At 75.2% G+C, this 54,685-nt stretch carries 56 protein-coding genes and 1 pseudogene; 26 read left to right on the plus strand and 31 right to left on the minus strand.

All coding sequences use genetic code 11. The features are described from left to right. On the minus strand, nt 1-1,232 hold a 1,232-nt coding region (locus AB0910_RS13070; protein ID WP_366744641.1), incomplete at its 3' end, for a BTAD domain-containing putative transcriptional regulator. 207 nt (nt 1,233-1,439) lie between these two features. Further along, on the minus strand, nt 1,440-2,738 hold the full coding sequence (locus AB0910_RS13075) for an MFS transporter (protein ID WP_366744642.1): 1,299 nt from the start codon (nt 2,736-2,738) through the stop codon (nt 1,440-1,442). Nucleotides 2,739-2,800: 62 nt separating this feature from the next. Here AB0910_RS13075 and AB0910_RS13080 point away from each other — a divergent pair, with 62 nt between their 5' ends. Further along, nucleotides 2,801-3,823: a small ribosomal subunit Rsm22 family protein gene (locus tag AB0910_RS13080; protein WP_366744643.1), complete on the plus strand. Its 1,023-nt coding sequence runs from the start codon at nt 2,801-2,803 to the stop codon at nt 3,821-3,823. A 304-nt stretch (nt 3,824-4,127) separates the two neighbouring features. Here AB0910_RS13080 and AB0910_RS13085 read toward each other — a convergent pair whose 3' ends face one another. Then, entirely contained in the window at nt 4,128-5,099 is a 972-nt protein-coding gene (locus AB0910_RS13085; RefSeq protein ID WP_366744644.1) for a hypothetical protein, read from the minus strand. Nucleotides 5,100-5,313: 214 nt separating this feature from the next. On the opposite strand from AB0910_RS13085, the gene AB0910_RS13090 reads away from it, so the two are divergent. Together AB0910_RS13090 and AB0910_RS13095 are read left to right on the plus strand one after the other, a co-directional pair. Then, nucleotides 5,314-5,991 (plus strand): PhzF family phenazine biosynthesis protein, encoded by a 678-nt coding sequence (locus AB0910_RS13090; protein ID WP_366744645.1) that lies wholly within the window; start codon nt 5,314-5,316, stop codon nt 5,989-5,991. A 432-nt stretch (nt 5,992-6,423) separates the two neighbouring features. Next, complete coding sequence (locus tag AB0910_RS13095; RefSeq protein ID WP_366744646.1) at nt 6,424-6,552, plus strand: hypothetical protein; 129 nt, start codon at nt 6,424-6,426, stop codon at nt 6,550-6,552. Here the strand turns inward: AB0910_RS13095 and AB0910_RS13100 are convergent. Both AB0910_RS13100 and map read right to left on the minus strand, forming a co-directional pair. Then, on the minus strand, nt 6,537-7,199 hold the full coding sequence (locus tag AB0910_RS13100; protein ID WP_366744647.1) for a biliverdin-producing heme oxygenase: 663 nt from the start codon (nt 7,197-7,199) through the stop codon (nt 6,537-6,539). The two genes, AB0910_RS13095 and AB0910_RS13100, sit on opposite strands and share 16 nt — an antisense overlap. Before the next feature lie 133 nt (nt 7,200-7,332). Next, nucleotides 7,333-8,190: a type I methionyl aminopeptidase gene (map, locus tag AB0910_RS13105; protein WP_366744648.1), complete on the minus strand. Its 858-nt coding sequence runs from the start codon at nt 8,188-8,190 to the stop codon at nt 7,333-7,335. A gap of 114 nt (nt 8,191-8,304) precedes the next feature. On the opposite strand from map, the gene AB0910_RS13110 reads away from it, so the two are divergent. Beyond that, nucleotides 8,305-8,523, plus strand: a complete 219-nt coding sequence (locus AB0910_RS13110; RefSeq protein ID WP_366744649.1) for a hypothetical protein — start codon at nt 8,305-8,307, stop codon at nt 8,521-8,523. Between the two features lie 84 nt (nt 8,524-8,607). On the opposite strand, the gene AB0910_RS13115 is transcribed toward AB0910_RS13110, so the two are convergent. Next, nucleotides 8,608-9,372, minus strand: a complete 765-nt coding sequence (locus AB0910_RS13115) for a helix-turn-helix transcriptional regulator (protein ID WP_366744650.1) — start codon at nt 9,370-9,372, stop codon at nt 8,608-8,610. A 93-nt stretch (nt 9,373-9,465) separates the two neighbouring features. Here AB0910_RS13115 and AB0910_RS13120 point away from each other — a divergent pair, with 93 nt between their 5' ends. Then, nucleotides 9,466-10,272 (plus strand): sulfite exporter TauE/SafE family protein, encoded by an 807-nt coding sequence (locus AB0910_RS13120; RefSeq protein ID WP_366744651.1) that lies wholly within the window; start codon nt 9,466-9,468, stop codon nt 10,270-10,272. A gap of 61 nt (nt 10,273-10,333) precedes the next feature. Here AB0910_RS13120 and AB0910_RS13125 read toward each other — a convergent pair whose 3' ends face one another. From AB0910_RS13125 to AB0910_RS13150, 6 genes are all read right to left on the minus strand, one after another. Next, nucleotides 10,334-10,813, minus strand: a complete 480-nt coding sequence (locus AB0910_RS13125) for a thioesterase family protein (RefSeq protein WP_366744652.1) — start codon at nt 10,811-10,813, stop codon at nt 10,334-10,336. Then, complete coding sequence (locus AB0910_RS13130) at nt 10,810-11,766, minus strand: 3-hydroxyacyl-CoA dehydrogenase NAD-binding domain-containing protein (protein WP_366744784.1); 957 nt, start codon at nt 11,764-11,766, stop codon at nt 10,810-10,812. Before AB0910_RS13130 ends, AB0910_RS13125 begins: the two co-directional genes overlap by 4 nt. 44 nt (nt 11,767-11,810) lie before the next feature. Further along, entirely contained in the window at nt 11,811-12,704 is an 894-nt protein-coding gene (locus tag AB0910_RS13135; RefSeq protein WP_366744653.1) for a 3-keto-5-aminohexanoate cleavage protein, read from the minus strand. Nucleotides 12,705-12,854: 150 nt separating this feature from the next. Beyond that, the gene (locus tag AB0910_RS13140; protein WP_366744654.1) at nt 12,855-13,715 is read right to left on the minus strand and encodes a TetR/AcrR family transcriptional regulator; all 861 of its coding nucleotides are present in this window, start codon (nt 13,713-13,715) and stop codon (nt 12,855-12,857) included. 183 nt (nt 13,716-13,898) lie between these two features. Beyond that, a complete protein-coding gene (locus AB0910_RS13145; RefSeq protein ID WP_366744655.1) occupies nt 13,899-15,038 on the minus strand; it encodes a bile acid:sodium symporter family protein in 1,140 nt (379 codons plus the stop codon). A 90-nt stretch (nt 15,039-15,128) separates the two neighbouring features. Then, nucleotides 15,129-15,842 carry a hypothetical protein gene (locus AB0910_RS13150; protein ID WP_366744656.1) on the minus strand — a complete coding sequence of 238 codons (714 nt, stop codon included), beginning with the start codon at nt 15,840-15,842 and terminating at the stop codon, nt 15,129-15,131. 79 nt (nt 15,843-15,921) lie between these two features. On the opposite strand from AB0910_RS13150, the gene npdG reads away from it, so the two are divergent. The 3 genes from npdG to AB0910_RS13165 all read left to right on the plus strand — a co-directional run bounded on the left by npdG (nt 15,922) and on the right by AB0910_RS13165 (nt 19,061). Next, nucleotides 15,922-16,656 carry an NADPH-dependent F420 reductase gene (gene npdG, locus AB0910_RS13155; protein ID WP_366744657.1) on the plus strand — a complete coding sequence of 245 codons (735 nt, stop codon included), beginning with the start codon at nt 15,922-15,924 and terminating at the stop codon, nt 16,654-16,656. Nucleotides 16,657-16,778: 122 nt separating this feature from the next. Continuing rightward, nucleotides 16,779-16,964 (plus strand): hypothetical protein, encoded by a 186-nt coding sequence (locus AB0910_RS13160; RefSeq protein ID WP_366744658.1) that lies wholly within the window; start codon nt 16,779-16,781, stop codon nt 16,962-16,964. Between the two features lie 249 nt (nt 16,965-17,213). After that, nucleotides 17,214-19,061, plus strand: coding sequence for a coagulation factor 5/8 type domain-containing protein (locus AB0910_RS13165; protein WP_366744659.1), 1,848 nt, complete (start codon nt 17,214-17,216; stop codon nt 19,059-19,061). A gap of 73 nt (nt 19,062-19,134) precedes the next feature. Here the strand turns inward: AB0910_RS13165 and AB0910_RS13170 are convergent, their stop codons facing one another. Further along, nucleotides 19,135-19,950 (minus strand): site-2 protease family protein, encoded by an 816-nt coding sequence (locus tag AB0910_RS13170; RefSeq protein ID WP_366744660.1) that lies wholly within the window; start codon nt 19,948-19,950, stop codon nt 19,135-19,137. Nucleotides 19,951-20,050: 100 nt separating this feature from the next. Between AB0910_RS13170 and AB0910_RS13175 the strand changes: the two are divergent. Beyond that, nucleotides 20,051-20,294, plus strand: a pseudogene (locus tag AB0910_RS13175) (hypothetical protein); the annotation flags it as partial. Here the strand turns inward: AB0910_RS13175 and AB0910_RS13180 are convergent. Next, the gene (locus AB0910_RS13180) at nt 20,245-21,624 is read right to left on the minus strand and encodes a multidrug effflux MFS transporter (RefSeq protein ID WP_366744661.1); all 1,380 of its coding nucleotides are present in this window, start codon (nt 21,622-21,624) and stop codon (nt 20,245-20,247) included. The pseudogene AB0910_RS13175 and the gene AB0910_RS13180 sit on opposite strands and share 50 nt — an antisense overlap. 93 nt (nt 21,625-21,717) lie before the next feature. Here AB0910_RS13180 and AB0910_RS13185 point away from each other — a divergent pair, with 93 nt between their 5' ends. The 4 genes from AB0910_RS13185 to AB0910_RS13200 all read left to right on the plus strand — a co-directional run bounded on the left by AB0910_RS13185 (nt 21,718) and on the right by AB0910_RS13200 (nt 26,022). After that, complete coding sequence (locus tag AB0910_RS13185; protein WP_366744662.1) at nt 21,718-22,704, plus strand: Gfo/Idh/MocA family oxidoreductase; 987 nt, start codon at nt 21,718-21,720, stop codon at nt 22,702-22,704. A gap of 95 nt (nt 22,705-22,799) precedes the next feature. Next, entirely contained in the window at nt 22,800-24,287 is a 1,488-nt protein-coding gene (locus tag AB0910_RS13190; protein WP_366744663.1) for an amidohydrolase family protein, read from the plus strand. A gap of 114 nt (nt 24,288-24,401) precedes the next feature. Beyond that, nucleotides 24,402-25,061 (plus strand): FMN-binding negative transcriptional regulator, encoded by a 660-nt coding sequence (locus tag AB0910_RS13195; protein ID WP_366744664.1) that lies wholly within the window; start codon nt 24,402-24,404, stop codon nt 25,059-25,061. 94 nt (nt 25,062-25,155) lie between these two features. Continuing rightward, on the plus strand, nt 25,156-26,022 hold the full coding sequence (locus AB0910_RS13200) for an SDR family oxidoreductase (RefSeq protein WP_366744665.1): 867 nt from the start codon (nt 25,156-25,158) through the stop codon (nt 26,020-26,022). A gap of 78 nt (nt 26,023-26,100) precedes the next feature. Here AB0910_RS13200 and AB0910_RS13205 read toward each other — a convergent pair whose 3' ends face one another. After that, nucleotides 26,101-27,042 carry a D-2-hydroxyacid dehydrogenase family protein gene (locus AB0910_RS13205; RefSeq protein ID WP_366744666.1) on the minus strand — a complete coding sequence of 314 codons (942 nt, stop codon included), beginning with the start codon at nt 27,040-27,042 and terminating at the stop codon, nt 26,101-26,103. A gap of 90 nt (nt 27,043-27,132) precedes the next feature. Between AB0910_RS13205 and AB0910_RS13210 the strand changes: the two genes are divergently transcribed. Beyond that, complete coding sequence (locus AB0910_RS13210; RefSeq protein ID WP_366744667.1) at nt 27,133-27,516, plus strand: MazG-like family protein; 384 nt, start codon at nt 27,133-27,135, stop codon at nt 27,514-27,516. A 118-nt stretch (nt 27,517-27,634) separates the two neighbouring features. Here the strand turns inward: AB0910_RS13210 and AB0910_RS13215 are convergent, their stop codons facing one another. After that, the gene (locus AB0910_RS13215) at nt 27,635-28,762 is read right to left on the minus strand and encodes an enolase C-terminal domain-like protein (protein WP_366744668.1); all 1,128 of its coding nucleotides are present in this window, start codon (nt 28,760-28,762) and stop codon (nt 27,635-27,637) included. Continuing rightward, on the minus strand, nt 28,759-29,622 hold the full coding sequence (locus AB0910_RS13220; protein WP_366744669.1) for a creatininase family protein: 864 nt from the start codon (nt 29,620-29,622) through the stop codon (nt 28,759-28,761). Before AB0910_RS13220 ends, AB0910_RS13215 begins: the two co-directional genes overlap by 4 nt. 42 nt (nt 29,623-29,664) lie before the next feature. Here AB0910_RS13220 and AB0910_RS13225 point away from each other — a divergent pair, with 42 nt between their 5' ends. Further along, complete coding sequence (locus AB0910_RS13225; protein ID WP_366744670.1) at nt 29,665-30,621, plus strand: ROK family protein; 957 nt, start codon at nt 29,665-29,667, stop codon at nt 30,619-30,621. Between the two features lie 19 nt (nt 30,622-30,640). Here AB0910_RS13225 and AB0910_RS13230 read toward each other — a convergent pair whose 3' ends face one another. Genes AB0910_RS13230 through AB0910_RS13250 form a run of 5 tightly spaced genes read right to left on the minus strand, consistent with a single transcriptional unit; the run spans nt 30,641 to nt 35,907 of the window. Continuing rightward, nucleotides 30,641-31,576, minus strand: a complete 936-nt coding sequence (locus AB0910_RS13230; protein ID WP_366744671.1) for an ATP-binding cassette domain-containing protein — start codon at nt 31,574-31,576, stop codon at nt 30,641-30,643. After that, on the minus strand, nt 31,573-32,418 hold the full coding sequence (locus tag AB0910_RS13235) for an ABC transporter ATP-binding protein (protein WP_366744672.1): 846 nt from the start codon (nt 32,416-32,418) through the stop codon (nt 31,573-31,575). Before AB0910_RS13235 ends, AB0910_RS13230 begins: the two co-directional genes overlap by 4 nt. Continuing rightward, complete coding sequence (locus AB0910_RS13240) at nt 32,415-33,341, minus strand: ABC transporter permease (RefSeq protein WP_366744673.1); 927 nt, start codon at nt 33,339-33,341, stop codon at nt 32,415-32,417. The genes AB0910_RS13235 and AB0910_RS13240 overlap by 4 nt, the downstream gene beginning before the upstream one ends. Then, nucleotides 33,338-34,339, minus strand: coding sequence for an ABC transporter permease (locus AB0910_RS13245; RefSeq protein WP_366744674.1), 1,002 nt, complete (start codon nt 34,337-34,339; stop codon nt 33,338-33,340). Before AB0910_RS13245 ends, AB0910_RS13240 begins: the two co-directional genes overlap by 4 nt. Further along, on the minus strand, nt 34,336-35,907 hold the full coding sequence (locus AB0910_RS13250; RefSeq protein WP_366744675.1) for an ABC transporter substrate-binding protein: 1,572 nt from the start codon (nt 35,905-35,907) through the stop codon (nt 34,336-34,338). The genes AB0910_RS13245 and AB0910_RS13250 overlap by 4 nt, the downstream gene beginning before the upstream one ends. Before the next feature lie 54 nt (nt 35,908-35,961). On the opposite strand from AB0910_RS13250, the gene AB0910_RS13255 reads away from it, so the two are divergent. The 8 genes from AB0910_RS13255 (at nt 35,962) to AB0910_RS13290 (ending at nt 43,545) form a co-directional block, all read left to right on the plus strand. After that, the gene (locus tag AB0910_RS13255; protein WP_366744676.1) at nt 35,962-36,852 is read left to right on the plus strand and encodes an IclR family transcriptional regulator; all 891 of its coding nucleotides are present in this window, start codon (nt 35,962-35,964) and stop codon (nt 36,850-36,852) included. Next, a complete protein-coding gene (locus tag AB0910_RS13260) occupies nt 36,849-37,916 on the plus strand; it encodes a serine hydrolase domain-containing protein (protein ID WP_366744677.1) in 1,068 nt (355 codons plus the stop codon). Before AB0910_RS13255 ends, AB0910_RS13260 begins: the two co-directional genes overlap by 4 nt. A gap of 313 nt (nt 37,917-38,229) precedes the next feature. Beyond that, nucleotides 38,230-39,312, plus strand: coding sequence for a S1 family peptidase (locus AB0910_RS13265; protein ID WP_366744678.1), 1,083 nt, complete (start codon nt 38,230-38,232; stop codon nt 39,310-39,312). A 177-nt stretch (nt 39,313-39,489) separates the two neighbouring features. Then, on the plus strand, nt 39,490-39,675 hold the full coding sequence (locus tag AB0910_RS13270; RefSeq protein ID WP_366744679.1) for a hypothetical protein: 186 nt from the start codon (nt 39,490-39,492) through the stop codon (nt 39,673-39,675). 9 nt (nt 39,676-39,684) lie between these two features. Then, nucleotides 39,685-40,449, plus strand: a complete 765-nt coding sequence (locus tag AB0910_RS13275; RefSeq protein ID WP_366744680.1) for a hypothetical protein — start codon at nt 39,685-39,687, stop codon at nt 40,447-40,449. Then, nucleotides 40,446-41,420 (plus strand): hypothetical protein, encoded by a 975-nt coding sequence (locus tag AB0910_RS13280; protein WP_366744681.1) that lies wholly within the window; start codon nt 40,446-40,448, stop codon nt 41,418-41,420. The genes AB0910_RS13275 and AB0910_RS13280 overlap by 4 nt, the downstream gene beginning before the upstream one ends. After that, nucleotides 41,417-42,433: a hypothetical protein gene (locus AB0910_RS13285; RefSeq protein WP_366744682.1), complete on the plus strand. Its 1,017-nt coding sequence runs from the start codon at nt 41,417-41,419 to the stop codon at nt 42,431-42,433. Before AB0910_RS13280 ends, AB0910_RS13285 begins: the two co-directional genes overlap by 4 nt. Continuing rightward, nucleotides 42,430-43,545, plus strand: a complete 1,116-nt coding sequence (locus AB0910_RS13290; protein ID WP_366744683.1) for a serine hydrolase domain-containing protein — start codon at nt 42,430-42,432, stop codon at nt 43,543-43,545. Before AB0910_RS13285 ends, AB0910_RS13290 begins: the two co-directional genes overlap by 4 nt. A gap of 25 nt (nt 43,546-43,570) precedes the next feature. Here the strand turns inward: AB0910_RS13290 and AB0910_RS13295 are convergent, their stop codons facing one another. Continuing rightward, nucleotides 43,571-44,431, minus strand: coding sequence for an SAM-dependent methyltransferase (locus tag AB0910_RS13295; RefSeq protein WP_366744684.1), 861 nt, complete (start codon nt 44,429-44,431; stop codon nt 43,571-43,573). A 108-nt stretch (nt 44,432-44,539) separates the two neighbouring features. Then, the gene (locus AB0910_RS13300) at nt 44,540-45,202 is read right to left on the minus strand and encodes an ATP-binding protein (protein ID WP_366744685.1); all 663 of its coding nucleotides are present in this window, start codon (nt 45,200-45,202) and stop codon (nt 44,540-44,542) included. 189 nt (nt 45,203-45,391) lie between these two features. Here AB0910_RS13300 and AB0910_RS13305 point away from each other — a divergent pair, with 189 nt between their 5' ends. Together AB0910_RS13305 and AB0910_RS13310 are read left to right on the plus strand one after the other, a co-directional pair. Next, on the plus strand, nt 45,392-45,628 hold the full coding sequence (locus AB0910_RS13305; RefSeq protein ID WP_345654043.1) for a DUF397 domain-containing protein: 237 nt from the start codon (nt 45,392-45,394) through the stop codon (nt 45,626-45,628). Nucleotides 45,629-45,819: 191 nt separating this feature from the next. Beyond that, entirely contained in the window at nt 45,820-46,734 is a 915-nt protein-coding gene (locus tag AB0910_RS13310; protein ID WP_366744686.1) for a helix-turn-helix transcriptional regulator, read from the plus strand. A 169-nt stretch (nt 46,735-46,903) separates the two neighbouring features. Here AB0910_RS13310 and AB0910_RS13315 read toward each other — a convergent pair whose 3' ends face one another. The 6 genes from AB0910_RS13315 to AB0910_RS13340 all read right to left on the minus strand — a co-directional run bounded on the left by AB0910_RS13315 (nt 46,904) and on the right by AB0910_RS13340 (nt 52,945). Then, nucleotides 46,904-47,626, minus strand: a complete 723-nt coding sequence (locus tag AB0910_RS13315) for a DUF1775 domain-containing protein (RefSeq protein WP_366744687.1) — start codon at nt 47,624-47,626, stop codon at nt 46,904-46,906. A 17-nt stretch (nt 47,627-47,643) separates the two neighbouring features. Further along, the gene (locus AB0910_RS13320; RefSeq protein ID WP_366744688.1) at nt 47,644-49,245 is read right to left on the minus strand and encodes a hypothetical protein; all 1,602 of its coding nucleotides are present in this window, start codon (nt 49,243-49,245) and stop codon (nt 47,644-47,646) included. A 117-nt stretch (nt 49,246-49,362) separates the two neighbouring features. Further along, entirely contained in the window at nt 49,363-49,998 is a 636-nt protein-coding gene (locus tag AB0910_RS13325) for a hypothetical protein (protein ID WP_366744689.1), read from the minus strand. Then, complete coding sequence (locus AB0910_RS13330; protein ID WP_366744690.1) at nt 49,983-50,546, minus strand: sigma-70 family RNA polymerase sigma factor; 564 nt, start codon at nt 50,544-50,546, stop codon at nt 49,983-49,985. Before AB0910_RS13330 ends, AB0910_RS13325 begins: the two co-directional genes overlap by 16 nt. Nucleotides 50,547-50,738: 192 nt before the next feature. Then, a complete protein-coding gene (locus AB0910_RS13335) occupies nt 50,739-52,136 on the minus strand; it encodes a DUF4157 domain-containing protein (protein WP_366744691.1) in 1,398 nt (465 codons plus the stop codon). Between the two features lie 254 nt (nt 52,137-52,390). Then, nucleotides 52,391-52,945, minus strand: coding sequence for a hypothetical protein (locus tag AB0910_RS13340; RefSeq protein ID WP_366744692.1), 555 nt, complete (start codon nt 52,943-52,945; stop codon nt 52,391-52,393). 114 nt (nt 52,946-53,059) lie between these two features. Here AB0910_RS13340 and AB0910_RS13345 point away from each other — a divergent pair, with 114 nt between their 5' ends. Next, on the plus strand, nt 53,060-53,647 hold the full coding sequence (locus AB0910_RS13345) for a TetR/AcrR family transcriptional regulator (RefSeq protein WP_366744693.1): 588 nt from the start codon (nt 53,060-53,062) through the stop codon (nt 53,645-53,647). Nucleotides 53,648-53,698: 51 nt separating this feature from the next. Here AB0910_RS13345 and AB0910_RS13350 read toward each other — a convergent pair whose 3' ends face one another. Further along, complete coding sequence (locus AB0910_RS13350) at nt 53,699-54,661, minus strand: alpha/beta hydrolase (RefSeq protein ID WP_366744694.1); 963 nt, start codon at nt 54,659-54,661, stop codon at nt 53,699-53,701. Nucleotides 54,662-54,685: the final 24 nt, after the last annotated feature.

Raw genomic sequence — 54,685 nt, forward strand, 5'->3', positions numbered from 1 at the left:
AACAACACCTCAGCCAACTCCGCCGCCGCACCCACCACATGCTCACAATTGTCCAACACCAACAACATCCGCCGCCGCCCCAGATGCTCCACGAGGAGGCCGAGCGGCTCGCCCGTGCGGGGGTCGGCGGCGCGCAGGCTCTCGGTGCCCGCGCCGCGCAGCACGGTCTCGCGGGCGCCCAGCGCGGCGAGCACCGCCTCGGGGACGGCCTCGGGCGCGTCGACGGGGGCGAGTTCCGCGAGCCACACACCGTCGGGGTAGGAGGGGCCGCCCTCGGCCTCCGCCGCCTCCTGCGAGAGGCGGGTCTTGCCCGCGCCGCCGGGTCCCGTGAGCGTGACGAGGCGGGAGCGCGCGAGGTCGTCGTGGAGGGCCCTGATGTCCTCCTGCCGGCCCACGAAGGAGGTGAGCCTGGCCCTGAGGTTGCCCGCCGCGTGCGGGCCCTGCGGCGGCGCGCCGGCGTCCGCGGCGGCCGGGGCGGGCCGCCCGGCCCCGGGGGCGGCGGGCCGCCCCTCGCCCCCGGCGAGCAGTTCGCCGTGGAGGGCGCGCAGTTCGGGGCCCGGGTCGGTGCCGAGCCGGTCGGCGAGCGCGCGGCGTATCCCCTCGTACGCGGCGAGCGCCTCAGCGGGGCGCCCCGCGTCGCGCAGCGCCCTGATGCGCAGCGCCTGCGCCCGCTCGTCCAGGGGGGACGCCTCGCACAGCGCGGTCAGCTCAGGCAGCGCCTCGTCGGCCCTGCCGAGCGCGAGCGCCGCGGCGAGGGCCGCGCGGTGCGCCTCCCTGCGGCGGGCCTCCCAGCGCGGCGCCTCGCCCGCCCGGTCGGGCAGGTCGGCGAGGGCGGGCCCGTGCCACAGCGCGAGCGCCTCGGTGAGCAGCGCGTCCGCTGCGGCCGCTTCGCCCGCGTCCAGCGCCCGCGCGCCCTCGGCCGCGAGGCGGGCGAAGCGGTGGCAGTCCACGTCGTCCTCGGCCGCGCACAGCCGGTAGCCGCCCTCCACCGAGGCGACAGCGCCGTGCCCGAGCGCCCGCCGCAGCCGCCCGACCAGGGCCTGGAGCGCCGCGACCGCGTCGGCGGGCGGGTCGCCGTCCCACACCTCGGCGACGAGGGCGCCGACCTGCACCGTACGGCCGGGGCGCAGCGCGAGGGCCGTGAGCAGGGCACGCAGGCGCGCGCCTCCGACGGCGACGGGCGTGCCGTCGTCGCGGAATGCGTGGGTGGTGCCCAGGACTCGATAGTGCATGGCGTCATTGTCCCCCAGCCGGGCCGGGGTGCGGCGGCGTGCGGCGTCCTGGGCGCGGGGGGCGGTGTCAGTCCGGCTGCCGGGGGCCGTAGCGGCCCGCCGGGCCGCGCGGGGGCTCAGGGGGCGCGCGCGGGCCTCGGAGGCCCGGCCGCGGGGCCGCGCGCGGACCTCCGGGGGCCCGACGTCAGCGTCGTCGCCGGCGCCGGCTCAGGGCCGCAGCGCGCCGCGGCGGGTGGCCGCCCAGACGAGGAGGGCGACCAGCGAGAGCGCCCCGCCGGTGACGCAGACCGCGGGCCAGCCGCCCGCGTCCCAGGCGGTGGTGGCGACGACGGAGCCGATCGCGCCGCCGATGAAGTTGCCCGCGATGTACGCCGTGTTCAGGCGGCTGCGCGCCTCGGCGGAGATCTGGAAGACCCGGGACTGGGCGAGGATGTTCTGCCCCTGGATGCCGATGTCGAGCACGATGATGCCGAGGACCAGCACCACGAGGACATGGCCGCCGAAGCCGACGACCACCCAGGAGACGAGGATCAGCACCCAGGCGAGGCCGACGCCGATCACCGACCTGCCCCGGTCGTGCAGGCGGCCCGCGCCCTGGGCGGCGAGCGCGCCGATGAGCCCGGCCACGCCGAAGAAGCCGATCGCGGCCGTCGGGTAGTCGTACGGCGGCCCGGAGAGCAGGAAGGTCAGCGAGGTCCACAGCATCGTGAACACGGCGAAGCCGAAGATCCCGAACACCATGCTGATCCGCAGCTTGGGCTCGTGCGCGACGAGCGAGAACACCGACTTCAGCAGGGCGCGGTAGGGCAGCGTGGAGGAGCGGGCAGGCAGCACGGGGATGGACCGGTACAGCAGCGCCGCGAGGAGGACGGCGACGACCGCCGCCACCAGGAAGACGACCCGCCAGCCCGCGGCCGAGGCGACGAGCCCGGCGAAGATCCGCGCGACCAGGATGCCGGTGAGGATGCCGCTGACGACGATCCCGACGACCTTGCCGCGGGAGGCGTCGTCGGCGAGGTCCCCGGCGAGCGGGGTGAGGATCTGGCCGGCCACGGTGGTCACGCCGACGGCGATCAGCGCGCCCGCGAGGGTCCCGATGTTCGGCGCCGCGGCGCAGGCGCCGAGCGCGAGCGCGGAGAGCACCATCATCACGGGGATGAGGACGCGCCGCTGGCGCAGGTCGCCGAGCGGCACGATGAACAGGATGCCGAGCGCGTAGCCGACCTGGGTCGCCGTGACCAGCAGGCCGACCGTGCCGTCGCCCGCGCCGAGGTCGCCGCCGATGACGTCGAGGAGCGGCTGCGCGTAGTAGAGGCTGCCCACGGCGGCGCCTGCGGCCACCGCGAACAGCACGAGCAGCGGCCGCGTCATCAGCGAGTGGTGCGCTGCGGGCGCGGGGCCCGCGCCCGCGGGGCCGCGCGGCGGGGCGCCCTCGCCCGCGGGCGCCGTGTCCGCCCTGCCGTCGCAGCCTCCGTCGCCCGTGCCGTCCCGGTCCGTCCGCACCACCGCACGCCGCCCTCTCCGTCGCGCTCGTCTCTCACCCGTCCGGACGAGTCTAGAATTCCGCGGTGAACGCGATCCTCCCCACCTCGGAAACCCTGCGTGCCGCGCTCGCCGGCCTGCTGGACGGCGTGCCGCCCGCGCGGGCCGCCGCGGCCGTCGACCGGCTGATCGCCACGTACCGGGGGACCACGCCCACCGACGCGCCGGTGCTGCGCGACGCCCCGGACGCCGCCGCGTACGCCGCGTACCGGATGCCGGCGACGTTCGAGGCGGTACGTGCCGCGCTCGGCGCCCTCGCGGACGCGGCGCCCGGCTGGCGCCCGGAGAGCCACCTCGACGTCGGCGGCGGCACCGGAGCCGCCGTGTGGGCGGCGGGTGCCGTCTGGCCCGGCGGGCGCCCCACGACGGTCCTCGACTGGGCGGAGCCCGCGCTCGCGGTCGGCAGGGAGCTCGCGGCCGGGGTACCGCATCTCGCGGACGCCGTGTGGCGGCGCGCCAGGGTCGGCGCGGCGGGCGGCGCGCTGCCGGAGGCCGGTCTCGTCACGGTCGGCTATGTGCTCAAGGAGCTCGCCGCGCCCGACCGGGCGGCGCTGGTGGCGGCCGCCGCGCGGGCGGGCAGCGCGGTGGTGGTCGTGGAGCCGGGCACGCCCGACGGGTACGAGCGGGTGCTCGCCGCGCGCGACGCGCTGGTCGACGCCGGCTTCACGGTCGCCGCGCCGTGCCCGCACGACGGGGCCTGCCCGATCGAACGGGGTACTGACTGGTGCCACTTCGCGGCCCGGGTCGGCAGGTCGTCGCTGCACCGGCAGGTGAAGGGCGGCTCGCTGCCGTACGAGGACGAGAAGTTCAGCTATGTGGCGGCGGTGCGGGGGCCCGGCGCGGTCTCCCCCGCGCCGTCCCGGGTGGTGCGCAGGCCGCAGCTGCGCAAGGGGCAGGTGCTGCTCGACCTGTGCACGGCGGCGGAGGGGCTGCGGCGCACGACGGTGACGAAGCGGCACGGGCCGCTGTACCGCGCGGCGCGCGACACCGACTGGGGCGACGCGTGGCCGCCGCCCGGCGAGACGAACGGGGAGACGGCGGGCGACTGACGCGGCGGGTACGCGGCGGGCGCCTGCCCGGGCCGGGACGCGGCGGGCGGCCGACCCGGGCGGGGAAGCACCAGCCGACTGTCCCGGGCCGGGTCACGGCGGGCGACTGAACCGGGCGGGGCGGGGACACGGAGGCCGGTTGACCCCTCGGGGACGCGGCGGGCCGCTGACCCGGGCCTGGACGCGGCAGCCGGCCGGCCCGGGCGGGGGCACGGCAACCGGTCCGGGTGCCACGGCGGCACGGCACCGGCCGCCGTGGGCGGCACCCGTCGCCGGGCGGCCCGGTACCGGGGGCCGCCGGGGCTCAGGAGCCGGTGGCGCCGGTCACGCCTTCGAGGCGGCTGATGATCGCGACCTTGCCGCCGGCAGGCACCTCGGCGACCTGGCTCGACATCCAGTCCTTGGTGAGCTTGGTGTGGACGGTGCCGCGCACCAGCGGCCGTACGTCGGCGGCGACTTGGGGGCGGAAGCCGGCGGCCGTGGTCTGGCGCTGGAAGTAGCGGGTGGCGAAGAAGACGAAGGCGCCGCCGTCCTGCGTGGACAGCGCGAGGGGCGTGAACGCGCCGCCCTTGAGGGGCTGGTCGGCGTACTGGACGGTGCTGGCGGGCTGCTTCGCGTCGTGGGCGCGGTCGGCGCGCCACCGGTCGGTGTGCGGTCCCGGCGCGAAGTCGTCGGGGCTGCCCGTCTGGAGGTACGAGGCGTAGTCGGCGCTCAGCCGGGCCGGCGCGACCGCGAGGTCCGCGCCGGTCGGCGGGACCGCGTAGCCGTCGGAGCCGGTGGTGAAGTGCGGTATCGCGCCCGCCGCCATGGTCGTCAGGTAGGCGGCCTTCCAGTCCGCTTCCGGGCTCTCGCGGACGAACGCCATCAGCCAGCGCACCCCGCCGCCGGAGCGCTGCTGTCCCGCGGGCGCCGCGTCGGCGACGAACCACCGGGGCCAGCCCGCCTTCTTCGGGATGGTGAACCGCGCGTCGTCCAGCACCAGGTCGGTGTGGTGCGGGTTGCCGCCGGGGCTGGTCACGGACTTGGACCGCAGCCCCGCCTGGTTGATCGCGCCGAGCGCGCCGGTGACCCGGCCCTTGTCGAGGGCCGGGTCGTACGCCTTGTCCGCGGCGTTGTACGCGTCGACGAAGGCGGTCAGGGCCTTCGCGGCCTCGCTCCGCTCCACCGACGGGACGACCGCCAGTTCCCCGTGCACCGTCACGCAGCCGCTCGCCGTCAGCGAGAGCACCGCCATGGCCGCCGTCGCGAGCCACGCCGTTCGAATCGGCCTTCTCATCGGTCGTCTTCTGCTTCCCGGACCTCGTGGACCCAACCCGTCCGGAGCACCCTACCGGCAGGGGGAACAGGGTGCGGGCCGGGACCTGGTGGACGAGCCCGCGGCCCCGCGGGGGGGGCGCCGCACCGGTGTGCGGGACGCGCCCGTGGCAGGTGGCGCGGGGCGCGCGGCGCCCAAGGGAAGGCCCCCGGACGGGAGGTGCTTGAATGCCCGCGTGACAGACCAACCGCGGCAGGCCGCGCCCGCGCCGCACCTCGACGTCCTCCGGGTGTTCTGCGCGGGCGACGGGCGCCACGGCAACGCGCTCGGTGTCGTGCGGGACGGCAGGTCCCACCGCGGGCAGGGCCCGCGGCAGGCCCTGGCGGACCGGCTCGGCCACAGCGAGACCGTCTTCGTCGACGACCCGGAGCGCGGTGTGGTGGACATCTACGCGCCGGGCCTGCGGCTCCCGTTCGCCGGGCACCCCCTCGTCGGCGCGGCCTGGCTGCTCGACGTGGAGTCGCTCCAGGTGGAGGCGGGCGAGGTGTGGGTGCGCCAGGACGGCGAGTTCACCTGGATCACGGCGCGCCCCGAGTGGGTGCCGCCGCGCACGCTGCGGCAGTACGCCTCGCCCGCCGAGGTCGACGCGCTGCCCGCGCCTCCGCCGGGCGCGGGCTGGCTCTACGCGTGGGCGTGGGAGGACGAGGCGGCGGGCCGGGTCAGGGCGCGGGCGTTCCCGCGCCGCGGCGAGGTGGTCGTGGAGGACGAGGCCACGGGCGCGGCGGCGCTGCTGCTCACCGCGGAGCTCGGCAGGGCGCTCAACATCACGCAGGGCGGGGGCTCGCAGCTGCTGACGGCGCCCGCGCGCGACGGCGAGATCGAGCTCGGCGGCCGGGTGCGGTTCGCCTCGTGACCCCGCCGCGCCACGGCACCGGGGGTGGCCCCCGGGGCCGTGCGCGCAGCGTGCGCGGCGCGTTCAGCCGCGGTGCGCGGCGGCCAACGCCCGGCCGAGGGCGGTGGTAGCGGTGCCGGCCCGGCCTGCGCAGCAGTCACAGCGCCTCGTGCGTCTGGCACAGCGGCGACACCGCGAACCGGTAGCGCGTGAGGTCGTCGGCGCCCGGGCGCATGTGCAGGGGCACGGTGCTCGCCGTGCCTTTCTCCGGGGATTCGGCCCGGGCCGAAAGAGTAGAGCGGGCACACCGGCGCCCGCGACGCTCCCGGGCAGGAGGGCAGGCCCCCCGCCGCCCCGCTGCCATCAGGAGGTCTCCTTGGCCACCGAGTCACCGGCCGCCCCGGGCCCGCAGGCCCGGTCCGTACGGTCGCCCCCGCGCGCGGCGCGCTGCCCGTGGCGGGGCCGCGCGGGGCGTTCCTCGCGGGCGCGGTGTGCACCGTGCCCGCGCTGGTGCTGCTCGCCGCGGTCCGCCGCCGCGCGGGCGGCGCCCCGCGCGGCGGCGGGGCTCAGGCCGCCGGGTAGAGCTCGCCCAGCTCGCGGAAGACCGCGCCGTTGTACTCGAAGGCGCGGCGGCACTCGTCCGCGATCCGCGCCTTCTCCGCCGCGTCGACCGGCAGCGCGTCGAGCCTCGCCCGGTACGCGCGCTTGTACGCGGCGGGGTTGCCGATGGCGTCGAAGGCGTAGAACCGCACGCCGTCGCCGCGGTGGGCGAAGCCCCACAGCTGCTCGGCGCGGGCGCCGAGCGCCTGGCCGCCGGAGAGGTCGCCGAGGTAGCGGGTGTAGTGGTGGGCGACGTAGCCGCCGCGCCAGGCGGCTGCGCAGTCCTCGATGCGGGCCGCGTAGGCGGCCGTGGCGGGCAGCGGCTCCAGGTCGCTGCGCCAGTCCGGGCCGCGCAGGTACGCGAGGTCGCGGGCGAGCTCGGGGGTGCGGGCGAGCTCGGGCCCGACGAACGGCCCGGCGACGGCGTCGGACGTGAGGCCGTCGCGGGCCGCGCCGCCCTCCAGGGCCGCGTAGACGAACCACAGCTGCTCGGTGTAGCGGGCGTACGCCTCCAGGCCGAGTCTGCCGCCGATGAGGTCGCTCATGAAGGACGAGGTGCTGACGGCGGCGTGCTGCGCCGCCGAGACCTCGCGGATGCGGGTCGAGAAGGGGACGGTGGCTGTCGGCACGGGCGGAACCTCCGGACCTGGGGGACGACCGAGGGACACGGAGAGCTTAGCTTAGGCTTACCTAAGTAACCACCCGTGCGCCTCGTTGGATTTTCCCGACGTCCTGTCGGGAAAACCGTACCCCGTTCCGGCGTCAGGGCAACGTGAGGATTTCCGCGCCCGTCGACGTCACCACGAGCGTGTGCTCGAACTGCGCCGTCCTGCGGCGGTCCTTCGTGACCACCGTCCAGCCGTCCTCCCACAGGTCGTAGTCGTACGAGCCGAGCGTCAGCATGGGCTCGATGGTGAAGGTCATGCCCTCGCGGATGACGGTCGTCGCGTGCGGGCTGTCGTAGTGCGGAACGATGAGGCCGGAGTGGAAGGCGGTGTTGATGCCGTGGCCCGTGAAGTCGCGCACGACCCCGTAGCCGAACCGCTTGGCGTACGACTCGATCACCCGGCCGATCACGTTGATCTGGCGGCCGGGCCGCACGGCCTTGACGGCCCGGTTCAGGGACTCCCTGGTCCGCTCGACCAGCAGCCTGGACTCCTCGTCCACGTCCCCGCAGAGGTAGGTCGCGTTGGTGTCCCCGTGCACGCCGCCGATGTAGGCGGTCACGTCGAGATTGACGATGTCGCCGTCGCGCAGGACCGTGGAGTCCGGGATGCCGTGGCAGATGACCTCGTTGACAGAGGTGCACAGCGACTTGGGGAAGCCCCGGTAGCCGAGCGTGGACGGATAGGCGCCGTGGTCGCACATGTACTCATGGGCGACGCGGTCGAGTTCGTCGGTGGTGACACCGGGCGCGATGTGCTTCGCCGCCTCCTCGCGCGCGTCGGCCGCGATACGGCTCGCGACCCGCATACGCTCGACGGTCTCCGCGCTCTGCACGTCGGGGCCTTCGTACGGGTCGGGCTTGGGCTTGCCCACGTAGGGCGGGCGGGCGATGGCTGCGGGGACGGGGCGCTGCGGGGAGACCGTCCCGGGGACGAGAAGCTGCTGGCCGGACATGCGGCGAGTCTAACCAGCGTCCCCCGGCCGCCCGCGGGGCAGCATGGCGGGTACGCCGGGCACACGGTGGGCACGGCGAGGACCGGCACGGTCCCGGAGGGAAAGGCACGGACGATGGCCCTGTTCAAGAAGCGCACGCAGCCCGCGGCGGGCGAGTGGTACTACTGCCTCCAGCACAAGACCGTCGAGGAGGGGCTCCAGTGTCCCGCCAAGAACCGCTTCGGACCCTACGCGTCGCGCACGGAGGCCGAGCACGCGATGGAGAAGGTCAAGGAGCGCAACGAGGAGTGGGACAGCGAACCCGAGCGGGGCGGCGAGGGCTCCGCGCACTGACCCGGGCCGCGCACGGCCGCCGCGGACCGGCCGGGGCGGTGCACGGCCACCGCGGACCGGCCGGGGCCTCCTGCCGCCGCGCGTTCAGGGGCGCACGGTGAAGCGGGAGGGCGGGGCGCCGAAGGCCCGGGTGAAGGCCGCGGTGAACGCGGCCGGCGAGGCATAGCCGAGGCGTCCGGCCACCTCGCCGACCCGCGCCGTGCGCAGCAGCGGCACGGCGGCGAGCAGGCGGGCCCGGCCGCGCCAGCCGGCCGGGCTCTCGCCGGTCTCGGCGCGGAACCTGCGGGTGAACGCCCGCTCGCTCATCGCCACCCGGCCCGCCCACTCCCGGTTGGTGGTGCCCGCGTCCGGCTCCGCGAGATAGGCGCGGCAGAGCCCGGCGAGGTCGGCGGAGGCGGGGATGCCGACGTGGAAGGGGAGCGGGGCCAGCGCGGCGATCTCGTGCAGCAGGAGCGCGGCGACGGCGCCCGCGCGCCCCGCGAGGTCGTAGTCGGGCCCGAACCCGGCCGCCGCGGCGAGCAGTTCGCGCAGCAGCGGCGGCACGTCGACGACCGTGCAGGTCGCGGGCCACCAGGGGACGGCGCCCGGCTCGATGTACAGGCTGCGCGTGCTCACCTCCAGCATGCGCACGCGGTGCCGGGTGGCCGCGGGGATCAGCACGGCGCGCTCGGGCGGCACGGTCCAGTTGTCCTGCGCGGTGTCGACGACCATGGCGCCGGTGGCGCCGTAGAGGAACTGCGCGCGCCGGTGCTCGTGCCAGTCGAGCAGGTGGCCGGGCGGATAGTCGGTGCCGACCGGCAGCACGGCCCGCCCGACGTGGTCGACCTCGGCCAGGGGGACGTTCCTCACCCGGCCACCGTAGCGACTGCCTGGCCGGGACGCGAAACAATCGCGCCGACCATCGCATGCGCGCCCCGCGCCCGGACTGGTGGGGTGGACGGCATGGATGTGGTGGCACTGCTCGGGATCGGGCTGGTGACGGGTGTGACGACAGTGGCCTTCGGCTTCGGCGGGGGCTTCGTGACGGTGCCGGTGGTGGTGTGGGCCGACCGGGCGCTCGGCCCCGACGCGATGCGGGTGGCGACGGCCACCTCCGCGCTGGTCATGGCGGCGGGCGCGGGGCTCGCGACGGCGGCCACGCCCCGGCGGGTGCTCGCGGCCCTGCGCGGCGGCGGCCCCCTGATCCTGCTGCTCGTGGCGGGTGCCACGGCGGGGGCGCTCCTCGCGCGCCACGCCCCCGCGGGCCTCGCGCACTGGGCCTTCGTCGGCTATGTCGTCCTGACCATCGCCGACGTGCTGCTGCGCCCCGGCTTCCTGCGGCCGAGCCGCCGCGCCGCACCGTACGAGGCCGGGGGCCCGCGCCCGCTGCCGCCGGTGCTCGGCGTGCCCATCGGTGCGGTCGCGGCCTTCCTCGGCGTGGGCGGCAGTGTGCTGACCGTGCCCGCGATGCGGCGCGCCGGGCATCCGATGCGGGTGGCCACGGCGCTCGCCAACCCGCTCACCCTCGCCGTCGCCCTGCCGACCGCGGCGGTCTGCCTCGCCTCCGCGGCGCCGGCGGCCGGGGCCTCGCCGGTGCACCTGGTGGGCCTCGTCGACGTCCGGTCGGCCGCCGCGCTGCTGGCCGCGGCCCTCCCGGTGATCGTGCTGCTCAGGCGGCACCCGCCACGCGTCCCCGACCGCGTCCACGCCTGGGCCTACGTGGGACTGCTCGCGGCGGTCGCCGCGACGATGATCCTGACCGGAGGCTAGGTCGTGTCCGCGGCAGGCCGCCTCCCCGGGGCCGGAGGCGCGGTCCGGCTCCGGGGGCCGGTCAGCCCACGGCCGGGATCGGGTGGCCCGCCCAGTCGGGGGCCGGTTCCGTCAGCTCCCTGAGGCGGCGCAGGACCGCTTCGGGGAACTCGGCGGCCCGGCCCGCCCGCTGGTCGACGTGGACCGCGAGGAGCTCGGTCGTCGCCGCGGGCGCCGCGTCCTGTGCCGGCTCCGCGTCCTGCTCCGGCACGACGTACATCTCGTGCACGAAGCGCGACTTGCGCGCCGCGGCCCCCAACACGCGGGTACGGAGGGCCAGATGGGCGGCCTCGGGCACCTCCTTGAGGAAGCGGACCTGGGACTGGACCGTGTAGAGGGAGCAGCCCGTGGACTCGCGGTAGCCGGAGTCGAGGCCCGTCTCGATCATCAGCGCGTCCGTGGCGTGACCGAAGACGAGGACGTAGAACGCCTCGCTCATATGGCCGTTGTAGTCGATCCACTCGGGGCGGACCGTGCTGCGGAACAGCGGGAGGCTCGTCATCGGGCGCCCTCCCCCCGGCCCAGGCGGCCGGTGGCGCGCAGCACCTCGACGACACCGCGGTCGCGTTCTGCGACCAGTTCGGCGATGGAGCGGCCGTCCGCCGCCTCGTCGCACCCCGCCACCACGGCGTCGTAGAGCGCCGCGTCCAGCTCGGGCGCCGCGAGGCGCGTCCACGGCGACTTCAGGGACGGGCCGAAGTGGTCCAGCATGTGCGCCATGCCGCCCTCGCCGCCCGCGAGCGCGAACGTCAGCATCGGCCCCATGACGGCCCAGCGCAGCCCTGGCCCCTCGGTGATCGACAGGTCGATGTCCCGGACCGTCGCGTCGCCGTTGGCGACCATGTGCAGCGCCTCCCGCCACAGGGCCTCCTGCAGCCGATTGGCGATGAAGCCGGGCACCTCGTTGTCCATCGTGATGACGGACTTGCCCGCGGCCTCGTAGAAGCGGGCGGCCCAGGCGACCGCGGCCGCGTCGGTGCGCTCGCCGCCCGCGACCTCGACGAGCGGGATGAGGTAGGGCGGGTTGAACGGGTGGCCGACGACGAGGCGCGACGGGTCGGCGGCCGTCGTCTGCATCTCGGTCATCGGATAGCCGGAGGTGGACGAGGCGATGACGACGCCCTGCGGTGCCGCCGCGTCGAGGCGGGCCAGCAGGTCGCGCTTGAGGTCGAGCTTCTCGGGCGCGCTCTCCTGCACGAACTCGGCCTCGGCCACGGCCTCTTCGAGGGTGGCGGTCACGGTGAGCCGGTCGGTGGACGCGCCCTCGGCGAGGCCGAGCGAGGTCAGCGTCGGCCAGGCGGCTTCGACCAGGCGGCGCAGCCGCTGCCCGGCGTCGGGCGCGGGGTCCCAGGCGGTCACGTCGTAGCCGCGGGCCAGGAAGTGGGCGGCCCAGCCGCCGCCGATGACTCCCGCGCCGACGCAGGCGACGCGGCGGACGTTCTCGGGCGGGGTCATGGAGGGTGAGGTCATGGGGGGGGTTCCTTCGTGGTCGCTGCGGGCTACTTGCGCGGCTTGAGTCCGAGGGTGGCGCGGGCCTCGTCCGGTGTCGCGACGCGGGCGCCCATCGACTCGGTGAGGGTCACGGCCCGCTCGACGAGCTGGGCGTTGGTCGCCTTGTTGCCCTTGCCGAGGTAGAGGTTGTCCTCCAGGCCCACGCGGACGTGGCCGCCGAGGAGGATCGACTGCGCGGCCCACGGCATCTGCATCCGGCCGAGCGCGAAGCTCGCCCACCGGGCGCCGTCCGGCAGCATGTTGACCATCGCCTGGAGTACACCCGGGTCCGCGGGCGCGCCCCACGGGATGCCCATGCACAGCTGGAAGACGGTCGGGTCGTCGAGCAGGCCCTCGGCGAGCAGCTGCTTGGCGAACCAGAGCTGGCCCGTGTCGAAGATCTCCAGTTCGGGCCGCACCCCCAGCTCCTGGATGCGCCGCGCGCCCGCGCGCAGCATGTCGGGCGTCGAGACGTAGAGGTTCGAGCCGTCGCCGAAGTTGAGCGAGCCGCAGTCCAGTGTGCAGATGTCGGGCAGCAGGTCCTCGACGTGCGGGAGGCGGTCGAGGCCGCTGACGAGGTCGGTGCCCGGCAGGTGGGTGAGCGGGTCGTCCGGGTCGATGACCAGGTCGCCGCCCATGCCGGCGGTGAGGTTGATGACGACGTCGGTGCCGGTCTCCTTGATGCGCTCGACGACCTCCCGGTACAGCTTCGGGTCGCGCGCCGGGTCGCCGGTCTCGGGATCCCGTACGTGGATGTGGACGACGGCCGCGCCCGCCGCGGCCGCCTCCACGGCGTTCCTGGCGATCTGCTCCGGGGTGACGGGGACGTGGGGGCTCTTGCGCACGGTGTCGCCCGCGCCGGTGAGCGCGCAGGTGATGATGACGTTCTCGTTGACGGGCATGGGGGGGACCTCCCGGGGTCGTGCCGCTCGGGGGTGGCCGGGCGGGGGCGCGGGTTGGCTGGGTCGGGGTACTTCGCCTGCGGGCTCTTCGCCCGCGGGTTCTTCGCTACGGGGTCTGCGCTACGGGACCTTCGTCGCTACGGGTCCCGGCTATGGCGTTCTCGGCTGCGGGGCCAGGATCGTGTGGGTGACATGGGCGGTCAGCGCCGCGTGCATGGCGTCAGCGGCGGCGGCGGACGACGGGCCGCCCACCGAGAGGACATGCGTCGCCAGGCCGTCGATCAGCGCGGTCAGCGTCAGCGCCGCCTCCTCCGGGTCGACGGAGGCGCGGACCACGCCCTGGGCGGCCCCCCGCCGCAGCACGTCGGCGACGGTCGCCCGCCACTGCCGGTAGTACTCGGAGTGCAGCCCGCCCACCGCGGTGGAGCGCGCGGCCTCGGCCCACAGGTCGAGCCACACCGCCCACTGGCGGCGCTGCTGCGCGGTGCGCGGGGTCTGGAGCGCGATCAGCTGGCGCAGCTCCGCCGCCGCGTCGTCCGCCTCGGCGAGGCGGGCCGCGCGGCGTGCGGTGTCCTCGTCCATGCACCAGCGCACGGCCGCCTCCAGGAGTTCTGCGCGGCTCGGGAAGTGGTAGTGGATCGCGGCGCTGCTGGTGGCGCAGGCGCGGGCGATGTCCGCCACCCGTACCGCGTGGAAGCCGTGCTCCGCGATGAGCCTGACCGTCTCGCGGACGATCTGGAGCGGCCGCCCGCCCTCGACACCGGCGGCGGGCGCCGTGTCCTTCCCGCTGGTACGGGTGCCGAGCAGCCAGCCCGCCTCGACCCGGCCCTCGTCGGCGATCCGCGCCAGCTCCGCGGCCGTGAAGCGGCGGGTGCCGCTCAGCGAGCGCGAGAGCTTGGACGGATCCATGACGACGCGGCGCGCGAACTCGCGCTGGCTGACGCCCGCGTCCGCGATGACCTCGCGGACCCGGGCGGCCGTGCGGGACGTCGGGGCTTCGTCGGTTTCCACGGGCCACGACCTTAGGTGGGCGTTGCGTAAAACTCAACACCCTGCACCCGCTCCCCCTGCCGATGTACTGGGGAATTGCGGATCTGACTGATGCGCCAGTCAGAACCGCAACGGGCCGTGGCCCCGGGCAGGGCCGCGGAGCGGCCGGGCCCGGCCCGGTCGGCCGGGGCAGGCGGCCGAGGGCTACCCGGCGGCGGGCGGGGCTGCCTCGTCCTGCGCGCGACGGCGCTCGCGGCGGGCCATCCACGCGGCCACCACGGCGCCCGACACGTTGTGCCAGACCGAGAAGACGGCGGCGGGCAGCGCGGCCTCCGCGCTGAAGTGCGCGGAGGCGAGGGACGCGGCGAGGCCGGAGTTCTGCATGCCGACCTCGAAGGCCATCGCCCGGCTCGCCGGGCGCCCGAGCCGGGACAGCGCGCCGGCGCCGTAGCCGAGGGCGAGGCCGAGGCCGTTGTGCAGGACGACGGCGAGCAGGACGAGCCCGGCCGCGTTCCTGATCTGCTGCGCGCTGCCGGAGACCACGGTCACCACAATGAGCGCCACGACGACCGCGGAGATCCACGGCAGGATGCCGAGCACCCGGTCCACGTACCGCCCTGCGGCGAGGCGCACGAGGACTCCGGCGACGACGGGCAGCAGCACCTGCTTGAGGATGTCCGTGACCATCGAGCCCGCGTCCACGTGCAGGAACTGCCCCGCGAGCAGCAGCGTGAGCGGCGGGGTGAGCAGCGGCGCGAGCACGGTCGACACCGTCGCGACGGACACCGAGAGCGCGACGTCGCCGCGCGCCAGGTAGGCGACGACGTTGGACGCCGTGCCGCTGGGCGCGCAGCCGACGAGGATGACCCCGGCGGCCAGCTGGGGCGGCAGCCCGAGGGCGTTGGCGATCAGCCAGCCGAGCCCCGGCATGATCACGTAGTGCGCGACGAGGCCGAGCCCGACCGCCCAGGGGCGCCGCGCCACCGTTCTGAAGTCCGGCGGGGTCAGCGTGAGCCCCATGCAGAACATGACGGTGCCGAGCATCCACGGCGTGCCCGTGCCCCAGCCGGTGAAGGCCGAGGGCCTGACCATGCCGAGGGCGCCTGCGAGGAGGATGAGCACCGGGAAGACGGTGACCGCGCGCTGCGCCGCCCGGTCGGTGCCCGCCGCGCCCGGCGAGCCGCCGGGACCCTGCGATGGTTTGCCCTGCGGCCCCTGGCCCGCCGGCGCCGCATCCCGCGCCGCCCGGTCCTCGGGCCCCTGGGCCCGGGGCGCAGGGGGCGCCGTGCGCCGCGCGGGGACACCGGGTTCGTTCCGCTCGTGCTGCGACTCGTCCTGTGACACCCGGGCATCGTAAAGATGGCGCGTACATGCAGCAGGGGTGTTCCGGATCGTGGACGCGGCACGCCCCGGGCCCCCGGCCGCCGCCCGGCCTCACCAGCGAGCGGGCGGTGGGGCCGTGAGCCGGTCGGCGAGGAGCGCGAGCCGGTCCCTGAAGCGGTACCTGCCGCGCACGGCGGGCAGCTCGGCCTCGCCTGCCGCCGCGCTCACCAGGTGCTGCACTGTGTCGAAGTCCACATCGAGCTCGGGGGTGGTACGGGGCCCCGGGACGCGCCCGGGCTCCCGCGTCGCCCCGTGGCCCGGCGCGTCGGGACCCGCCGCCTCGGGACCCGCCGCCTCCCCGGGCGGCGCGGCCGCGCCCACCACGGTCAGCGCCTCGTGCGCCAGCGCGTGCATCTCCGGGTCGCCGCCGTCCAGCGAGAAGACCGTCGCCCCGGCGCGCCTGGCCCCGTGCACCCGTTCGAGCAGGCCCTGGTCGGCCGGGCCTGGCGCCACCACGAGCAGCGTCTCGCCGCGCCCGGCCGCCGCCAGCCTGCCGAGGCCCACCGTCAGATGGGCGGGCGCGTCCGCGGGCACCCGGTGCCGCACGAGGGTGGGGGTCAGCTCCGGCCTGCCCGACCAGGCCGCCTCGTCCACGAGGTGTGCGGCCAGGTGCCAGGGCTCGTACGCCCGCGTCCCGACGAGCAGCAGGCCGCCGCCCTGCGGTACGACGCGCGAGCGCAGGGCGCCCGCGAAGCCGCGGGCCTCCGAGGGCCAGCGGGTACCCGCGAGTACCTCGCGCAACAGGGCTACGCGTTGGGCATCCATGGGCCCGCATCCTGCCCGAGCGGCGGGCCCGGCGGCCCCGAGTGGCCAAGACCTCACCCGAAAGGGAAGGCTGGGGGCCATGACTTCCTCTTCTTCTCAGAGCCCGGACGCTTCACAGAGCACGGACACCGCCAAGCCGCCCGCCAGGGACCCGTGGGACCTGCCCGACGTGTCGGGCCTCGTCGTCGGCGTGCTCGGCGGCACCGGCGACCAGGGCCGCGGCCTCGCGTACCGGCTGGCGCGCGCCGGGCAGAAGGTGATCATCGGCTCGCGCGCGGCGGAGCGCGCGGAGGCCGCGGCGGCGGAGCTCGGGCACGGCGTGGCGGGCGCGGCCAACGCGGACTGCGCACGCCGCAGCGACGTGGTGATCCTCGCCGTGCCGTGGGAGGGCCACGCGAAGACGCTCACGTCGCTCGCCGAGGACCTCGCGGGCAAGATCGTCGTGGACTGCGTCAACCCGCTCGGCTTCGACAAGAAGGGCGCGTACGCGATCACGCCGGAGGAGGGCAGCGCGGCCGAGCAGGCAGCGGCGCTGCTGCCGGACTCCCGGGTCACGGCCGCCTTCCACCACCTCTCCGCCGTCCTGCTCCAGGACCCGGCGGTCGAGTCGATCGACACGGACGTCATGGTGCTCGGCGAGTCACGCGCCGACACGGACGTCGTGCAGGCGCTCGCGGGCCGCATCACCGGCATGCGCGGCGTCTACGCGGGGCGGCTGCGCAACGCCCACCAGGTGGAGTCGCTGGTCGCGAACCTGATCTCCGTCAACCGCCGCTACAAGGCGCACGCGGGCCTGCGGGTCACGGACGTCTGAGCGCGTCCCCTGCCCTGCCGCCGGGCGCGGGGGCGGATGGGGGAGACTGGGAGGGCGGCGGTCTCCCCCGTCCGCCCGTCCGCCCGTCCGCCCGTCCGTCCCTCCGACAGGAGCAGCGCCCCATGCCCCGCCTCGCCCTCTACGCCCTCGTCGTCTGCGCACTCGCCGTCGCCGCGGCCGTGCTCTCGTTCGTCCAGGGCAGCTGGCTCGGCGTCGTCTGGATCCTGCTCGCCGGCCTGTCGTCCAACATGGCGTGGTACTACCTGCGGCGCGCGCGGACCGCGCCCGCCGCCTCGCAGCAGCGCTGACCGCCGGGGGGCGCCTCCGGCCCTTCCCACGGGTCCCGCCCGCCGGGCGGGAACCCGGCCGTCCCACCCGTGACGATGTCAACTCCGCACCCTTGACGCTCCCTTCCCGCACGCGTTCAATCACGTCGTGAAACAAGGGTCGGCCCGTCGGGCCGGCGCAGTCCACGTGCAGGTCGGACGCCGCGTGCCCGTACGGCCGTTCGGCTGCGCCCGGGCGCCGTCCTGCGTTGTCGGAAGGGACGGCAGCTCGTGCCCCGTGAACTCCCCGAAGCCCTCACACCGCACGCATCGGACCACTCCAGCCTGCGCAGACGCGGCTTCCTGCTCGCGTCGGGCGCCCTCGCGGCCTCCGGCGCCGCCGCGATGACCGCACCCGCCGCCGCGGCGGCCCCCGCGGACGCGGACAGCGGCAGGGCGGCCGCGGCCACCGCTCCCCCGCCGGCCCGGCGCGCCGCGGGCGACCCCGACCTCGGGCCGAACGTCCATGTCTTCGACCCGTCGATGGACCCGGACACCGTCCAGTCGACGCTGGACGCGGTCTACGCGCAGCAGAAGCAGGCCGAGTTCGGCACCGGCCGCTACGCGCTGCTGTTCAAGCCGGGCAGCTACGACGTCGACGTCAACATCGGCTACTACACCCATGTCGCCGGGCTCGGCGCGCAGCCCGCCGACGTGACGATCTCCGACTCCCTGCACGTGGACGGCGACGCGCACGGCAAGGGCACGCTGACCAACTTCTGGCGCGGCGCGGAGAACCTCCACCCGGTGCCGAGGAGCGGCACGGACCGCTGGGCCGTCTCCCAGGCCACCTTCTACCGGCGGATCTACCTGACCGGCGATCTCCAACTGGACGACGGGGGTTATTCGAGCGGCGGCTTCATCGCCGACAGCCTGATCACCGGCCAGGTGGCGTCCGGCACCCAGCAGCAGTGGATCACCCGCAACTCGGTGGTAGGCAACTGGCTCGGCTTCAACTGGAACATCGTCTTCGTCGGCACCGACAACGCGCCGGCGACGAGTTTCCCCTCGCCGCCTTTCACCAACGTGGCGCGCACCCCGGTCGTACGGGAGAAGCCGTTCCTGCACGTGGACAAGGCGGGCGCCTGGCACGTGTTCGTGCCGGCCGTGCGCCGCGACAGCCACAACACCAGCTGGGAGGGGCGGCGCGCCGCAGGTGAGGACGTGCCGATCGGCGACTTCCACATAGCGAAGCCGGGGGCGAGCGCCGCTGAGCTCAACTCGGCGCTCGCGCAGGGCAAGCACCTGCTGATCACGCCCGGTGTCTACCACCTCGCGCAGCCGCTGAGGATCACCAGGGCGGGCACGGTCGTCCTGGGCCTCGGCCTCGCGACGCTCGTCCCCGACGGCGGCGTCACGGCGCTCGACGTCGCCGACGTGGACGGCGTGAAGATCGCGGGGCTGCTGGTGGACGCGGGCGAGCAGGAGAGCGGGGCGCTGGTGCGGGTCGGGCCCGAGGGCGCGCGCCGCGGCCACGCCCAGGACCCGACCTCGCTGCACGACGTGTTCGTCCGGGTCGGCGGCGCGGGCGTCGGCAAGGCGCGGAACTCGATCGTGGTCAACAGCGACGACGTGATCATCGACAACACCTGGCTGTGGCGCGCCGACCACGGCACCGGCGTCGGCTGGACGAAGAACACCTCGGACACGGGCCTGGTGGTGGCCGGGGACGACGTCACGGTGTACGGGCTGTTCGTCGAGCACCACCAGAAGGCGCAGGTCGCCTGGTCGGGCGAGCGCGGCCGTACGTACTTCTTCCAGAACGAGATGCCGTACGACCCGCCGGACCAGGCGGCGTGGCGCGAGGGCGCGCACCGCGGCCACCCGGCGTACGAGGTGGCGGCGGGCGTGCGGGAGCACGAGGCGTGGGGGCTCGGCAGCTACTGCAACCTCACGGCCGACCCGACGATCGTCGCGGACCGCGCGTTCGCGGCGCCGCGGCGGGCCGGGGTCCGCTTCCACAGCATGATCACGTTCTCGCTGGGCGGCGGACAGGGCACGATCGCGCACGTCATCAACACGACGGGCGGTCCTTCCGACGCTGAGGTGGCGCTGGCGAAGGTGGCGCGCTACCCGTGATCCGCGGCCGCGGGGCGGGCCGGGGCGCCGCACACGCCCCGGCCCGCCCCGCGCGCCTTCGGTGCCCCGCGGGTCAGTTGCCGAAGAAGGCGGGCACCTCGCACTGCGGGGTCTGCGTGGTCCAGAACTGGAAGAGGTTCTGCCCGCAGTAGGTGGAGTTCTGGTCCACGCCGAGGTGGCCGAGGATCGCGTCGATCAGGTCGAAGAAGGCGTGGTTGACCGTGCCCTGGTAGAGCACGACGAAGACGGCGATCAGGCCGAACGGCGCGAAGGGCGCGATCTGCCTGCGGATGCGGGGCGAGAGCCACGGCTCGATCACGCCGTATCCGTCGAGGCCGGGCACCGGCACGAAGTTCAGCAGGGTGGCGGAGACCTGGAGGAACGCGAGGAAGCTGAGCGCGTGCCGGAAGTCGAGCGGGACCCCACCGAGGCCGAGCAGCCAGAACGGCGTGGTGCACACGAGCGCGAACAGCGCGTTCGTCAGGGGGCCCGCGGCGGAGATCAGGCTGTGCCGCCACCGCCCCTGCACCCGGTTGCGCTCGATGTACACGGCGCCGCCCGGCAGGCCGATCCCGCCGAGGATCACGAAGACGACCGGCAGCACGATGCTGAGCAGGGCGTGCGTGTACTTGAGCGGGTTGAGCGTGAGGTAGCCCTTGGCACCGATGCTGATGTCGCCGCTGTGCAGGGCGGTGCGGGCGTGTGCGTACTCGTGCAGGCAGAGCGAGACGACCCACGCGGACACCACGAACACGAACACGGCGAAGCCCGCGCTGTCCGAGAACCCCGTCCACACCGCCCACCCGGACACCACCGCCACGGCGGCGATCCCGAGGAAGACGGGGCTGATCCGCCGCTCGCTCTTGGCGGCGGTACTGACACTGCTCATTGGGTCTCCCCCGGCCGGCACAGGCACTACGTGCATGAACCGTACTGGTTCTCCACCCGGCCCCCGCGCGCCCGGGTCGGCGGGTGGGATGACGAGTGGGGTCAACCGCCCCGCCATGGAGTGGACGCTCTCCCGCCTGGTCGTGGGGCCCGTCACCGAACCGACCGCCCGGCACGCGGCCGCCCTCCTGACCGACGGCGGGCGCAAGCACGCCGTCGACGCCATCCTCGGAGCCACAGCTCTGGCCGCGCCGGGGCCCGCCCGCCACCGTCCTCACGTCGGACCCCGACGACCTCACCGCCCTGTGCGGCGGGGGGCCGGGTGCCAGGGGCGGACGAGGGTGAGGAAGGAGACGGCCGCGCCCACCGAGCAGGCGAGTTGGACGAGCGCCATGGGGACGGCGGTGTGCTCGCCCGCGATGCCGACCAGCGGCGAGGCGAGGGAACCCACGAGGAACGACGACGTGCCGAGCAGCGCGGACGCGGAGCCCGCCGCGTGGCCCGCGCGGGTCAGGCCCAGGGTGTTGGCGTTGGTGTTGACCAGGCCCATGCCCATCATCAGGCAGAACAGCCCTGCGGCCACGGCGTACAGGGAGACGCGGCCCAGCGCGCCCGTGGTCATCAGCAGCAGGGCGGTGGCGGCCGAGGTGATCAGCACGAGGCCGCAGCCGAGGATCTTGTGCATGCTGAACCGGTCGACGAGCACCCGCCCGTTGAGCTGCCCGACGCCCACGGAGCCCACCGCGTTGATGCCGAAGAGGAGGCTGTACGTCTGGGGCGAGGCGCCGTAGATGACCTGCATGACGAACGGCGACGCCGACACGTACGCGAACAGGGCGGTGAAGGCGAGCGTGCCGGTCAGCAGGTAGCCGCTGAAGGCCCGGTCGCCGAGCAGGCCGCGCATGGTGCGCAGCGCGGTGCCCACACCGCCGCCGTGCCGCCGCTCGGGCGGCAGCGTCTCGTGCAGCCACTTCCAGGCGACGAGAGTGAGCAGCGCACCCACCACGGTGATCACGACGAAGATGCCCCGCCAGTCGGTGAAGCGGAGCATCTGGCCGCCGAAGACGGGCGCGACGATCGGCGCGACGCCGGAGACCAGCATCAGGCTGGAGAAGAAGCGGGCCATGGCGACGCCGTCGAACAGGTCGCGTGCGACGGCCCGGGAGATGACGACGCCCGCGGCGCCCGCGAGCCCCTGGACCAGCCGGACCGCGATGAGCACCTCCGCGTTGGGCGCGAGGGCGCAGACGACGCTGGCGGCCACGTACACGCCCATGCCGACGAGCAGCGGCCTGCGTCTGCCCCACTTGTCGCTCATCGGGCCGATGACGATCTGCCCGAGCGCCATGCCGATGAGGCAGGCGGTGAGGGTGATCTGCACCGTGGCGGCCGGGGCGTGCAGGGAGTTGGTGACGGCGGGCAGCGCCGGGAGGTACATGTCGGTGGAGAGCGGCGGCAGCGCAGTCAGGCCGCCGAGCACGAGCGTGAGGAGCAGCCCCGCGCGCCGGGCGGGCGCGGTGGCCACGGGCCCGGCCCCGGTGGCGGGCGCGGCGGCGACTGCCGGCGCGGGCAGGGGCTCGACGGCGCCGGGCACGGCGCCTGCCGCGGTGGCGGGGACGGAGTTCGGGAGCGGGGGCGTGGGCTCTGGGGTGACGGATGGGCCGCCGACCGGCATGACATCTCCTAAGTCGTGAAGTCGTTTCATATGCTCGCAGCTGTCGGCGGGTCCGTACGACAGGGAAATACGACAGGGAAAAGGGAGCACACGGTGGCACGGTGGGGCGTGGTGGCGACCGGCGGGATAGCGGCGCGGTTCACCCAGGACGTGGCGGAACTGGACAACGCGCAGGTCGTGGCGGTGGCGTCGCGGAACGAGGCGTCGGCGAAGGAGTTCGCCGACCGGTTCGGCGTCGCGCGGGCGTACGGCGACCGGGCCGCGATGTTCGCCGACCCCGAGGTGGATGTGGTGTATGTCGCCACGCCGCACTCCGCGCACCGGGAGGCGGCGGGCGCCGCGCTCGCCGCCGGAAAGCCGGTGCTGTGCGAGAAGCCGTTCACGCTGAACGTGCGGGAGGCGCAGGAGCTGGTGGACCTGGCGCGGGAGCGCGGCCTGTTCCTGATGGAGGCGATGTGGACGTACTGCAACCCGGTGGTGCGGCGGCTCGTCGAGCTGGTGCGCGACGGCGCGATCGGCGAGGTGCGGTCCGTGCGCGCGGACTTCGGCGTCGCGGGCCCGTTCGCCCCCGAGCACCGCATGCGCAACCCGGCGCTCGGCGGGGGCGCGCTGCTCGACCTCGGCGTGTACCCGGTCTCGTTCGCGCAGCTGATCCTCGGTGAGCCGGCGCGCGTCCAGGCCGACGCCCGGCTCTCCCCCGAGGGCGTGGACGTCAACACGGGGATGCTGCTCGGCTGGGAGTCCGGCGCGGTGGCGACCCTGACGTGCGGGCTCGACGGCGTGTCGGGCACCCGCGCCACGGTGACCGGCACGCGGGGCCGCATCGACCTGCCCGAGGGGTTCTTCGACCCGGACTCGTTCGTGCTGCACCGCGCGTCCGCGGACGGACCGGAGGTCGTACGGGCCGACTCCGCGCTGCACGGCCTCCAGCACGAGGCGGCCGAGGTCGCCGCCTGCCTGGCCGCGGGCCGCACCGAGTCGGCGCTCGTCCCGCTCGCGGGCACCCTCGCGGTGCTGCGCACACTGGACGCCGTACGGGAACGGATCGGCGTCCGCTACCCGCAGGACGCCCCCCGCTGAACGCGGCCCCCCTGAGGGCGCGGGGGCGCGGGCGCGTCGGGAGCGTGCGGGCGCCCGCCCCGCCGCGCCCCGGCGGCGCCTGCGATGATGCTGCGATGAGCCCCGTGCCCGACCTCGTCCTGCGCCGTGCGCGCATCCCGCACAGCGCCGGGTCCTGGGACCTCGTGCTGCGGGACGGCAGGATCGCGGACGTCGTCCCGGCAGGGGGCGCGCTGCCGCCCGCGCCGACGCTCGACCTGGAAGGGCGCCTCGTGCGGCCAGGGCTGTGGGACGCGCACACGCACTTCGACCAGTGGACCGTCAGGCGCCGCCGGGTCGACCTGGCACCCGCGACGAGCGCCGCACACGCGGCGGCCGTCATGCGCGACGCTCTGGCCGCCACCGCAGCCACCGGCTCCGGCTCCGGCTTCCTGGTCGGCTACGGCTTCCGCGACGCGCTGTGGCCGGACGCCCCGAGCCTGGCCGCGCTCGACGCGGTGTCGGCCGACCGCCCCCTGGTGCTCGTCTCGGGCGACCTGCACTGCGGCTGGATCAACTCCGCCGCCGCGCGCCGCTTCGGCGTCCGCGCGCCCGCCGACGGCCTGCTGCGCGAGGACGCGTGGATGGACCTGCTCGACGTCCTCGACCGCGACCAGCGGCCCGGGCCCGACGACCACCGGGCGGCCGCCGACGCCGCGGCCGCGCGGGGCGTCGTCGGGATCGTGGACTTCGAGAACGCCGACCTCCTGCGCCACTGGCCGCAGCGGGTCGCCGACGGCGTGACCGCGCTGCGCGTCGAGGCCGCGGTGTGGCCCGACCGGCTCGACGAGGCGATCGCGCGCGGCCTGCGCACCGGCGACGTCCTCGACCCGGGCGGCCTTGTCACGATGGGCCGCCTCAAGATCATCGTCGACGGCTCCCTCAACACCCGCACGGCGCTGTGCTGGGACCCGTATCCGGGGCTGCCCGCAGACCACCCGCATCCGTGCGGGGTGCAGTCCGTCGCGCCGGAGCGCGTCGAGGAGCTGGTCGCCCGCGCGTACGCGGCCGGCATCGCCCCGGCCGTCCACGCCATCGGCGACCGCGCCAACACCCAGGTGATCGACGTCTTCGAGCGGCTGGGGGTGCCGGGGACCGTCGAGCACGCCCAGCTCGTCTCCGCCGTCGACTTCGCGCGCTTCGGCAGGCTCGGCCTGACCGCGAGCGTCCAGCCCGAGCACGCCATGGACGACCGCGACGTCGCCGACACGCACTGGGCGGGCCGGACGGGCCGGGCGTTCGCGTTCCGTTCGCTGCTCGACTCCGGGGCCGTCCTCGCGCTCGGTTCCGACGCGCCGGTCGCGCCGCTCGACCCGTGGGTGGCCGTCGGCGCCGCCGTCTCGCGCAGCCGCGACGGGCGGGAGCCCTGGCACCCGGACGAGCGGATCACCCGCGAAGCGGCCCTGGCCGCCTGCGCCCGCGGCCGCACGGGGATCAGGGCGGGCGACGCGGCCGACCTCGTCGTCCTCGACGAGGACCCGCTCGACGTGGACGCGGGCGCCCTGCGCACCCTGCCGGTCGCCGCCACCCTGCTGGGCGGCAGGCCCACCTGGACGAACCTGTAGCAGCCGCCCCCGGCACCCCGCCCTCACCCCCGTACGGAGGACCGATGCGCACCCCCATCCCGCACACCGGGGCCGAGCCCCGGCCGGCCACCGGCCGAGGCCCGGTCGACGCTCATGCGTGAGGACCCCGGCTCCACCGGAGGCGGCCCCGGCTGGGCCGCCGACCTGGTGCGCGAGCACCCGTGGGCGACCATGGTGTCCAACGGCGCCGGGGGCAGCGGGCCCGTCGTCTCGCACTACCCCTTCCTCGTCGAGGACGCCGCAGACACCGCAAACACCGCAGACACCGCGGACGAGGGCGGACTCGTGCTGGTGAGCCATGTGGGCCGCCCGGACGAGGAGGCGCACCGGCTCGGCTCGCAGGAGCTGTGCGTGGTCGTCCAGGGCCCCGGCGGCTACATCTCGCCGAGCTGGTACGGGGTGCCCGCCGCCGTGCCGACCTGGAACTTCGCCGCCGCCCACCTGTACGGCGTGCCGGAGATCCTCTCCGACGAGGAGAACCTCGCCGTACTCGACCGGCTGGTCGCGCACTTCGAGGCGCCGCTGCCCAACCCGTTCCTCCTGCGCGGCACTTCGGAGAACGCCGACTACGCGGAGCGCATCGTGCACGGCACGGTCGGCTTCCGCGTGCGGGTGACCAGGGCGGTCACCAAGGAGAAGATGAGCCAGGACAAGCCGGAGCCCGTCGTCGGGCGCATCCTCGCCGCGCTCGACGGGAGCGGGCCGTACGCGAACCCGGAACTCGCCGCGAGGATGCGGCGCGTCCGGCGCTGAGGAGGACCCGGCGGTCCGCGCGGGTGCCCCGGCCCGACGGCCGCGGCCCTGGGGGGTGCCGTGGCGCGGGCCGCCGGGGCTAGCCTCTGCGCGTATGAGTGAGTCCCCGGTCCCGCCGCCGCCCGCCCCGTCCCGTACGCCCGGCCCGCCTGCCGGTTCCTCCGGTGCCGCCGGTTCCTCCGGTGCCGCCGAGGCCGCGCGATCGCGCGTACCGGCAGCGCCGGTGGCGGTGATCACCGGCGCGGGCTCCGGCATCGGGCGGGCCGTCGCCCTCGAACTCGCCGCCGCGGGCTGGGAGCTGGTGCTCGCGGGGCGGCGGCCGCAGGCGCTCGACGAGACCAGGGCCGCGCTGCCCGGCGGCCGCGCGGTCTGCGTACGGGCCGACGTGGCGGACGCGGACTCCGTGGCCGGTCTCTTCCGCGCGGCCGACGCGTTCGCGCCCCGGCTCGACCTGCTGTTCAACAACGCGGGCACCTTCGGGCCCGGCGGGATCCCATTCGACGAACTGCCGCTCTCCGCCTGGCAGAAGGTCGTGGGGACGAACCTCACGGGCGCGTTCCTGTGCGCGCAGGCCGCGTTTCGCCGGATGAAGGCGCAGGACCCGCAGGGCGGGCGGATCATCAACAACGGCTCGGTCTCCGCGCACGCGCCGCGCCCCGGCTCGGCGCCGTACACCGCGACCAAGCACGGGCTGACCGGGCTCACCAAGTCGCTGTCCCTGGACGGCAGGCCGTACCGGATCGCCTGCGGGCAGATCGACATCGGCAACGCGGCGACCGAGATGACGGACCGGATGGCGCGCGGCGTGCCGCAGGCGGACGGCAGGCTGGCCGCCGAGCCGGTGATGGACGCGGCCGACGTGGCGCGCACCGTGCGGCACATGGCGGAGCTCCCGCTCGAAGCGAACGTGCAGTTCGCCACGGTCCTTGCGACCGCCATGCCGTACATCGGGCGCGGCTGACGGGCCGCCCCGGCGCGCACACTGGGCGGCCGCGACCGCCGGGATGCGGCGGCCCGCCCGGGCCGCCGCCCCCGGCCCTCAGGTCAGGACGCGGACCGGGGAGCCCGCGGCCCACGCGGCGATGTCCTCGACCGCGTCGCGGTAGAAGACCTCGTACGTGTCCCGGGTGACATAGCCGACGTGCGGTGTGAGCAGGGCGTTGTCCAGGCGGCGCAGCGGGTGGTGCGCGGACAGCGGCTCCTGGTCGAAGACGTCGAGCGCGGCGCCGCCGATCCGGTGCTCGCGCAACGCCGTCAGCAGCGCGAACTCGTCGACGATCGGGCCGCGCGAGGTGTTGACGAGCAGCGCGGTCGGCTTCATCGCGGCGAGTTCGGCGGCGCCGACCAGGCCCCTGGTGCGCTCGCTGAGGACGAGGTGCACGGACAGCACGTCCGCGCAGGCGAAGAGTTCGTCCTTGGCGACGGCCGTCACGCCCTGCTCGGCGGCGCGCTCCGCCGTGAGGTTCTGGCTCCAGGCCACGGTCTCCATGCCGAAGGCGCGGCCGATCTCCGCGACGCGCGTGCCGAGGCGGCCGAGCCCGAGGAGGCCGAGGGTGCGGCCGTGCAGGTCGCCGCCGACGCCGGTCTGCCAGCCGCCTGCGCGCACGGACCTGTTCTCCGCCGGCACGTTGCGCACCGCCGACAGGATCAGCGCCCAGGTCAGTTCGGCGGTCGGCGCCGACATGTAGCCGGTGCAGGCGACGGTGACGCCGAGTTCGCGCGCCGCCTCGATGTCGATGGAGCGGTTGCCGGTCCCGGTGGTGACGAGCAGCCGCAGACCGGTCAGGCGGCGCAGGACGTGCGCGGGGAACGGCGTGCGCTCCCGCATCGCGACGGCCACGTCGTACCCGGCGAGCCCCTTGACGACGGCGTCCTCGTCGGCGAACGGCTCGTGGAAGACGGTGATCTCGGCGTCGAGGGAGGCCCAGTCGGCGAAGCCGAGCGCGACGTGCTGGTAGTCGTCCAGAATTGCGATCCTCATGGTCGAGAACGTACCCGCAGGCCGCGGCGGCGCCACGGAGAGGGCCGGGTACGCGCCTCGCGCCGCGGCCCCGCCTGGCACACTGCGGGCATGGGCATGGGCATGGGCACGGGCACGGGCGGGGAGCGGGAACACGCGGCGCACGACCCCGGGGCCGCGGGCGGCGACGCGCACTGGGCGGCCGTGGAGCGGCTGTACGGCTGGCTGGAGGAGCACGCGGCGCTCCCCGCCGAGCAGGAGCGGCTGCTGCGGCTGCTGAAGCTGACGGAGGAGACGGGCGAGGTCGCGGCCGCGGTGATCGGCGCGACGGGCCAGAACCCGCGCAAGGGCGTCACGCACAGCTGGGCGGACGTGGAGGCCGAGCTGTGCGACGTGATCGTGACCGCGATGGTGGCGCTGCGCACCCTCACCCCGGACGCGGCGCGGGTGTTCGCCGGGCATCTGCGCCGGGTGGACGAGCGCGCCCGCGCCTGACGGCGGCGCGCCTGACCGCGACGCTGCCCTGATCACGTGGCGCGCGGTGCCTGGCCGCGCGGCCCGGCGGCGGTCCGGGGCGCACGGCCGGGCACGCGGGCCGCGCGCTCCGGCCGGCTCACCCGGTGAGGTCGCCCTCGCGCTCGTTGACCGCCGCGTAGTGCCGCAGCTTGTCCTCGTCCACGGTGACGCCGAGACCGGGGCCCGTGGGCACGCGCAGGCTGCCGTCGGCGAGGCCGAGGGGCTCGATGATGTCGTCGGCGTGCAGGTAGTACATGGAGTCGATGGCACGCGAGAGCACCGGTGTGCTGGCGACGACCGCGAGGTGCGCCGCGGTCGCGATGCCCAGCTCGCCGCCGCTGTGCAGGTTCATGCCGAGCCCGAAGGTCTCGCAGTGCGCGGCGAGCGCCTTGGTGGGGGCGATGCCGCCCCACTTGTAGACGTCGCCGTGGATCACGTCGACCGCGTTGAGCCGCATCGCGGGCGCGAACTCCTCGAACCGCACGACGCACATGTTGGTGCACAGCGGGATACGGACCCTGGCGTGCACCTGGCTCATGCCCTCGATGCCGGTGCACGGGTCCTCCAGGTACTCCAGGTCGAGTTCCTCAAGCGCTATCCCGGCCCGCACCGAATCGGGCACCGACCAGGCTGCGTTGGGGTCGACGCGCAGGTCGACGCCGGGCAGCGCGGCGCGCAGCGCGCGCAGGACCGCCACGTCGCCGTCCACGTCGACGGTGCCCTTGAGCTTGACGGCGCTGAAGCCGCCCTCGGCGACGACGCGTGCGGCGTGGTCGGCGAGCGCGCCGGGCAGGGCGGCCCGGTCGGCGCCCGGGGCGTCGGCGCGGGTGACGAGCGCGGTGATCGGCACCTCGTCGCGCACCGGGCCGCCGAGCAGGTCGGTCAGGGACTGCCCGGTGGCCTTGCCCATCGCGTCCCAGCAGGCGACGTCGAGGGCGGCGAGCGCCGCGTAGCCGAGGTAGCCGTAGAAGAACGGCACCATGTGCTGCCTGCGGTGGAACGCTTCGAGCGCGAAGGGGCTCGTGCCGATGAGGTCCTGCGCGAGATGCTCCACGATCGCGGCGACCGGCCTGCCCCACATGGTCTCGCCCCAGCCCTCGACGCCGTCGTCGGTGCGCACCCGCACGACCGTGCGGGTCTCCCCCGTCTTGGTCTCGAAGGAACTGGTGAACGGGTTGACCAGCGGGAGGTTGACCACCTGCACGTCGACGTCTGTGATCTTCATTCTTCTCCTCGATCGGCGGGGGTCCCTGAGGTCCCCGCGGTGGGGGCGGTACCGGGATCGGCCTGCGGCCGGGTGGCGCTGTCGAAGGCCCGTACGGCGCGGGCGAGCCCGCGGGCCCGCGCGTCCAGCAGCCGCCGCCCCGCGTCCGCGGCCGCGCCGGACGCGTCGTCGGTGGACCCGCCGACCCTGGCCCACTCGCCGTGCCGCTCGGTGGTGAGCCCCGGGTGGGGCGGGTTGTCGAACAGCGGCGGCGGTACGACGGGCTCCCGTGCGGGCACGGGCGTGCGGACGAGCCCGGGGTGGGCGGCGAGCATCAGCGAGGTCTCGAACCACCCGGCGTGGCCGGGGGTGACCTCGGGCCGCTCGGCGGTCCCGTCGGCTGCGGCGTCGTCCGCCGTCACCGTCCAGTACGAGCAGGCGGCGACGGTGGCGCCCGCGGCCTCGGGGCGCAGCACGAAGCGCTTGGCGGCGAGCCGCATGATCTCGTCGTTGCCGCCGTGGCCGTTGACGACGAGGACGCGGGAGAAGCCGCTGGCCACCAGCGAGGACAGCAGGTCGTCGAGCACGGCGGCGAGCGTCGGCGCCGACAGCGAGAGCGCGGCGGCGAAGAGGTGGTGGGGGCTGTGCCCGTAGGGCAGCGTGGGCAGCCGCACCACCTCGGTGGCGTGCTCCCCCGGCGCGGGGGCGGCGAGCAGGGCGAGCGCCCGGTCGACGACCGCCTCCACGAGGAGGGTGTCGGTGCCGAGCGGCAGGTGGGCCGCGTGCTGCTCCTGCGACCCGATGGGCAGCAGCGCGATCCCGGCGCCGCCCGCTGCGCGGGCCTCGCGCCAGGACAGCTCGGACATATTTCGTTGACTCACAGTGCTGTCTCCCGGAAACGCTGTCGTGGCAGAGTTCGCCGCATGGCGCAGAGAACTACGCGGTTGCGGTTGGTCGGGCCCCCGGCCGAGGCGCCGGCGTCCCCGCAGGCGCGGACGCTGGGCGCCGTGGAGCTGGTGCCGGGACGGGTGCGCGCGGCGGTGCTGAGCGCCTCGGGCCGGGTCCTCGATCGGGCCGAGGCGGCGTACGCGCCGGACGCGCGGGGCCGGGACGAGGTGGACGCGGCGCTCGCGGCGGCCGCCGGGGTGTTCGCCGACCGCCCGCCCGCCGGGATCGGGGTGGCGGCGGCCGGCATCGTGGACCCCGCTGCCGGGCTGATCGTCGGGGTCGACGACGTGCCGGCGCTGCGCGGGTACCCGGTGTGCGAGCGGCTCGGCGCGCTGGCGGGCGTGCCCGTGCGGGTCGAGCACCGGGCGCGCCTGCAGGTGCTCGGCGACCGGTGGTTCGGCGCGGGGCGCGGCCGCCGCACCTTCGCCTCGGTGTCGACCGGCGAGGTGCTGGGCGTCGGCATCCTGTACGAGGGCGAGGTGGTGGCGCCGCTCGGCGGCCGCAGCGGCGCGCACATGGCGGTGACGGGCGGCGACGAGCGCTGCACCTGCGGCAACACCGGCTGCTGGAAGACGGTGGCGACGACGCGGTGGCTGCGGGCGCGCGCCGCCGCCCTCGGCCTCGGCCCGCGCGTGGACCTGGGCACGCTGGTGGTGTCGGCCGACGGCCGGGCGCGCGCGCTGGTCGCGGAGTACGCGGACAACCTGGTGCTCGGCCTTGTCAACGTCCAGCAGCTGTTCGCGCCCGGCCTGTTCGTGCTGCACGGCGAGGCCAGGGACGGCGGCGAGCACTTCCGCGCGCTGCTGGAGGAGCGGTTGCGCAGGGACGGGACGGCGCCGGGCGCCGAGCCGCCGCGTGTGGTGGTCGCCGACACGGCGGTGGACGACATCGCGCTGCTCGGCGGCGCGGGCCTGGTGCTCTCGCACCGGTAGCCGCCGGGGCCGGTGCGGCTCACCCGGGCACCGCCGTGCGGGCGGCGCGGCGCTCGCGGGCGCCGCGCGGGTCGGGCACCGGGACGGCGGCGAGCAGTTCGCGGGTGTACGGGTCGCGGGGCGCGGTGAACACGTCCGCCGCCTCGCCCACTTCGACCAGCCGCCCGGCGCGCATCACGGCGACCCGGTCGGCCACCTGCCGTACGACGGCGAGGTTGTGCGAGACGAAGACGTACGTCAGGCCGTGGGCGCGCTGGAGTTCGGCGAGCAGGTCGAGGACGGCCGCCTGCACCGACACGTCGAGGGCGCTGGTGGGTTCGTCGAGGACGACGAGCCGCGGCGCGAGGGCGAGGGCGCGCGCGATGGAGACGCGCTGGCGCTGGCCGCCGGAGAACTCGTGCGGGTAGCGGTCCTGCACGTCCGCGTCGAGGCCGACCGACTGGAGGAGTTCGCCGACGCGTGCCCGCAGCCGGGCGCGGGCCCCGCCGCGGCGGCCGCGCAGCCCGGGGTCGTGGGTGACGAGCGGCTCGGCGACGATGTCGGCGATCCGCATGCGGGGGTTCATGGAGGAGTACGGGTCCTGGAGGACGACCTGCATCTCGCGGCGCACGCGGCGCAGTTCGGCCGGGGAGAGCGCGGCGAGGTCGCGCCCGGCGAAGGACACCGTGCCCGCGGTGGGTTCGGCGAGCCGCAGCAGCAGCCGGGTCAGGGTGGTCTTGCCGCAGCCCGACTCCCCCACCAGGGCGAGCGTCTCGCCCTCGTGGACGGTGAGCGAGACGCCGTCCACGGCCGCGACCCTGCGGTTTCCCCTGCCGAACTCCTTGCGCAGCCCGGCCAGTTCGAGCAGCGGCCGACCGCCGTCCGCCGGCCCGCCGCCGACCCGCGGTGACACACCGCCGCCCGGGGACACACCGCCGCCCGGGGGCACACCGCCGTTCTGGGACACACCGCTCATGCCGTACGCTCCAATCGCGGGGTCGCCGCGAGCAGCGCCCGTGTGTAGGGGTCCCCGGGGTGCTCGAAGACGTCGAGGACGTCTCCGCTCTCGACGACCTCACCCCGGTTCATGACGACGACCCGGTCGGCGGTCTCCGCGACCACGCCGAGGTCGTGGGTGATGAGCACGACGGCCATCCCGTGCCGCTCCTTGAGGGAGACCAGCAGGTCGAGGATCTGCCGCTGCACGGTGACGTCGAGCGCGGTCGTCGGCTCGTCGGCGATGAGCACGTCGGGCCTGCCGACGAGTGCGGCGGCGATCATCACACGCTGGCGCAGGCCGCCGGAGAGCTCGTGCGGGTACTGGCGGTAGCGGCGCGCGGGGTCGGGCACGCCGACCTCGTCGAGCGCGGCGAGCGCCGCGTCGCGCGCCTCGGCCCGTGACGCGCCCCTGTGGTGCCGCAGCACCTCGGCGACCTGGGTGCCGACGCGCTGGAGCGGGTCGAGGCTGGTCATCGGGTCCTGGAAGACCATCGCGACGGCGCCGCCGCGCACCGCGCGCAGCCGCTTCTCGCCGCAGGACAGCAGGTCGTCCCCGGCGAAGAGGACCCGGCCGCCCGTATAGACGCACGGCGGCTCCGGGTTGAGGCGGAGGACGGAGAGCGCGGTGGCCGTCTTGCCGCTGCCCGACTCCCCCACCACGGCGAGGGTCTCGCCCGCCGCGACCTGCCAGCTCACCCCGCGCACGGCGTGCACGGCACCGGTGTCGAGCCGGAAGTCCACGCTGAGGTCCTCGACGGCGAGTACGGGCTCCCCCACGGCACGGCCCGGGGCGGCCGCCGCCTTCTTCGGTGTGGTCATCGGCGGTACGCCTTCGGGTCAGCGACGTCCCGCAGGGCGTCTCCTGTGATGTTGACGGCGAGCGAGGTGAGCATCAGGGCGACGCCGGGGAAGACGGCGACCCACCACGACGTGCCGAGGTAGAGCTGGCCGTCGGCGAGCATGGAGCCCCAGGTGACGGTCTCCTTGGGCACGCCGAGGCCGAGGTAGCTGAGCGACGCCTCGGCGACGATGGCAGCGGCGATGTGCAGGGTGCCGATGGTGGCGAGGGGCGCCATCACGTTGGGCAGCAGGTGGCGCCGCATGATCGCCGGGTCGGTGGCCCCGATCGCCCGCGCCTCGGTGACGAAGTCGCGGGAGCGCAGCGACAGCACCTCGGAGCGTACGACGCGGGCGTACGAGACCCAGCCGGTGAAGCCGAGCACGAGGATCACGTACCAGAGCCCGGAGCCGAGGAAGCCGACGATGGCGAGGGCCAGCAGGATGGCGGGGAAGGCGAGTTGGACGTCGGCGAGGCGCATCAGGACCCGGTCGGGCCAGCCGCCGAGGTAGCCGGAGGCGAGGCCGACGAGGGTGCCGACGAGCCCGGCGAGCAGCGCGGCGCTCGCGCCGACGAGGAGCGAGACCCGGGTGCCGTACAGGACGCGGGAGAGCATGTCGCGGCCGAGCTGGTCGGTGCCGAGGAGGTGGGCGCCGCTGCCGCCGTGCTGCCAGGCGGGCGGTTCGAGCCGCGTCAGGAGGTCCTGCGCGTTGGGGTCGTCGGGCGCGATCAGCGGCGCGAACACGGCGACGACGAGCAGCAGCGCGAGGAACGCGAGCGCGGCGACGGCGAGCCTGTTGCGCAGCAGGGTGCGTACGGCGGCGGCGCGGGTGGAGCGCCCGGCCGTGGCGGCGGGCGGCGGCGCGGTGGCCGGAGTGGCTGGGGTGGCTGGGGTGACGGTCATCGGGACGTCCTCACCCTCGGGTCGAGGAGGCTGTAGGAGAGGTCGACGAGCAGGTTCACCACGACGAACACGGCGGCGAAGAACAGGACCGTGGCCTGTACGAGCGGGAAGTCGCGGTTGGAGACGGCCTCGATGGTCAGCCGGCCCACGCCGGGCCAGGAGAAGACCTGTTCGGTGAGGATGGCGCCGCCGAGGAGGCTGCCGACTTCGAGGCCCACGACGGTGACGACGGGCAGCGACGCGTTGCGCAGGGCGTGCACGAAGACGGTCTTGAGCGGGCCGAAGCCCTTGGCGCGCGCGGTGCGTATGTGGTCGGAGGAGAGCACGTCGATCAGGGACGAGCGCAGCAGTCTCGCGACGACGGCGACGGAGTAGACGGCGAGCGTCACGGACGGCAGCACCAGGTTGGCGAAGGTGCCGTAGCCGGAGGCCGGCAGCGCGTGCAGGCCGACGGCGAAGACCAGGATGAGCAGGATGCCGACCCAGAACGGCGGGGTGGACTGGCCGAGCAGGACGCCCGCCATCACCCCGCGGTCGGCGGCGCGGCCACGGCGCATCGCCGCGAAGACGCCCGCGGGCAGGGCGATGCCGAGGGTCACCACGAGGGCGCCTGCGGCGAGTTCGAGGGTGGCGGGCAGCCGGTCGGCGAGCACCTGGCTGACGGGCTCGTGGTAGAAGAGGGAGGTGCCGAGGTCGAGCCGCGGCAGGCCCCAGAGGTAGTCGAGGTACTGCGTGAGCAGCGGCCGGTCGAGGCCGAGGCTCGTGCGCAGGGTGGCCTCCTGGTGTGCGGTGGCGTCGGGCGGCAGCAGAAGCTTCACGGGGTCGCCGGAGAGCCGTACGAGGAAGAACGAGACGGTCGCGGTGCACAGCAGGACGAGGATCGCGGTGCCGAGCCTGGTGAGCACGAGCCGCAGGATCCGGGCGCCGTCGCGGCGCCGTGCCGGCGCCTCGTCCCCCGCGCCGGGTGCCGGGGTGTGAGGGGAGGTCAGGTCGGTCATCGGGAGACCTCCGCGCCGGCCATGGCGAGGACGCCGGCGGGGCCCGGGGTCCAGTGGGGCCGCTGGTTGCGGGCGAGAATGGTGTCGATCTGGTAGAGGGACACGAAGGGCGCCTCCTCCAGCATCAGCCGCTGGAGGTCGGAGAAGGCGCGGCGGCGCCTCTCGGGTTCCACGGCGAGTTCCTCGATGTCGACGAGGCGGTCGGCCTCCTTGTTGTGCCAGCGGCTCTGCCTGCGGTCGCTGCGCACGTTGGACTGGATCATGGACTCGCCGTCCAGGGTCCACACGGTGCTCGCGGCGAGGTAGAGCGGGCCGAGCGCGCCGTGGTCGTCGGAGGTGAGCCGGTCGGCGTAGGTGCCGGGGTCGAGGAGGTTGACCCGGGCGTGGACGCCGGCGCGGGCGAGCAGGCCCGAGAGGGCCTCGGCGACGTCCGAGTCGATGTTGGAGGCGGTGAGTTCGGTGCTGAAGCCGTGCGGGTATCCGGCCTCGGCGAGCAGCCTGCGCGCGGTGGGCACGGAGCGGGTGAAGGGCTTCAGGGAGGGGTCGAAGCCGAAGGCGCCGCGCGGGATCATCGCGGGCACCTCGGTGGCCTTGCCGCCGAGCACGGCCTTGATGAGCAGCGGTACGTCCACGGCGTGGTTGAGCGCCTGGCGTACCCGCTTGTCGTGCAGCGGCCCCCGGTCGAGGGTGTTGACGGAGAGGTACGAGGTCCTGATGCCGGTGTGGCTGTCGAGAAAGACGCCGGTGTACCCGGCCAACTGCTGTGCGGCGTCCGGGGTGAGGCCGGTGACGAGGTCGACGCCGCCGCTCTGCAGGGCGGCGAGCGAGGAGGAGGCGTTGGGCGCGGGGGTGAAGACGAGTGCGTCGATCCCGGGCCTGCCGCCCCAGTAGTGCGGGTTGGCCCGCATCCGCAGCTCGTGGTCGCGCTGCCAGCTGACGAAGGTGAAGGGCCCGGTGCCCACGGGGTGTCGGGCGAAGCCGTCGTCGCCGACGTCGGCGAGGTGGCGGGGCGGCACGGCGACCCCGCCGAAGAGGGAGACTTTCTCGGGGATGATCGGGTCGTGCACGGAGGTGTGCAGGTCGACGGTGTGGTCGTCGACGGCCGTCACGCCCTTGACGTACCGCAGTTCCACGATGGGCGAGGCGGTGGCGGGGTCGAGCAGCCGCTCGATGCTGAACTTCACCGCGTGCGCGTCGCAGGGCTCGCCGTTGTGGAAGACGACGCCGGGGCGCAGGGTGAAGCGCCACGTCAGCGGGGAGACGACCCGCCAGGTGAGGGCGAGCCCCGGGTGCAGCCCGCCGTCGGTGCCGCGCGTGGTGAGCGTGTCGAACATGTTGATCAGGGCGTTCATCGACGTCATGTCGCCCTGCTTCTGCGGGTCCATGGTCTTCGGGTCGCCCGGCTGGGAGAGGCGCAGGACGTTGCCCGCGTCGCTCGCGGGGTCGGCCCCGCACCCCGTGAGCAGGGCGGGCAGCGCGAGCGCGGGCACGGCGATGGCTCCGAGGCGCAGCACGTCGCGGCGGGGCGGGCCGTCGCGGCGCGCCCTCCCCTGACGTATTCGTTCCATTGAACAGCACATCCGTTCCGTCAGATGGAATGCGGTGGGGGTAAGCTAAGCGACATGGGGAAACCGGTCAACACCCGAAGCACCGCGCAGGAGCCCGCGAAGGGTCCGGTCGACAAGGCGATGGAGGTGCTTGTGGCCCTGGTCGAGGAGGGCGGCGGGCCGCACCGCCTGGGCGACATCGCCCGGCGCACGGGCCTGGCGAAGCCGACGGTCCACCGCCATCTGCGCACCATGGCGGAGTACGGCTTCGCACGCCCCGCCGAGCAGGGCAGCTACCGCCCCGGGCCCCGGCTGCTGGGCCTCGCCGCCGCCGCGCTCGACGCGGAGCCCGGCCTCGGGCTCGCCCGGCCCGTCCTCGCCGACCTGCGGCAGCGCACGGGGCTGCTCGCGTACTACGCCGTGCCGGACGCGGACGACGCCGTGTGCCTCGCGCTCTCCGAGCCGGCGAGCCACTACGCCACGGGCCCGCGCCCCGGCGGGCGTTCGCCGCTGCACTGCTCGGCTGCGGGCCTCGCGATGCTCGCCGCGCTCCCCGCAGACGAGGCGGCGCGGGCCGCCGGGGCGCTCGCGGGGCCGGGCAGCCCGGCCCCGCCCACCCCGTACACCCTGACCGAACCCGCCGAGCTGCGCGCCGAGTTGGACCGTACGGCGCGGCGCGGCTACGCGCTGGACGACGGGTACGGCGAGGAGGACACGCGCGGGGTCGCCGCGGTGGTGCGCGCAGCCGACGGGCGGCCCGTGGGCGCCCTCGCGGTGTGCGGCCCGGTGTTCACCCTGGACGACGCGGCCTTCGAGGTGTTCGGACCGATGCTGCGCGCGGCGGCGCGCACCGTGTCGGCGGGGCTCGGCGGCCCGCCGCGCCTCGGCGTGGTGCCCGCGGCCCAGACGGTCGAGGCAGGCCAAGCCGCCGAGGCCACCCCGGAGTCGGACGGGGGCCGGGCATGAGCGCACTGCGCGAACTGCTCGAACGGGCCCGCGGCGAGCGGGTGTTCTCCGGTGCCGCCTGGTCGGTGGGGACCGCGGACGCGGTCCTCGACCGCGGCTGGACCGGGACGCGCGGACACACCGGCACCGCCCCGGGCTGCCCCGACCCCGACGGTCCGCCGCTCGACGGCGAGGACCTGTGGGACCTGGCGTCCGTGACCAAGCCGGTGGTGGGGCTCGCGGTGATGGCGCTCGTCGACCGGGGGCTGGTCGCACTCGCGGACACCGTCGGCGCCCACCTGCCCGCGTACGCGGCGACCGACAAGGCGGGGCTGACGGTGGCGGACCTCCTCGCGCACACCTCGGGGCTGCCGGGACAGGTGCCGATGTACCGCGAGCACCCCACCGGCAGGGCGCTGCTCGCCGCGCTCGGCACGCTGCCGCTGACCGGGCCGCCGGGCACCCGCGTCACCTACTCGTCGCAGGGCTTCATGCTGCTCGGGCTGATCGCCGAGGCGGCGGCGCGCATCCCGCTCGACGCCCTGGTGGCCGAGACGGTGAGCGGGCCGCTCGGCCTGTCCGGTACGGGCTTCACCCCGGACGCGGAAGGCCGGGCGCGCGCCGTGGCCACCGAGTACTGCCCCTGGCGCGGCCGGGTCGTCGCAGGCGAGGTGCACGACGAGAACGCCGCCGTGCTCGGCGGGGTCTGCGGCCACGCCGGGCTGTTCGCGCCGCTCGCCGACATGGAGCGGCTCGGCGCCTGCCTCGCGGGCGGCGCTCCCGGGCTGCTGCGCCCGGAGACGTACGCGCTGATGACCGCGCCGCGCACGGACGGCCTGAACCTGCGCAGGTGCCTCGCCTGGCAGGGCCTCGACCCGGTGGGCTCGCCGGTCGGCACGGCCTTCGGACCTGCCTCGTACGGGCACACCGGCTTCACCGGCACCAGCGTGTGGGTCGACCCGGTCGCCGGCCTCTACGCGGTGCTGCTCACCAACCGCGTCCACCCCACGCGCGAGGGCGAGGCGGTCGGGGCGGTGCGCCGCGCCTTCCACGACACGGCGCACGCCCAGTACACGCGGGGGTGAAGGCCGGGCGGACGACACGCCGCGCGGGCGCGCCGCGTCCCCCCGTACGGCCCATCCGGGACACCGGGGCCAGGACCGCAGGGGGCTGACGGGCCGCCAGGCGGCCGTCGCGCGTAGCGGGGACCGCGGGCGGCTGCGCGGCGGTGCGGCCGGTTGGCGGGCGGGCACTACCCGCAGGTGCGAAATCGGCGCGGATCACACCGCGGCCCCGGCAGGGCGGGAAGAAGTCGTCGCAACCGGGCGCGGACGCGACTCGGAGTGTGAAGACCGCCCCGCGTGTCCGTGCCGAACCTCTGCCCCGAAGGGTCCTGAGTTGCCGTACAGACACGTCTCGCCGCGGCGCACCCGACTGGCCGGTGCCTGCGCCCTCGCCCTGACCGCCACCGCCGTCCTGTCCGCCGCCGCATCGGCCCAGGCGAAGCCGGCCGCCCCGGCCCCGCCGGGTCCCGAGGGGATCTCGGCGGCCTCCGCCGGATCGCTCGCCGCGCGCTTCGACGACACCTCGCAGGGCTCGTACTACGACGCCGCGCGCCATCAGCTCGTCGTCAACGTCCTGGACGAGTCGGCGGCCGACACCGTACGGGCCGGGGGCGCGACGCCCCGCCTGGTCCAGAACTCGCTGGCCGACCTGCGCTCCGCCACCGCCACCCTGCACGACCGCGCCACCATGACCGGCACGTCCTGGGTCATCGACCCGCGGGCCGACAAGGTCGTGGTGACGGCGGACGGGACGGTGACCGACGACCGCCTCGCCAGGCTCAACCAGGTCGTCGGCGACCTGGGCGGCCGCGCCGTGCTCGAACGCACCGCGGGCCGGCTGTCGTTGGACCTGTCGGGCGGCGACGCGATCTGGGGCAGCGACGCCCGCTGCTCGCTCGGCTTCAACGTGGTCAAGGACGGCGACCCGTACTTCCTGACGGCGGGTCACTGCGGGAAGGCCGTCTCGACCTGGTCCGACAAGCAGAGCGGCAGCGAGCTCGCGAAGACGGAGAGCGCGACCTTCCCGACCCACGACTACTCGCTGGTCAAGTACACCTCCCCGGACACCCCGCACCCCAGCGAGGTGAACCTCTACAACGGCAAGACGCAGCCGATCGAGGAGGCGGGCGCCGCGCTGGTGGGGCAGAGCGTGGAGCGCAGCGGCAGCACCACGAAGACCCACACCGGCGAGGTGACGGGCCTCGACGCGACGGTCAACTACCAGGAGGGCTCGGTGAGCGGGCTCATCAAGACCTCGGTGTGCGCCGAGCCGGGCGACAGCGGAGGCCCCCTCTTCGACGGCTCGACCGCCCTGGGCCTCACCTCCGGCGGCAGCGGCAACTGCACCTCGGGCGGGGAGACTTACTTCCAGCCCGTGCCCGAAGCGCTGAAGGCGTTCGGCGCCGAGATCGGCTGAGGCCCGCACCGGCGCCGGCGGCCGTCGGCGCCGGTGTGCCTGCGCACTCTGCCTGTTGAACTCCGCACATTGCAGAGTGCGGCGTTTCAGGGATATTTGCCCCTTTTGCCCCTTGTGCGGTGTGTGTGTTGTGATGGGTGACGCAAGCGAAGAACCAATCGAAAGGGGATGGTGGGGATGGCTTCCGTCGAACCCGTGACCCGCGACACGCAGCTTCAGGACACGGATCTCGAAGCAGCCCTCAACCCTCTGGAAGCAGAAGGCACCTTCCGCGACTCGCGCGAGTGCGCGGCGCTGGCCCTGGCCGGCGGTCAGGGCGGCCTGCTGCTGTCGCCCCCGACCCCGCGGCCGAAGAAGGGCTGACGGAAGTCCATGACCGAGCAGTCAGGTACCTCGACCCGTCTGACGGGCGCGGTGCAGGACCTCGCGTTCGAGGTGGTCTCCGCCCTCAGGGGCGGGGGCCACGTCGGCGGTGTGGGCGGCAGTGCCGGCATCAGCGGCGACGACGGCCTCGGGCTCGCGGCCGTCCGCGTGCTCGGCTCCGACCTGCTGCTGCCGAGCGTGCTGCTCGGCCGCCCCGCGGACCGGTCCGACCTCGCACTCCTCCAGCAGGCCGTCACGGTCTTCCCGCCCGGTTCCGACGCCTCCGCCGTGTCCGCGTGGAGCCACTGGGCGATGACGCACACCCTTCTCGGGCTGGCCGGCACCGCGGACACGGTCAGCACCCTCACCCGTTCGGAGCAATCGCGGGACGGTGCGGCGGCCCCGGAGCCCCCGCGCGCGGCCCCCGCGGCCGAGCCCCCGACCGACTGGCTCGACGGCGCCCCCTGGCAGACGCTCGCCCATCAGCTCGCGGTGCTCGCCGCGCTCGCCGTGCCGGGCTCGGACTCCGGCGTCGCGCGGGTGGCCGCGCACCGGCCGGTGGACGTGGCCCGCGGCTTCGTGCGCGCCGTGCGCCGCCGCGACTGGCTCCAGGCCGCAGGCACCGGCCGCTGGCTCGCCGTGCTCGACGCGGTGCCCGACACCCTGGGCCTCGACGCGGGCCTCGACTTCGTGGCGGAGATGGGCGGCGCCGACGCCCGCGTCGCGCTGCACACCCATGCGGCGCGCGCCCTGCGCGCCGGGGCCGCGGCGTGAGCGCACCGGCGCGGCCGCAGGCGGCGCCCGCGGTACGCGCCGTGGGCTCCGCCGCGCTCGGCTGGGCCCTCGCGCACCGCCGCGATTTCACCCTCGGCGAGGACGCGCTCGCCGAGCACGGCGACGTCAACCGCACCTGGAAGCCGCTCGGCGAGCTGGCGCAGGTGTGCGTCTCGGTGCGCCGCGCCACCGCGCCCGACGACCCGCTGCACGCCACCGCCTCCGACCTGCTGGCGTACGCCTGGGAGCTGACCGGGCAGGGCGCGTACTTCCACGAGCTGCTGCGGCTCGAACCCTTCGGCACGTACGCCCTTGAGGTGTATGCCGCGTTCGCCTCCGCGGGCCTGCGCCACCCCGGCTTCGAGAAGCTGGCGGCGACGACGGTCGCGACCCGCAGCTGGCGGCTGACGGAGCAGCAGCCCAACCGCCGCCTCGGCCTGCTCAACTCCGAGCGCCGCGTGGGCCTCCCGCAGCACCGCCCGGTGGCGGACGCGCTGCGGGCGACCTGGCTCGGCGGGCTGCCCGAGCCGTGGACGTTCGAGTCGGCGTCCGGCTACAGCCTGACGCACGTGGTCTTCCACCTCACCGACTGGGGCGGCGACCCGTCGGGCGTCCCCGGCGACGTGGCGTCCTACCTGGGCCTGTGGCTGCCCGCGTGGCTCGACTCCTGTGTGGAGGACGACCAGTGGGACCTGGCGTGCGAGCTGCTCGCGGTGGCGGGCGCGCTGCCGGAGCCACCGGGCGTCGACCTGCTCGCCGGGGTCTGGCACGCGGTGGCCGCGGCCCAGGACGCCGACGGGAGCCTGCCCGAGGTCGGCCCAGGGCGGCGGGGCCGCCCCGTGCCGCGGGACTTCGCGGGCCGCTACCACTCGACCCTGATGGCCGCCTTCGCCGCGGCGCTCGCCCTGCCGCGGCGCGGCGGCGGGCCGCGCGGCGCAGCGCCCCACGCCGAAGAGGGAGTGCAGGCATGACCGACGAGACACCGGCCGCCGCGCCGCGCGCAGAGACCGCGCTGCTGCACACGGTCGGCGCGAAGGCCGTCGAGTGGCTGTACGCGCACCGCGGCGGCTTCCGCCTCGACCCCGACGCAGACCCGGAGACCGGGTTCCTCGAACGGTTCAAGCCCATCGGCGAGCTGGCGATGATCGGCGCGGTGCTCTTCCGCGAGGGCGTGGCGGGCTCACGCCAGTCCGACCTGGTGCGGCGGCTGCTCGACCACGTGTGGCACGAGGCGCTCGACAGCGGGCACATGCTGGTGCGCGGCCAGCGGACCGAGCCGATCTCCCCGATCCCCTTCGAGGTCTACCTGCCGTTCAGGGAGCTGGGGTACGCCGACCCCGCCGTGGACCGCGCGGTGCGGCTCAACCAGCGCCAGGCGAGCTGGGCCGCCTTCGAGACGAAGCCGGTGCGGCGCCTCGGCCTCACCGCCTTCCGGCGCAGGTACGCGGCGGCGGTGGCGGACCCGGGGGACGTCGGGCCCCCGCAGGACGCGGGCCCGCTGCCCGAGCTCGCCGCCGACCTGCGCCGCACCTGGCTGGCCGCGCGTCCCGAGCCGTGGACCGTGGAGGGCCACATCGCGTACGACGTGACGCACACCGTCTTCCACCTGACCGAGTGGGGCCGCCGCCCCCGCGGCCTGCCCGCCGACCTCGCGGAGTACCTGACGGCCTGGCTGCCCGCCTGGCTCGACGACTGGCTCGACCTGGAGCGCTGGGACCTGCTCGGCGAGCTGCTCGTGGTCGACGCCTGCCTGCCGGAGCCGGCCCTCGACGCCCGGGCCTGGCGCGGCTTCGCCGCCGCCCAGCAGGAGGACGGGGCGATGCCCGCGCTGCGCACCATGCCGGAGGGCGACGAGGACGAGGTGTTCGACGCGGTCTACCACCCGACGCTGGTCGCGGCCTTCGCCTCGACCGTCGCGACCTCCCGGGCGCTGTCCGCGCTCTCCGGCGGCGCCGAGCCCGCCCCCGCCGGGTCGCCGGGGTGAGCGCGCCCGGCGAGGCCTCTGCGCCGTGGCCCGCGCCCGGCGCGCCCGCACCGGGCGACGACCGGGAGACGGCGGCCGCGCTGGACGAGGCCGTGCGCGCCATGGACGCCCCGGACGCCGTCGTCGCCTTCACGCGGGACGGGCGCAGGACCGTGCGCTCCGGCGGCACCGCGCCGCCGCCGCGTGTCCCGCGCGCGCTGCTGCGCTACGAGACCGGGTCGGCGACGAAGCCGTACACGGGCCTGCTGCTCGCGCGGCTGCTGCGCGAGGGCGCGGTCGGCCCTGGCGACCCGGCCGCCGCGTTCCTGGCGCGCGGGGCCGGGCGGAGCCGGCACCCCGTCACCCTCACGCATCTGATCACCCACACGTCCGGGCTGCCCCCGCTCCCCGCCGACCTGTATCCGGGCGCGCTGCGGCAGTGGCGGAGCAACCCGTACGCGCACTACACCGACGAGCGGGTCGCCGCTGCGTTCCTGCGGGCCCGGCCGCGCCACCGCCCCGGCACCCGGTGGCGCTACTCCAACTTCGGCGTGGCCGCGCTCGGGCACGCGCTCGCCGCGGCCACCGCGACCCCCTGGGCGGACCTGCTCAGCGGCCTGGTGCTCGCGCCCCTCGGCCTGACCGGCACGGCGCTCGCACCGGCGCCGCCGGGCGCGCGCTCCCCCGACGCCACGGGCCACCGGGCCGACGGCTCCACCCCGACGCCGCCACTGCTGATCGGCGGCTTCCAGGCGGCGGGCGCCGTCCGGGCCACCCCGTACGACCTGCTCGCCTTCGTGGAGGCGCATCTGCGGCCGCCGGCCGGCTCGCCGCTCGAAGCGGACCTCTGGGCGGTCAGGCAGCCGGTGCTGCGGCGCGGGCACGGCCACCGGCACGTGCACACCCTGACCTGGTTCCGGCACGAGACCGCCCACGGGCCCGTCTACTTCCACGCCGGGGCCACCAGCGGCCAGCAGGCGTTCCTCGGCTTCGCGCCGGGCACGGACACCGCGCTCGCCGCGGTCTCCACCCGCCGCTTCCGGCTCAGGGACGCCTTCGTCGCGACGGCGTACGCACTGCTGTGCACTCCCCCCGGCGCCCGCCCCGGCACGCCCGAGGGCGTGGACGGCTGACGCGCGGCCGCAGGGTGGCGACGGGTCAGGCCGTCTTGGCCGCGACGCCCGCCCAGATCGGCACCGCGTCGTCCGCGACGCCCGCCTCCGGGTCGCCGACGTCGAGCGCGACCCGCTCGGGCCGCCAGCGCTGCGGCACCACGAGTCCTGGCTCCGCCAGCTCCATCCCGGCGAAGAATCCGGCGACCTCGTCCCTGGTGCGCGCCCGCACCCCGGCGCCCGAGGACGCGAGCGCCGATTCGAGGCCGCTCACGCCGGTCGGGTCGATGTCGCTCGCGAGATGGGTGATCACCAGGTGGCTGCCGGGCACCAGCGCGTCGAGCAGGTGCCGTACGACGGCGTACGGGTCCTCGGAGGCCGGGAGCCAGTGCAGCAGCAGGCACATGCTGACCGCGACCGGCCGGGCGAGGTCCAGGGTCCCGCGCAGCTGCGCGGAGGCGAGGATGCCCGCGGGGTCGCTCACGTCCGCGTCGATGTACGCGGTCCTGCCCGCGGGCTCGCTGGTGTGCAGCGCCCGCGAATGCGCCAGCACGATCGGGTCGTTGTCCACGTAGACCACGCGGCTTTCTGAGGCCACGGCCTGGGCCACCTCGTGCAGGTTGGGGGAGGTGGGGATGCCCGTGCCGATGTCGAGGAACTGCCGGACACCGGCCTCCTCGGCCAGGTAGCGCGTCGCGCGGTGCATGAACGAGCGGTTCACCCGCACCGCGGCCTGCGCGGTGGGGATGTTCGACGCCACCTGCTCGGCCGCGGCCCTGTCGGGCCCGTAGTTGGTCTTGCCGCCGAGCAGCGCGTCATAGATCCGCGCCGCGTGCGGCCTGTCGGTCCGCAGGTCGACCGGCGCGCGGCCCGCGCCCCGCGTCATCCAGTCCGACGTGTCCGGCATCGCAGTCCCGTCCTCTCCAAGGCCCTCTGTGGCCCGCACCCTAGACCGTCCTTCGACCGTCCGCCGCACGGGCCGCAGGGGCGGTGGCCGCGGCCACCGCCCCTGCCCCTACCGCTCGTTGCCGAACGCGTGGACCGCGAAGCCGGCGGCGGCCGCCTGTTCGTACGGCGCGCGCACCGGCAGCGGGGCCGAGGCCCACGCCCTGGGCTCGGGCCGCGGGGCCGGGGGCGGCGGCCGGCGGCCCGCCTCGGGGCAGGAGACGGCGGCCCAGACGGCCTTGCCGTCCGTGTCGGGCGTCGTCCAGCCCCAGGTCTCGCTCAGGCACTCGATGATGTGCAGGCCGCGGCCCGACTGCGCGAAGTAGTCGGGCTCTCTGACCCGGGGCACCGCAGCGCTGTGGTCGCAGACGGCGAACAGCACGGTCCCGCGCCGCAGCAGCATGCCGAGCCAGACGGCGGGTGGCGGGCCCTGCCGGGTCCCGGGCGTCGTGCCGAGGCCGTAGCGCAGGGCGTTGCTGAGCAGTTCCGAGACGATCAACGCGGCGTTCTCCGCCAGGTGCCCGAGGGACCAGTCGCTGAGGGTGCCGCCGGTGAATCTGCGCGCCTCGCCGACCGCCCGTCCGTCGGCGGGCAGCGCCCGCACGGTGCACCGGGCGGGCGGGGCGCCCGTCCGCCCGTCGAGCGGGAAGGCGTCCCGCGACGCCCGGTCGAGCAGTCGGCCGACCGTGCCTCCCGGTAAGGCGCACGACCGTCCTGGCGTACGGGATGTCATCGCGATCTCCGTGGAGCAGTCATATGTCACTTGCAGGTGATCGTCCACCACTATCCCCCCGGCAGGGATGGCGCCGCAACTGCATCTGCAATTACAGTTCTTGGCGGCGCAATTGACGTCGCAACTGCATCTGCAATTGCAGCCGATGACGCCTGGTCAGACCTACGCACAACGACAGGAGTGGGCGGAATGCGACAGATCGAGAACGGGACCCGGTCCGACCTGATTGAGGGCGCGCGCTGGACCAAGAGCCGGCACAGCGCGCCCGGCGGCAACTGCGTGGAGCTCGCCGCCCTCCCCGACGGCAGCATCGCTGTCCGCAACTCCCGCCACCCGCAGGGCCCCGCGCTGGTCTACACCCGCGCCGAGCTGGCCGCTTTCGTCGCGGGCGCCAAGGACGGCGAGTTCGACGGCATGACGGTCTGACGCACCGCAGCACCTGACGCACCGTCGGCGACGGCGCCCGCACCGGGGCGCCCGAGCCCGCGGGGCCGCACACCGGGGCGGCCTGCCGCCACCTGCGACAGGCCGCCACAGTGGTGTCCCCGCTGTACGCGGACGGGGCCCAAGTGGGAGACTGGGGCATCCATGTCCACGAGCGCCGTACGGGAGTTGTCATGAGCGCCATGCCGCAGCCGGACGGTGCGCAGCCTTCGCTGAGGCGCTACCTCGACCAGCCCCGCATCGGCCCGACCGCCCTGCGCATCGTGCTCGGTGCCCGGTTGCGGCGGCTGCGCCAGGAGCGCGGCATCTCGCGGGTGGACGCGGGCCGGGCGATCCGCGCCTCCGACGCCAAGATCACCCGGCTGGAGCGCGGGCAGGTCGGCTTCAAACAGCGTGACGTCACCGACCTGTTGACGCTGTACAAGGTCCTCGACGAGGACGAGCGTGCCGAATACGCGGAGATGGCACGCCAGGCGAGCCTGCCGGGCTGGTGGCACCAGTACAACGATGTCCTGGAGGACTGGTTCGAGCTGCACATCGGGCTCGAAGAGGCGGCCTCGCTGATCCGCACGTACGAGGTCCAGTTCCTGCCCGGCCTGCTCCAGACGCTGGATTACGCCCGCGTGGTGACCAGGCTCGGCTACCCCGACGCCCCGGAGTCGAAGATCGAGCGGCTGGTCGGCCTCAGGCTCGAACGGCAGAAGCTGCTCGACCTGCCGGAGGCGCCCACCCTGTGGGCCGTGCTCGACGAGGCGGTCCTGCGGCGCCCGTTCGGCGGCACCGAGGTGGTGCGCGCCCAGCTCACGCATCTGATCGAGATGGCCGACCGGCCCAACGTCACGCTCCAGATCGCGCCGTTCAGCGTGGGCGCGGTCGCGGCGGCCGGCACGCCCGTCACGATCCTGCGGTTCGCCGAGCCCGACCTGCCGGACAAGGTCTACCTGGAGCAGCTCACGGGCGCGATCTACCTCGACAAGCGCGAGGAGATCGACCAGTACTCGCTGATCATGGACCGGCTCAGCGCGGAGGCCAACCCGCCGCAGGACACGGTCCCTTACCTCAGATCGCTCCTCGCCGAACTGGGCTGACGGCCGGTCCGGGGACCGTGCGGGCCCGGCTCACGTACCGCGTGCGCGCCGGGCCCCACCCGATCCGGGGCGCGCGCCCCGGGCATGGCACGAGGGCCCGTCGCGGCGCCCGCGGTGGTCGTCCACCGGGGCGCCGCGACGGGCCCTCGTGTGCGCGGCGGCGCTGCCCTCAGGACCGCGCCGCCGCGCGGGGCCTGCGGAGCACCGCGACCGCGGCGCCCGCGGCGAGGACCGCGGCCCCCGCGACCGACCAGGGCAGCCAGGACCCGGTGCCCGTGCCGCCGCCCGGGGCCGCCGCCACGCCCGGCGCGGGGGTGGAGGGCGCCGCGGGGGACGAGGGCGCCGCGGCCCCCGTGGCGGGCGAAGCCGTGGCGGCCGCCGCGTCGAGGACCAGCACGGGCGCGGGGAAGTCCGGCACGGCAGTCCCCTTCTGCACCTCGTCCCAGTCGACGACGGAACCGTCCGAGTACGTCTGGGCGGCGTCGAAGGTGACGCTCGCCTTCTCGGGCAGCGGCCCGACCCGTACGTCGAAGTAGCGGTGGTCGTCGGGCCGCAGCTCGTGGCCGGCCGTCGCGGTCCACACCACATGGGTCGTGCCGTCGGCCCCGGCGGCGCCTCGCCGCACCGTCCACCCCGCGGCCGCGGGCACCGCGGTGGGCGTGACGCCCCTGGGCAGGGTGACGTCGACCCGTACGGTCGTGACGTCCGCCTTCTCCGAGGGGACCCGGAAGCGGAGCGTCGCCGGGTGCCCCTCCTGTGCGCCGTCGGAGAAGACCCGGACGTGCGCCGACGCGGGCCCCGCCACCAGCAGGAGCGACCCCACGGCCGCTGCCAGCACGGCCGCCGTGCGGTGGGCGCGGCGCCGGGAGCGGCCGCGAGGTTGCGCTGTCATGGTGGTGTGTCTCCCTCTCAGCAGCAGTCGCAGTACAGCAGGTCGGCGGCCTCGACGGCGTCGTCGGAGCCCGGGTGCATCGCCGCGGTCGCGGCGGCCATCTGCGCGAGGGTCTGCGCGGTGGCCTTGCCCTTCGACGCCAGCGAGACGCTCGTACCGTCGAAGTCGGCGAAGGCGAGCACCTGGGCCGCGTTGCCCGACGAGTCGGTGGTGAAGGACAGCAGCGGTACCTTCTCGCCGCCCTTGCGGACCGCGTACGCCTGGTAGGTGGTGGTCGGCTGAAGGTCGCGGGCCTGGAGCTGGATCATGTCGAGCCCGCTGACGGGCCGGATGGTGGCCTCAAGGCTGCGGCCCCGGTCGCCCGAGCGCATCGTCTCGCCCGCGGTGCCGTCGGGCAGTGTGGTCGGCACGTTGCGCGGGGTCGAACCGAGGCCCTGGCGGCCGAGGTTGGCGGCGGAGCCGGCCGGTGCCGCGTTCGGCACGTAGACCAGGGCCTGCGGCTCCTGGCCGACACCCACGGTGTCGATCACCCTGTTGGTCGCGGTGTCGACCACGTCGACGGTGTCGGACTTCTCCATGCCCACGTACATGCGGGTGCCGTCGCCGTTGGGCCAGATGCCGTGCGGGGCGTGCCCGGTGTCGTGGATACGGGTGACCAGCTGCGGTGTACCGCCCGGGTTCCTGCGGTAGACCAGGGTCTCGTCGAGGCCGCCGACCGTCAGGTAGGCGAACGAACCCGCCTTGGTGTTGGCGAAGTTGGGGTGGTTGGAGTCGGGCCCCGTCTTCAGCACCGCGGCGACCCTGCGGTGCTTGAGGTCGACCACACTGGTCAGGCCCACGCGCTTGTGCGGCGCCCACAGCTCGGTGCCGTCGGGCGAGATGGCCTCGTCGGAGGAGAAGGAGTCGCCGAGGCCCTTGATGTTGTAGAGGACCTTGTGCGACCTGACGTCGACCGCGGTGATCTCCGGGGCGCTGATGTGGTTGATGTAGGCCGTCCTGCCGTCGGGGCTGAGCACCACCTTCGAAGGGCCCGGGCCCACCTTGACGTTGCTGACGACGCCGCCGTGCACGGCGTCCACGATCGTGACGGTGTCACGGCCGCGGTCGGCGACCCAGAACTGCTTGCCGTCCGCGGTGAAGGTGCCCTCGTGCGAGGCCCGGCCGACGTCGGTCTCGTTGATCACCTTGTTGGTCGCCGTGTCGACGATGTCGACGGTGTTGCTGGTCACACTGACCACACCGAGCCGCTTGTCGTCGCGGGAGAAGGCGAGGCCGTGCACGCCGACGTTGTCGGTGTACTGCGGGCTGAGGGTCGCCCCGAGGCGCTGGGAGCCGAGCGCGATGGTGCCGAGGGTCCTGTCCGTGGACGGGTCGAGGACCGTGACGGTGTTGGACGTCTGGTCCGCGGTGTAGACGCGGTCGCGGCCCGACACGGGCACGGACACCGAAGTGCCGTCGCCCGCGGTGGTCCTGGCCGCCGCATGGTGCGCGCCCGCCGGGTGCGCCGGCGCCGCCTGCGCGACGCTCACCACACCGAACGCGGTGGCGCCGATGCCGGTCAGCACCGCTGTGGCGCCCGCGGCGCTCCTGATCGAGAGTCTCGACAACAACGAGATCACTGACAAACCTCCATAAAAGGCGCGCCGTCGGGGCGCGTCGGGGGAAGGGCGGGCGAAGGGCCCGTCCTGGTTCAGGGGGAATCGAGGGGCGGCCCGCGTCCTGCGCGGGAGCGGGATCTAGGCGGCGTCGCGCGGACGCACGGGGGTGCTGGCGACGAAGTGTCCCGCCGCGTCCTGCACGTACAGGGTGGTGATGCTGTCCCTCGGCATGGCGGTGGTCATGCGGACGTGCATCGGGGCGCCGCCCCTGCCGCCCGCGTGCACACTGCCGGCGGGCAGGCGTGCGCCGTGCGCGTCGCCCGTCATCAGCCGGTACGTGCCGCCCGCGTCGAGCCCGGACAGGGAGACCGGGATCTCGGTGCCCCAGGTGTGCGGAACCATCGCACCGTCCTGGGCGAGGCGCACCGCGGCGACGGACGTATGCGTACCGTCGTCCGAGGTGGCGACGACGGTCGCCAGCGCGGCGCACGCGGCAAGCACCACGGAGCCGGCCGCGACCGCGGCCCTGCGCCGTACGCGCCGCAGCCGGGGCACCGGCGCGGGGGCGGGCGCGGGCGGGGTCCAGGTGGCGAGCGGGGAGTCGGCGCGCTCGAAGGTGCGCATCACCCTGCGCACGCCCTCCGCCTCCACGGCGCAGCCCTCGCAGGACGCCACATGGCGGGCGAGCGGGGCGGGCAACGGCCTGTCGAGCAGCAGGAGTTCGGTGATCTCCTCGCGGACGGCCAGGCAGTAGCCGTTCATGGTGCCAGCCATCCGTTCTCCTCCAGGATGCCGCGCAGCGCGCGGATTCCGTAGTACAGCCGACTGCGGGCGCTCGACGCCGGGATGCCGAGCTCCTCCGCCAGGTCGGCGCAGGTGCGGCCCAGCAGGTACACCTCGATGACCGCCTCGCGGTGCTGGGGTGTGAGCCGGTCGAGCGCCTCGCTGAGCTCTATCCTCGCGAGCAGCTGGTCGTACGGGTCGCGGCCGCCGCTCTCGCGCGCCTGCTCGGACTCGTCGGCGCCCGCCGCCGGCCTGGCCGCGCGGTGCCGCCGCGCGTCCACGATCGCGTTGCGCGCGATGGCGTAGAGCCAGGTCCGCAGGCTGCCGCGGCGCGCGTCGAACGAACCGGACGAGCGCCAGGCCCGCAGGAACACCTCCTGCACGATCTCCTCGGCCAACTGCGCGTCGCCGAGGGCGTTGCGGGCGTAGCCGAGCAGTTCGCCGCCGTACTCGCGGTAGGCCTCCCGCACGCCCTTCTCGCTGCCGAGGGACGGCTCAAGGGCCTCCTTGCGCCGCGCGCGCCAGGTCCTGACGCCCACTACGACCGCCCACCCCTCGCGGTGTCCCGCAGCTCCACCGGCGTCCTCCGATCCCCTTGCATTGTGTCGCGTGGGGATACGGCGCCCCGCCCGGAGGTGTTGACGGCGCCCGGTGTGGCCTGGGTCACTCCCCCGGCCAAAGGGCGGTGCCCCGGACCGCGCCCCCGCGGGGGCGGGAACGGCCGGCCCGGTTCAGGCGCGGGTCACGGTGACGAGGCGGTAGGGCGACTGGTGGCCGATCACCAGCGGAACACCGGCGAGCTCATAGGTGTCACCCACCGTCTTCCCCCGGACATGCTCCACCTGGACGGCGAGCGGAACATAGCCGGCGACACCGGAATTCTCCCCGTTGATGGTGTCGACCGCCGCGCTGATGGCCTCCGCCTGGCTGTGCCCGTCCTGCTCGTTGTCCGTGAAGACCCAGGCCGTGCTGTCGGCACCCATGATCGATTCGAGGCAGCGCGCCAGGCTCTCCGGCGCCTCGGACATGGCCCAGATGTTGCCCGGGTGCGGCACGAGGACGTCGGTGTGCGGAACGTGGTGGCCGAAGCCCTTGATCGACCCCTTGGTGAGCCGCAGGGTCTGCGGCGGGATCCCCAGCTCGGTCAGCGCCTCCGTGAGACGGCCCGCCTGCATCTCCAGGTCGTAGGCGTTCAGGTTCCGCTTCCTGTGCCATGCCTCCTCGAGGAAGTCCGTGTCCTGGCGCCGCTGGCCTTCCACCGCGCCCACCACGGTGTTGCGCGTGGCCTCGATCACCGTACCGACCGCCACGTCGACGTCGTGGTCGATGTACGGCTCCACACGCTGCTGGTGGCCGGGGTGCAGCTCCTGGTACCAGGGGGCGGCCAGCACCTCCTCACGCGTCAGCGGCCGCTGGGTCGCGTCCTCGTCCAGGTAGAGCGCCCGCTGCACCGGCGCAGCCGCGGTCGCGGACGGCACGGCGGCCTCCGGGTGGGTCCCGGCGGGCGGCGCGTGGACGCCGGAGGGCGGCGGCACCGACATCACCCGCGCGGCGGTGGCCTCCGCCTCCCGCTCGAACGGGTCGGAGCTGTCGGAGAGGCGCAGGCCCGTCCCGTCGTCGGTGCCGGCGACCGGGCCGCGCCGCTGCTGGACGACATGGGCGAGCTCGTGGGCGAGCGTGTGCCTGTCGCGTCCCCCGCTGCCCAGGACGACGTGTTCGCTCGACGTGTAGGCCCGCGCCCCGATCGCGGCCGCCGAGGCCTCTGCGGCGCTGCCGGTGTGGACGCGGACGCCGGAGAAGTCGGCACCGAGCCTGGCCTCCATCTCGGCCCGTGCGGGGTCGTCGAGGGGGCGGCCCGGGGTACGCAGGACGTCCTGGACGGCCCGGCGCGGTGCGGCCTGCCCGGGGCTCTCGGCCCCCGCGCGGTCGCCGTCCGTACGGCCCTGGTCCCGCTCCCCGGCCGGCAGGCGTCCGGCCCGGTCGAGCATCTGGACGACCGCCGCGTTGCCGACGGCGCCCTGCAGCGCGAGGAGCCCGGGGCGCAGGGCCCGGCCCTTCGCCCCGCGCCGGCGGCGCAGCTCCCCGCCCCCGCGTGCCACGGCCGCCCCTGCCCGGTCCTCGGCGTGCATGCGACTCCCCCTCTGCCCCTGCGTCCCGCCGTACGGTCCCTGCCTGGATACCCGAGGCAGGGGAGGCCGGGCCAGGCCCCCGAGGGCAGAGTCGGGGGCAGCGCGCGGGCACGCGGCGGCCCGGACCGCCGGTGCGGCGGCCGCGTGCACGGGGAGCCGGTCCGCGGGCTTCGGCTTGCGGGCTTCGGCCCGCGGGCGTCAGGTCGTGCGCTTCAGCCCGTGCGCTTCAGCCCGTGCGCTTCAGCTCGTGCGCGTCAGGTCGTGCGCTTCAGCCGGAGGGCGGAGACCAGGAAGAACACCCCGCCGAGCAGGGCGTATCCGGCCAGGTTGCCCAGGGAGCTGCCCGCGGTGCCGGCCTGCGCGAAGAAGGACGCACCGGCGAGTACGGAGATGCCGCCGCTGACGATCATCGCCCACTGGCCGCCCAGTCGGCGCCGTGCGGCGCCGACGACGAGCTGCACGGCGCCCGCCACGACGGCCCAGACGCCCCAGACGCGCAGGACGGCCGGCACGCCGGAAGCGGCGGCGAACGCCAGGCCGACGGCGGCCAGGGAGCTGAGCACGATGTTCGCGTACAGGCCGCGGACCGGTCCGCTCCGCGCGCGGGCCGACCTGAGGTCGACGACGGCGCAGGCCACGTCGAACAGCGGATAGACCACCAGCAGCACGGCGCCGAGCGTGCCCAGCGTGCCGGCGGTCGTGAACAGCAGGGCCGCCCACACCGCGGCGAACGCGAAGCGGACGAAGTAGAGCCTGCGCAGGGCCCCTGCGGGGGCGGCGTCGGTGGCGGGAGCGACGAGGGTGTCCATGGCGAGCCTCTCAATGAGGGAGAACGTTCGGTATAGCCCGATGGACCGCAGCCTAGAGAGGCGCGCTCCCACCCGTCAAGACCGAACGTTCTCCCTTGTTGTTAGGCTGGACGCATGAGCCAGGGCACAGGAGTCGGCAGCACCTCGCAGGCGCGATCGCGGCTGCTCACCACGGCGACCAGGATCTTCTACGCGGAGGGGATCCACTCCGTGGGCATCGACCGGATCGTCCACGAGGCCCGGGTGACCAGGGCCACGCTCTACCGCCACTTCTCCGGCAAGGAGGACCTCGTCCTCGCCTACCTCGGCGCCGCAGACCGGGGCATCAGGGAGCAGGTCGCGGCCGCGGTCGCGGGCGCCGGCTCACCGGTCGAGCAAGTGCGGGCGGTCGGCCGCTCCATCGCCGAGGGCATCCGCTCGCCCGGCTTCCGCGGCTGCGCCTTCCTCAACGCGGTCGCCGAGTACCCCGACCCGGCCCACCCCGTCCACCGGGCGGTCCTCGCCCACCGGCAGTGGTTCCTCGACACGGTCACCGACCTGCTGGCGCAGATCGGCGACTCCCCCGCGGAGGCGGACGGCAGGCACCTCGTCATGCTGCGCGACGGCGCGATGGCGGAGGGCTGCCTCTTCGACCCCGAGCTGGTCTCGGAGACCTTCCTGCGCGGCACGGAAGGCATCCTCAGGGACCGCACCGGTGCCTGACCCGCCCCCGGGGCCCGGCGGCCTCCGCGCCGGGCCGCCCCGGTGGCGCGCTCAGCCCCGAGCGTGCCCGGCGGCGGGGGCCTTCGGCCCTTCGGCGAGCCGCTCGCCGAAGAAGGCGGCGAGCCTGTCGACGGCCGGGCCGACGTACTCGGGCCTGTCGTAGAGGTCGACGTGGCCGGCCCCGTCGACCCACATCAGTTCCTTGGGCTCCCGCGCGTCCTCGAACGCCTCGGTGGTCATGTGCCTGGTCACGGCCTCGGTACCGACGATCATCAGCAGCGGGCGCGGGGCGATCATGGCGATGAAGCGGAACGGCTCGAACACGGCGATCCGGTCGATGCTCGACCAGGTGAGCTCCTTGGCAGAACGCGGGTGCCGAGCCCGGCCCGTGCAGTAGTACTCGAAGCCCTCGAAGCCGTGCTGCCCGCCCAGAGCCCGGGCCTCCTCGGCGGTGCCGGGGAAGACGGGGAACCTGCCGACGCCCTTGCCGCGCGCCTCCGCCGTACGGGCCGCCGCCGCGGCGTCCAGCATCGACTGGAGCACGGCGGGGTCCTGGGTGCCGTCGGCGCCCTCCCGGAACTGGCGGCCGATGTCCGCGCCGCTGACGGTCGCGACGGCACGGACCCGGTGGTCCATCGCCGCCGCAGGGACGACATAGCCGCCGGAGGCGCAGATACCGAGCGCGCCGATCCGCTCGGGGTCGGCCTCGGGCCGGTTGCTCAGGAACGACACCGCCGCCTTGAGGTCCTCGACACGGTGCGCCGGATCCTCCAGACCCCGCGGCTGTCCACCGCTCTCGCCCTGGTAGGCCGCGTCGAAGGCGAGAGCGACGAAGCCCTGCTCGGCGAGGCGTGAGGCGTACAGGCCGGCGGCCTGCTCCTTGACGCCGCTCGCGGGGTGGCCGACGACGATCGCGGGGCGCCCGGCGGCGGTGTCCGCGCCCGCGTCCGGGAGGTAGAGGCGCCCGGCCAGAGGGATGCCTGCGCTGTCGAAAGTGACGTCCTTGCTGTCCATGACAGCAGCGTCGAACAGGGCGGG

It is taken from the genome of Streptomyces sp. NPDC047002, from assembly GCF_040704505.1.
GTDB lineage: Bacteria > Actinomycetota > Actinomycetes > Streptomycetales > Streptomycetaceae > Streptomyces.

Bases quoted from the DNA above. Each gene is read 5' to 3' on its own strand.
- AB0910_RS13085 (WP_366744644.1), bottom strand. From the start codon at position 5,099: ATGAGAAGGCCGATTCGAACGGCGTGGCTCGCGACGGCGGCCATGGCG.
- map (WP_366744648.1), bottom strand. From the start codon at position 8,190: ATGTCCGGCCAGCAGCTTCTCGTCCCCGGGACGGTCTCCCCGCAGCGC.
- AB0910_RS13110 (WP_366744649.1), top strand. From the start codon at position 8,305: ATGGCCCTGTTCAAGAAGCGCACGCAGCCCGCGGCGGGCGAGTGGTAC.
- AB0910_RS13120 (WP_366744651.1), top strand. From the start codon at position 9,466: ATGGATGTGGTGGCACTGCTCGGGATCGGGCTGGTGACGGGTGTGACG.
- AB0910_RS13125 (WP_366744652.1), bottom strand. From the start codon at position 10,813: ATGACGAGCCTCCCGCTGTTCCGCAGCACGGTCCGCCCCGAGTGGATC.
- AB0910_RS13130 (WP_366744784.1), bottom strand. From the start codon at position 11,766: ATGACCCCGCCCGAGAACGTCCGCCGCGTCGCCTGCGTCGGCGCGGGA.
- AB0910_RS13135 (WP_366744653.1), bottom strand. From the start codon at position 12,704: ATGCCCGTCAACGAGAACGTCATCATCACCTGCGCGCTCACCGGCGCG.
- AB0910_RS13150 (WP_366744656.1), bottom strand. From the start codon at position 15,842: ATGGATGCCCAACGCGTAGCCCTGTTGCGCGAGGTACTCGCGGGTACC.
- npdG (WP_366744657.1), top strand. From the start codon at position 15,922: ATGACTTCCTCTTCTTCTCAGAGCCCGGACGCTTCACAGAGCACGGAC.
- AB0910_RS13160 (WP_366744658.1), top strand. From the start codon at position 16,779: ATGCCCCGCCTCGCCCTCTACGCCCTCGTCGTCTGCGCACTCGCCGTC.
- AB0910_RS13170 (WP_366744660.1), bottom strand. From the start codon at position 19,950: ATGAGCAGTGTCAGTACCGCCGCCAAGAGCGAGCGGCGGATCAGCCCC.
- AB0910_RS13180 (WP_366744661.1), bottom strand. From the start codon at position 21,624: ATGCCGGTCGGCGGCCCATCCGTCACCCCAGAGCCCACGCCCCCGCTC.
- AB0910_RS13190 (WP_366744663.1), top strand. From the start codon at position 22,800: ATGAGCCCCGTGCCCGACCTCGTCCTGCGCCGTGCGCGCATCCCGCAC.
- AB0910_RS13195 (WP_366744664.1), top strand. From the start codon at position 24,402: ATGCGTGAGGACCCCGGCTCCACCGGAGGCGGCCCCGGCTGGGCCGCC.
- AB0910_RS13200 (WP_366744665.1), top strand. From the start codon at position 25,156: ATGAGTGAGTCCCCGGTCCCGCCGCCGCCCGCCCCGTCCCGTACGCCC.
- AB0910_RS13205 (WP_366744666.1), bottom strand. From the start codon at position 27,042: ATGAGGATCGCAATTCTGGACGACTACCAGCACGTCGCGCTCGGCTTC.
- AB0910_RS13210 (WP_366744667.1), top strand. From the start codon at position 27,133: ATGGGCATGGGCATGGGCACGGGCACGGGCGGGGAGCGGGAACACGCG.
- AB0910_RS13215 (WP_366744668.1), bottom strand. From the start codon at position 28,762: ATGAAGATCACAGACGTCGACGTGCAGGTGGTCAACCTCCCGCTGGTC.
- AB0910_RS13225 (WP_366744670.1), top strand. From the start codon at position 29,665: ATGGCGCAGAGAACTACGCGGTTGCGGTTGGTCGGGCCCCCGGCCGAG.
- AB0910_RS13230 (WP_366744671.1), bottom strand. From the start codon at position 31,576: ATGAGCGGTGTGTCCCAGAACGGCGGTGTGCCCCCGGGCGGCGGTGTG.
- AB0910_RS13235 (WP_366744672.1), bottom strand. From the start codon at position 32,418: ATGACCACACCGAAGAAGGCGGCGGCCGCCCCGGGCCGTGCCGTGGGG.
- AB0910_RS13240 (WP_366744673.1), bottom strand. From the start codon at position 33,341: ATGACCGTCACCCCAGCCACCCCAGCCACTCCGGCCACCGCGCCGCCG.
- AB0910_RS13245 (WP_366744674.1), bottom strand. From the start codon at position 34,339: ATGACCGACCTGACCTCCCCTCACACCCCGGCACCCGGCGCGGGGGAC.
- AB0910_RS13250 (WP_366744675.1), bottom strand. From the start codon at position 35,907: ATGGAACGAATACGTCAGGGGAGGGCGCGCCGCGACGGCCCGCCCCGC.
- AB0910_RS13255 (WP_366744676.1), top strand. From the start codon at position 35,962: ATGGGGAAACCGGTCAACACCCGAAGCACCGCGCAGGAGCCCGCGAAG.
- AB0910_RS13260 (WP_366744677.1), top strand. From the start codon at position 36,849: ATGAGCGCACTGCGCGAACTGCTCGAACGGGCCCGCGGCGAGCGGGTG.
- AB0910_RS13270 (WP_366744679.1), top strand. From the start codon at position 39,490: ATGGCTTCCGTCGAACCCGTGACCCGCGACACGCAGCTTCAGGACACG.
- AB0910_RS13275 (WP_366744680.1), top strand. From the start codon at position 39,685: ATGACCGAGCAGTCAGGTACCTCGACCCGTCTGACGGGCGCGGTGCAG.
- AB0910_RS13285 (WP_366744682.1), top strand. From the start codon at position 41,417: ATGACCGACGAGACACCGGCCGCCGCGCCGCGCGCAGAGACCGCGCTG.
- AB0910_RS13295 (WP_366744684.1), bottom strand. From the start codon at position 44,431: ATGCCGGACACGTCGGACTGGATGACGCGGGGCGCGGGCCGCGCGCCG.
- AB0910_RS13300 (WP_366744685.1), bottom strand. From the start codon at position 45,202: ATGACATCCCGTACGCCAGGACGGTCGTGCGCCTTACCGGGAGGCACG.
- AB0910_RS13305 (WP_345654043.1), top strand. From the start codon at position 45,392: ATGCGACAGATCGAGAACGGGACCCGGTCCGACCTGATTGAGGGCGCG.
- AB0910_RS13310 (WP_366744686.1), top strand. From the start codon at position 45,820: ATGAGCGCCATGCCGCAGCCGGACGGTGCGCAGCCTTCGCTGAGGCGC.
- AB0910_RS13315 (WP_366744687.1), bottom strand. From the start codon at position 47,626: ATGACAGCGCAACCTCGCGGCCGCTCCCGGCGCCGCGCCCACCGCACG.
- AB0910_RS13325 (WP_366744689.1), bottom strand. From the start codon at position 49,998: ATGGCTGGCACCATGAACGGCTACTGCCTGGCCGTCCGCGAGGAGATC.
- AB0910_RS13335 (WP_366744691.1), bottom strand. From the start codon at position 52,136: ATGCACGCCGAGGACCGGGCAGGGGCGGCCGTGGCACGCGGGGGCGGG.
- AB0910_RS13340 (WP_366744692.1), bottom strand. From the start codon at position 52,945: ATGGACACCCTCGTCGCTCCCGCCACCGACGCCGCCCCCGCAGGGGCC.
- AB0910_RS13345 (WP_366744693.1), top strand. From the start codon at position 53,060: ATGAGCCAGGGCACAGGAGTCGGCAGCACCTCGCAGGCGCGATCGCGG.
- AB0910_RS13350 (WP_366744694.1), bottom strand. From the start codon at position 54,661: ATGGACAGCAAGGACGTCACTTTCGACAGCGCAGGCATCCCTCTGGCC.